Consider the following 57671-nt stretch of genomic DNA (forward strand, 5'->3'; position numbering starts at 1 on the left):
ACTCCCGCACGCAGCCTGAAGAACACCCTCGCCAAGTACGAACTCGCCTCCTACAGCCAAACCTTGCTCGAGAAGCTGACGGTGGAGGAGTCACTCGCGTATCACCGGACCGACGGAGGGATCCTCTACCTCTACCGGGACGCAGCCGCCCTCCACGAAGCCAGCAGCAAAGCCGAGCTGATGCGTCAGCAGGGGAGATCGCAACGCCTGCTCACCCGGGAGCAGGCGTTCGAGGTCGACCCTGCTCTGGCCAACAGCACCATCGACTTCGCGGGAGCTGTTCACGACGAGGACGACGGCACCGGTGACCCGGCGCTGTTCACCGTGGGGTTGGCGGCGGCAGCCGAACGCCTCGGTGTCCGGTTCGAGCTGAACACGAGAATCGAGTCGTTGGAGTCCGACGGCACCTCGATCGTCAGGGCTCGTACCGCTCGGGGCAGCGAAATCGACGCCGACTGCTACGTGTTGGCCCTCGGGAGTGCGTCGAGCACACTCGCTCGCACCGCAGGGCTCCGCGTCCCGGTCTATCCGGCCAAGGGATACAGCCTCTCGGTGGCTATCCGGGACCAGTCGCGGGCACCGCACACAGGCGGTATCGACGAACGATCACTGGTTGCCTGGTCTCCGTTCGGATCGACACTCCGTATGTCGGCCGTCGCCGAATTCGCCGGTTACGACAAGACCCATGCGCCGTCGAACTTCGCCGAGATACGCGCTGCCGGCGAGGAACTCTTTCCCGGAGCATTGGACTGGAGTTCGGTCGAGTATCGCTCGGGATTGCGCCCGATGACTCCGGACGGGCCGCCGATCATCGGTGCAACGCCCCGCGACAACCTGTTCGTCAACACCGGACACGGACACGTCGGCTGGACGATGGCCTGCGGCTCGGCCGCACTGCTCGCTGCCGAGCTCGGTCGACGTCCAGCCGAGATCGATGCCACACCGTACCGGTTCGATCGGTTCTCGCGCCGCACTCGGAAGTCGGCAGCTCGGTCGGTCCGAACCAGGTGAACAGCTACCGGTGGACGCTGCGCTCGACAAGCGTCCACCGGTACTCGCCAGAAAGGGAAAGCCGCTCATGCGCTACCACCAACAGATATCCGGAACGGGCTACACGTTCTCCTCGCTGATCGAGGTCATGGCGAAGGCCTCACCTCTGCGTTCCGGTGACGAGCTGGCAGGATGTGCGGCTCACTCGGATGCCGAACGTGCTGCTGCCCAATGGATCCTGGCAGATATTCCGCTGTCGGTGTTTCTCGAGGAACAGCTCGTTCCCTACGAGACCGACGACGTGACGCGCCTGATCGTCGACTCGCACGATCGGACGGCCTTCTCTCCGATCTCCCATCTGACCGTCGGTGGCTTCCGTGATTGGCTGCTCGCAACGGCGGCCACCGCGAACAGCGCAGACACCCTCGCCGCTGTCTCGTCCGGGATCACACCCGAAATGGCAGCTGCCGCATCGAAGCTGATGCGTAATCAGGATCTGATCGCCGTCGCGAAAGCCATGACTGTCACCTCGGCCTTCCGAACCACTATCGGTCTGCCAGGACGAATTGCCACCCGACTACAGCCAAACCATCCGATCGACGATCCACGCGGTATCGCGGCAGCAACGCTGGACGGGCTGCTTCTCGGCTGCGGCGACGCCGTGATCGGCGTCAATCCGGCCACCGACTCGCCGCACGCCACGGCCACGCTCCTGCATCTCCTCGACGACATTCGACTGCGTTTCGACATTCCCGTGCAATTGTGCGTATTGGCCCACGTGACAACAACTATGGATCTGATCGACAAGAACGTTCCGGTGGATCTGATCTTCCAGTCCATCGCAGGCACGCAGGGTGCCAACACGAGTTTCGGAACAACGATCCCGATGCTGCTCGAGGCCGCAGAGGCAGGACGATCGCTCGGGCGAGGAACCGTCGGCGACAACGTCATGTATCTCGAAACAGGTCAAGGATCCGCGCTGTCCGCCAACGCGAATATCGGATCGGGCGGGCTCGCAGTCGATCAGCAAACGCTCGAGACAAGGGCCTACGCGGTAGCGAGAGTGTTGGATCCGTTGCTGGTGAACACGGTGGTCGGCTTCATCGGGCCCGAATACCTGTACGACGGTAAGCAGATCATTCGCGCCGGCCTGGAAGATCACTTCTGCGGCAAGCTCCTCGGCCTCCCGATGGGGGTCGACGTGTGCTACACCAATCACGCGGAAGCCGATTCCGACGACATGGATGTCCTGCTCACCTTGCTCGGAACTGCTGGTGCCGCGTTCGTCATCGCAGTCCCCGGAGCCGACGACGTGATGCTCGGCTATCAGAGTCTGTCGTTCCACGATGCGCTGTACGTCCGGCACGTCCTGGGCCTGAGGCCGGCACCGGAATTCGAGCGCTGGTTGCACTCTCTCGGCATGGCCGACGACTCGGGACGCATCACTCCGATCGATCTCGCAGCCTCGCCGCTCATGGCGCTCACCGATCGATGACGGACCATCGACCGTCCCCAGCGGGCTCGGACACCGACAGCTGGGACCGATTGCGAGCGACGACGACATCACGGATCGGTTTGGGGCGAACGGGTTACGGCCTTCCGACTTCACGATTGTTGGACTTCAACGCTGCTCACTCCGCTGCCCGCGATGCTGTGCACCTCGAGCTCGACGTCGATCGGCTCGCCGACGACATCAGCGAGCTGGGCATCGGCGTTCCGGTGTCCGTTCGTTCGAGGGCCTCGAACCGCAGCGAGTATCTACGCCGACCCGATCTCGGCCGAACACTGCGCTCCTCGGCACATGTCGTCTCGGAGAACAAGGACATCGGCTTCGTACTCGCCGACGGTCTGTCCCCGCGAGCGCTCGGCGAGCACGGCACCGGGCTACTCGAGGCCTTGGTCTCCGAACTGTCGGATCGCCACACCATCGCGGCTCCGGTCATCGCGACTCAGGCGAGAGTTGCACTCGGCGATCACATCGCTGCAGCGTCCGGTGTTCGCACCGTCATCGTGATCATCGGCGAGCGTCCCGGCCTGTCGGTGGTCGACAGCCTCGGCATCTACCTCACTCACCTGCCGTACCCGGGCCGGACCGACGCCGATCGAAACTGCGTGTCCAACATTCACCCTCCGGACGGCCAGAGTTATCTCCGCGCAGCACAGATCACGCAATCGCTGCTGACCGGGGCCCTCGCGCTCGGCCGCTCCGGAGTGGACCTGAAGGACAATTTCACCAGCGAACTCACTGGTTCGGAGACGTACACGATCGAGCACACGACGGCCTCGCACCCCTCGCGAGTCCAGTGATGTCGCCTGATCTGCCGCCGCCTCGCGTCGACCATTGGGAGTGGCAGCGCTCTGCCCGATGCCGCTCGATGGCATCGTCCGTGTTCTTCCCTCCAGAAGGGCTACGCGGACCGACATTGCGGTACAGCGAACAGGCGGCCAAGGCTGTCTGCAGTCTGTGTCCCGCGCTCACCGAGTGTCGGCGGTACGCCATCGATGTGCAGGAGCCACACGGTATTTGGGGCGGACTGACACCTGCCGAGCGCTCCGCCCTGGCAGAACCGTAGCGGTGCGACGCAGTGTCTCGATCCCGAGACTGCCACCCCGCTTCACTCCGGAACGAGTACGAACCGCTCCAGGACCACCTGAGTGTCGTCGTCGACGGTGAAGTGTGGATCGCCCAGTTCCGCGCGAACCTCGGTCGAGTGCCAGAATCTTTCGTGTCCGGCCCGCCACTGCGCCACATCGGCGTAACCCTCTCCCTCGTCGAAGGCATGCTGGAATGAAACATCCTTCAGCGCAACGACATCGACACCTGTGGTCTCGATGACTCCGACGACGACACCCGCCGAATCCACCACCGCGCCACGTTCACCGACTCTCGGCATCTCCTCGTCGGCATACTGGACCAACAGACTGGCCGTGGTGGTCTTGGCACCGGTCAGGACGGCCGCAACCAAGGTGTCCCGTAAGGGCCCCGGGTACGCGAATTCGACAATCGGTAGATTGGTCACGCATCCATCATATTTCGAGGTCGGCCCACACCAGTCGGTGGTCCGACGGGTGCTCGGTGCCCGAAGGCCAGTACACCTGCGAATCGATCACCGTCAGATCGTCCGAGGGCAACACGTAGTCCACGCGCAGGTCGCCCGGCGTCGGGTCGGCGAAATCTGCTGTGTCCGTGCCGTGATCGGCCGAGGTGGGTGCAGGATCCTGAACCCGCGGAAGGTCGAGAACCTGCGCGATGGCACCGGCCACCGAATCGCCGTCCACCGGATCGCTGTTCTGATCGCCCAGCATGACGAACGATGCTCCGTTCTCCAGCCCGCCGCGTACACCGTTGTCGTCGTAGAGGTAGTCCGCACCCGAGATGTAATCGGCGCTGAGTCTGATCTCGTCGTGGTTGCGCTTGCCGTTGCGGTCCTCGGGACCATCGAAAGACGGGGGAGTGGGGTGTGACGCCAACACGTGCAGGGTCGTGCCGTTCACGTCGATCGGCACGTCCCAATGCGATTTGCTGGACAGTCGTAGGGCGTCGGAGGCATCTCCGTAGTAGTCACGCGGCAGCAGGGAATCCGGCATGTCCTTCCACAGGAAGTTCTGGAACGTACGTACCGAATCGGTGGCGATCGGATACTTCGAGTACACGACCATCCCGTACTGGCCCGGGAACTGGCCGAACCCCCACGCATCACCCGGGCCGCCGAGTGTGCCGTCCCGGTCCAGGTCGAGTCCCGAATCGACGCCCGTGTTCACCGGTGCAGTGAAGGAGTGCGGATACTGTCCGTCGAGATAGTTGTCGTTGAAGAGAGTCACCGCATCCTGGCCCGAGTAGTCGAACTCGTTGACCAGCAACACATCCGGTGAGTTCGCGGCAATCACATCGGCAACCGCGCGAGCCTGTGCGTCCTCACCCTGCAGATCGGTCACCAGCTGCCCGGCCACCGGCCGATTGAGGCTGGCATTGAACGTCGCCACGCGTACCGGCGTCGTAACGGCTTCGAGTCGGTCGGCATCAGGGTCGGACGAGGAGCAACCAGCGGCCATGACGGCGAGGGTAACGGTGACGGCCACGAGTCTCGACATTCTCACGGTCGTCACCGTAGAGACGGCAAGCGAACGCCAGGTTACGGATTAACAAGCAAGCGTGCTTGCTTTTTTCGAGACCTCCTGTGAAGCTGGGCTCATGGCAGACCTCGACACTCTGGTCGACGACCTCCGCGCCGAGGGCAACGACCTCGATGCACTCGTGGCCGAGTTGACCCCGGACCAGTGGGCGACACCGACACCGGCCGCGGGCTGGACCGTCGCGCACCAGATCGCGCACCTCTCCTGGACCGATCACGTCGCGGAGCGGACCACGTCCGGCGCATCAGGCGATATCGAGGCCAAGGAAGAGTTCGCTCTCACTCTGAAGAAGGCGTGGGAAAACCCCACCGGCTTCGTCGACGAGGCCGCCGAGGAAGGATCTCGTGACCCCGACCTCCTGAGCGCATGGCGAACCCGACGGACCGCCATGACGGACGCGCTGATGCAGGTGCCGTCCGGGATCAAGATCGACTGGTTCGGACCCCCGATGAGTGCGGCGTCCATGGCCACGGCGCGTCTGATGGAGACCTGGGCGCACGGTCAGGATGTCGCCGACGCGGTTGGCGTCACCCGCGTTCCCACCGACCGAATCCGCGCAGTCGCTCATATCGGCGTCCGCACACGGGATTTCGCCTACGCCGTCAACCAGCAGGCTCCGCCGACCGAACCGTTTCGCGTCGAGCTCACCGCGCCGTCGGGAGAGCTCTGGACCTGGGGACCCGAGAACGCCGCCCAACGTGTGAGCGGTCCGGCGCTGGACTTCTGCCTTCTCGTCACCCAGCGTGCTCACCGCGACGACCTCGGCATTACGTCCGAGGGAGCCGACGCCGCGCATTGGCTCACCATCGCCCAAGCCTTCGCAGGCCCTCCGGGAGCCGGACGGACACAGTCAGGACGAGAGCAAGCATGACCGTACGAATCGGCAACTGTTCGGGCTTCTACGGAGACCGTCTCTCCGCCATGCGAGAGATGCTCGAGGGCGGCGAACTCGATTACCTCACGGGTGATTACCTGGCCGAGCTGACGATGCTCATTCTCGGTCGCGATCGAATGAAGGACGCGACCCGTGGCTACGCCAAGACCTTTCTGCGGCAGGCCGAGGACTGCCTGGGGTTGGCACTGGACAAGGGTGTCAAGATCGTCGCCAACGCAGGCGGACTCAACCCCCGAGGCCTGGCCGAGGCACTGGAGAAGCTGGACTCCGGCGCGAAGATCGCGTACGTCGACGGTGACGACCTCCTCGGCCGAGCCACCGAACTCGGTCTCGGAAGCCCGCTGACCGCAAATGCCTACCTCGGAGCGTGGGGCATCGTCGAATGCCTGAACTCCGGGGCCGATGTCGTGGTCACCGGTCGCGTCACCGACGCCAGTGTCATTGTCGGGCCTGCAGCGGCCCACTTCGGTTGGACGCCGACCGATTACGACGCGTTGGCCGGGGCCGTGATCGCCGGACATGTCATCGAATGCGGAACGCAGGCGACGGGTGGCAACTACTCGTTCTTCACCGAGATCGCGGACATGTCTCGTCCCGGATTCCCCATCGCCGAGATCGAGTCCGACGGTTCGTCCGTCATCACCAAGCACGAGGGCACCGGTGGGGCTGTCAGCGTCGGCACCGTGACCGCTCAGCTGCTGTACGAAATCACCGGCGGGCGATACGCGAACCCCGACGTCACCGCGAGAATCGACACGGCGATCCTGGCGCAGGAGTCCAGTGATCGGGTGTCCATCACCGGCGTTACGGGGGAAGCCCCACCGCCCACCTACAAGGTCTCGCTCAACGCACTCGGCGGGTTCCGCAACGAATTCACGATGGTGCTCACCGGACTCGACATCGAAGCCAAAGCGGCACTGGCACAACGGCAATTCGAGTCCTGGCTCAAGGCCCGTCCCGCCGAGCTCGACTGGACCCTGGTGCGCACCGACAAGCCGGATGCCGAGACGGAGGAGACGGCCAGCGCCCTGCTGCGCTGTGTTGCCCGCGACAGCAACCCCGACGCTGTCGGACGTCAGTTCTCGGCCGTGGCAGTCGAACTCGCACTGGCCAGTTATCCCGGATTCTCGGTGACCGCGCCCCCCGGAAACGGAGCGCCCTACGGAGTGTTCACGGCAGGCTTCGTCGACGCGGCCGAGGTGCCACACGTCGCGCACCTGGCCGACGGGACCGAATGTGCCGTAGCTCCGTCGCAGCAGACGCAGGTACTGGAGCCCGTGAAAGAACCGGCGCTGCCTGCACCCAGAGCACCCGAAGCGACCATCCGGCTTCCACTCGGAACCATCGCCGCGGCCCGTAGCGGCGACAAGGGCGGCAACGCCAACGTCGGAGTCTGGGTTCGCACCGACGACGAATTCTCGTGGCTCGTGCACACATTGACGGTCGAGACTCTGAAACAGATGCTGCCCGAGGCAGAGCCGCTGACCGTCACCCGCCACGTACTGCCCAATCTGCGGGCCCTGAATTTCGTCATCGAGGGCATCCTCGGTCAAGGCGTCGCCTCTCAGGCCCGATTCGATCCACAGGCCAAGGGACTCGGTGAATGGCTGCGGTCGCGGCACATCGACATCCCCGAAACGCTTGCCTACAAGGGAGAACTCGTATGAACATCTGGACGACGCCCGAGCGTCAGCAGCTGCGCAAGACCGTCCGCAGTTTCGTCGAGCAGGACATCGCGCCGCACATGAATCAGTGGGAGACCGACGGAGAGATTCCGCGCGAACTGCACAAGAAGGCAGCCGCTCTGGGACTGATCGGAGCAGGCTTCCCCGAGGACGTCGGCGGCGACGGTGGAGATCTGGCCGACGCGGTCGTGATCTGCGAGGAGATGCATCAGGCCGGTGCGTCCGGTGGACTGTTCGCATCGCTGTTCACCAGCGGAATTGCATTGCCGCACTTGGTGGCAGCGGGCGACGCCGATCAGATCGAGAAGTGGGTGCGGCCCACGCTGGCCGGGGAGAAGATCGGATCGCTCGCGATCACCGAGCCGGGTGGCGGTTCGGATGTCGGCCACCTCAGGACGAAGGCCGTCCGAGACGGCGAGCACTACGTCGTCAACGGATCCAAGACGTACATCACCTCCGGATGCCGAGCCGATTTCATCGTCACCGCGGTCCGCACCGGCGGCGAGGGTGCAGCCGGTGTCTCGTTGCTCGTCATCGAGAAGGGCACGCCCGGGTTCGAGGTCACCAGCAAGCTCGACAAGATGGGCTGGCGCGCATCCGATACCGCCGAGCTCTCGTTCGTCGACGCCCGCGTCCCGGTTGCCAACCTCGTCGGTGCCGAGAACAGCGGCTTCGCGCAGATCGCGCAGGCGTTTCTCACCGAGCGCATCGCCCTCGCCGCGCAGGCCTACGCCAGCGCACAGCGGTGCCTCGATCTGACGCTGCAGTGGGTCCGCGATCGTGAGACCTTCGGAAAGCCTCTCATCGCAAGGCAATCCGTACAGAACACCGTGACCGAGATGGCGCGCAAGATCGACATCGCCCGCGTCTACACCCGGTCCCTCGTCGAGCGATCGCTCGAATCGAACGAGGACTTCATCGCCGAGGTCTGCTTCGCGAAGAACACGGCCGTCGAGTCCGGAGAGTGGGTCGCCAATCAAGCGGTGCAGCTCTTCGGCGGGCTCGGGTACATGCGCGAGAGCGAGGTCGAGCGGCAGTACCGCGATATGCGCATCCTCGGTATCGGCGGCGGGACGACCGAGATCCTCACCGGACTGGCAGCAAAACGATTGGGGTATCAGGCATGAGCGTGCTGAAGTCCACCCTCGACACCGCGTCGGAACAGTATTCCGGTGCCACCGAGGCCATGCACACCAAGCTGGCCGAGATCGACGCCGAGCATTCGAAGGCTCTGCTCGGTGGCGGTCAGAAGTACGTCGAGCGACACAAGAAGCGCGGCAAGCTGCTCGCCCGCGAACGCATCGAGCTGCTGATCGACGAGGACTCCGCGTTTCTCGAACTGTGCCCACTCGCGGCCTGGGGCAGCGACTTTCCCGTCGGAGGCAGCACCGTCATGGGTATCGGCGTGGTGTGCGGCGTCGAATGCCTCATCGTGGCCAACGACCCGACGGTCCGCGGCGGGGCGAGCAACCCGTGGACCCTCAAGAAGGGTTTCCGCGGCAACGACATCGCCACGCAGAACCGGCTTCCGGTCATCTCACTCGTCGAGTCCGGTGGAGCCGATCTGCCGACGCAGAAGGAGGTGTTCATCCCCGGCGGTCGCATGTTCCGTGATCTGACGCAGCTCTCGGCGGCCGGCATCCCCACGATTGCCCTGGTGTTCGGTAACTCCACCGCCGGCGGCGCATACATACCCGGCATGTCCGATCATGTCGTCATGGTCAAGGAACGTTCCAAGGTGTTTCTTGCCGGCCCACCGCTGGTCAAGATGGCCACCGGCGAGGACTCGGACGACGAATCGCTCGGCGGTGCCGAGATGCACGCCCGAAAGTCGGGTCTCGCAGACTATTTCGCTGTCGACGAGCAGGACGCCATCCGCATCGGGCGCAGCATCGTCTCCCGGCTCAACTGGAAGAAGAAGGGCCCCGAGCCGCGCGCCGAGGTCATCGAGCCGCTGGCCGACCCCGAGGACCTGCTCGGCATCGTCCCCACAGATCTGAAGATCCCGTTCGACCCACGCGAGGTCATCGCCCGCATCGTCGACGGTTCCGATTTCGACGAGTTCAAGCCCATGTACGGCGGTTCGCTCGTCACCGGCTGGGCCGAGCTGCACGGATATCCGATCGGCATTCTGGCCAACGCCCGCGGTGTGCTGTTCAGCGAGGAATCACAGAAGGCGACGCAGTTCATTCAGCTCGCCAATCGCTCGAACACCCCACTTCTGTTCCTGCACAACACCACCGGATACATGGTCGGCAAGGAGTACGAGGAGGGCGGCATGATCAAACACGGTTCGATGATGATCAACGCCGTGTCCAACTCCACGGTGCCGCACATCTCCATTCTGCTCGGTGCGTCCTACGGAGCCGGTCACTACGGCATGTGCGGACGCGCGTTCGATCCGCGATTCCTCTTCGCCTGGCCGTCCAGCAAGTCCGCCGTCATGGGCGGCGCGCAGCTCGCCGGTGTCATCTCCATCGTCGGACGCGCCGCTGCCGAAGCTCGTGGACAAGCCTTCGACGCCGAAGCCGATGCCGGCATGCGCGCGATGATCGAAGGCCAGATCGAGGCCGAGTCGATGCCGATGTTCCTCTCCGGACGCCTCTACGACGACGGCGTCATCGACCCCCGTGATACCCGCACGGTGGTGGGAATGTGCCTGTCGGCCATCGCCACCGCCCCGATCGAAGGCACCGCCAACTTCGGTGTCTTCCGGATGTGAAGCCATGACCGTAAGGTCCGTCCTCGTAGCCAACCGCGGCGAAATTGCCCGCCGCGTCTTCACTACCTGCCGCGCCGAAGGCATCGACACCGTCGCGGTGTTCTCCGACGCAGACGCCAATTCCCCGCACGTGCGTGAGGCCGACTCGGCAGTGCGGCTGCCCGGAAACAGTTCGGCCGAGACGTACCTGCGCGGCGAGCTCGTCATCGCGGCAGCCGCGGCCGCCGGAGCCGACGCCGTGCATCCGGGATACGGATTCCTCTCCGAGAACGCCGATTTCGCGCAGCAGGTGCAGAACGCCGGCCTGACGTGGATCGGGCCGCCCGTCAAGGCTATCGAACTGATGGGCTCGAAGGTCGAGTCCAAGAAGATGATGGCCGACGCCGGAGTGCCGGTGCTGACCCAGCTCGATCCCGAGTCGGTCACCGAGAACGAGCTTCCGGTGCTGATCAAGGCGTCCGCGGGCGGCGGCGGGCGCGGCATGCGCATCGTGCGCAACCTCGAGAACCTGGAGTCGGAGCTCGAAGCAGCCGGGCGCGAGGCACTCTCGGCATTCGGCGACGGAACGGTGTTCGTCGAGCGGTACATCGAGACCGGTCGGCACATCGAAGTACAGGTCATGGCAGACAGATTCGGCACGGTGTGGACGGTGGGCGAGCGCGAGTGCTCGATCCAACGCAGACATCAGAAGGTCGTCGAGGAAGCACCGTCGCCGCTCGTCGAACGCATCGACGGCATGCGCGAGAAGCTCTTCCATGCGGCGACGCTGGCCACCGAGGCCATCGGCTACGAGGGTGCGGGCACCGTCGAATTCCTCGCCGACGAGAAGGGCAACTTCTTCTTTCTCGAGATGAACACGCGTCTGCAGGTGGAGCACCCGGTCACCGAGTGCACGACCGGACTCGACCTGGTGGCCTTGCAGATCAGGGTCGCCGCGGGGGAGCGGTTGCCCGCCGAGCAGCCGAAGACGCGTGGCCACTCCATCGAAGTTCGCCTCTACGCGGAGGATCCGGCCCAGGACTGGCAGCCGCAGAGCGGTGCCGTACACCGGTTCGAGATACCCGGTGTCCAGTTCGAGGTGCTCGCGAAGTCCGGCATCAGAGTCGACTCCGGCGTCGAGACCGGCAGCGTGGTGGGAACTCACTACGACCCGATGCTCGCGAAGGTCATCTCGTTCGCGCAGACGCGGGATCAGGCTGCGAATCTACTGGCGAAAGCGTTGCAGAAGGCCACCGTTCACGGCCTGAAGACCAACCGCGATCTGCTGGTCAACATCCTGCGGCACCCGGCATTCCTGGCCGGGGATACCGACACCGCCTTCTTCGACAGGCACGGGCTCGATGTCCTGGCTCAGCCGATCGCACACGGCCGGGCCGAGGAACTGTCGGCTCTCGCGGCTGCCTTGGCCGACGCGGCGAGCAACGTCGCGCGAGCGCGGGTGAACCGGGGACTGCCCGGTGGCTGGCGCAATCTTCGGTCCCAACCGCAGCGCAAGACGTACAACGACATCACCGTCGAATATTCGATCGGACGCAGCGGACTCACCTCCTCGGTGGAGGGCGTCGACCTCGAGGGCGTCGAACTCGTCGTGCACACGCCGACCTCGGTGACGCTCGACGACAACGGAATTCGTCGCATCTTTCAGGTGAGCAGCTACGGATCGGACGTGTTCGTCGATTCTGCACTCGGTCCGGTCAGGTTGATCAAGGCCCCGCGGTTCACCGACCCCACCGACGAGGTCGCGGCCGGTTCGTTGCTCGCACCGATGCCCGGCAGTGTCATCAGAATCGCTGCTGCGCAGGGCGATACCGTCACCGCCGGTCAGCCGATCCTGTGGCTCGAGGCGATGAAGATGGAACACACGGTCACCGCACCCGCGGACGGTGTGCTCACCGAGTTGAACGTAGTGGAAGGTCAGCAAGTCGAAGTCGGCGCAGTTCTGGCCGTGGTCACCGAAAAGGGAGTGGAGCAAGTATGAGTTTCATCGAAACCGAAGAGCAGAAGGGTCTGCGCAACGCAGTCTCGTCACTCGGCAAGCGCTACAACTACATCGACTACGTCCTGCCGAAGGCGCGCAAGGGTGAGCCGCTGACCGAACTGTGGAACGAGGCGGGCAAGCTCGGTTTCCTCGGCGTCAACCTGCCCGAGGAGTACGGCGGCGGTGGCGCAGGCATCTACGAACTCGCGCTCGTGCAGGAGGAGTTGGCCGCGCACGGAGCCGGTCTGCTGCTTGTCGTCGTCAGCCCGGCCATCTGCGGCACCATCATCGGTAAGTACGGCACACCGGATCAGAAGCAGGAGTGGCTCACCGCTCTCGCCGACGGTTCCAAGATCATGGTCTTCGGCATCACCGAACCCGACGCCGGATCCAACTCGCACCAGATCACCACCACGGCGCGTCGTGACGGTGACGAATGGATTCTCAAGGGCAACAAGATCTACATCTCCGGCGTGGATCAGGCCGATGCGGTTCTGATCGTCGCACGCACCGAGGATTCCAAGACCGGCAAGCTCAAGCCGGCCCTGTTCATCGTGCCCACGGACGCTCCCGGTCTGCAGAAGACGCAGATGGAGATGGACATCGTCGAGCCCGATCATCAGTTCGTGCTGTTCCTCGACGACGTCAGGCTCCCCGCCGAGGCGCTCGTCGGTGAGGCCGATGCCGCCCTGATGCAGCTGTTCGCCGGCCTGAACCCCGAACGCATTCTCGGTGCCGCGATGGCTGTCGGGATGGGTCGGTACGCCATCGATGCAGCGGTGAAGTACGCCAAGGAACGCACCGTATGGAAGACGCCGATCGGGGCTCACCAGGGTCTCTCTCATCCGTTGGCGCAGTGCAAGATCGAACTCGAGCTCGCCAAGCTGATGATGCAGAAGGCCGCCGTGCTCTACGACTCCGGCGACGACTTCGGCGCTGCCGAGGCGGCGAACATGGCCAAATACGCTGCCGCCGAGGCCAGCATCAAGGCGCTCGATCAGGCGATCCAGACCCACGGTGGTGCCGGGTTGAGCAGTGAGTACGGCTTGGCTGCGATGCTCGGGGCCGCCCGTATCGCACGCGTTGCACCGGTGAGTCGGGAGATGATCCTCAACTTCGTGAGCCAGCACTCGCTCGGACTGCCGAGAAGCTACTGATGGCCGTTCTCGTCGAGTCGAGCAACAGCACAGCATATTTGACGTTGGATTCGCCGCAGAACCGGAACGCGCTGTCGTCGGTGTTGGTCGAAGAGCTGACCGCGGGCCTGATCGCTGCTGCACACGACGACGACGTCAGAACGATCGTGCTCGGCCACACCGGCACCACATTCTGTGCCGGAGCCGACCTCCGCGAAGCCGGAGCATCACCGGAACTGCTCACCCGGCAGATGCTCGATTTGATGCGGTTGATCATCGACACCCCGAAACCCGTCGTCGTGCAGATCGACGGACATGTACGGGCAGGCGGGATGGGGCTCGTCGCGGCCTGCGATATCGCGGTCGCCGGACCCGAGAGTTCGTTCGCGTTGACGGAGGTACGCCTCGGCCTCGCCGCGTCGGTCATCTCGGTGGCCGTGCTGCCGCGACTGACCTCTCGCGCGGCGAGTCGCTACTTCCTCACCGGGGAGACGTTCGACGGTGCCACGGCCGAGGCGATCGGTCTGGTCACCGTGGCCGACGCCGTCCCCGCTGCCGCGGTGGCCGACTACATGATCATGTTCAGGAAGTGTTCGCCGCAGGGCCTGGCCGAGTCGAAGCGCCTCACCACGGCCGCGATCAGGCGCGAGATGGACGAGCGCGGGACTGCCGTCGCCGAGCAATCGGCCAGGTTGTTTGCGTCCGACGAGGCCCGAGAGGGGATGATGTCCTTTCTGGAGAAGAGGCCCCCGTCCTGGGCGGCCGAGAAGTAGAGCGGCCGAGAAGCAGGTCGGCAGAGCGTCGGTAGTAGGGAGTATGGCGATGGTGATGGCGCGCGAACCCAAGCAGGACCGCAGCAGGGTGACGCGTCAGCGACTGCTGGAGGCGACGATCGATTCGCTCGCCGAGCAGGGCTGGGTTGCAACGACGGTCGGCGTGGTCGCCGAACGTGCAGGCGTCTCCCGCGGCGCGACCCAGCATCATTTCCCGACGCGTGAGGATCTGATCACCGGAGCGCTCGAGTACATGTTCGACACTCGGATGGACAGCGCTCGCCGCGAGGCGCAGGAGATTCCGGCGGGCCCGGGCCGGACGAAACTGGTGGTGGAACGGCTCGTCGAGTACTACACCGGGCCGATGTTCAAAGCGGCACTTCAGGTCTGGACAGCGGCCTCGGCCGATCCCGAGTTGCGCGATCGGATCGTCCCACTCGAAGAACGGTTCGGTCGTCGTGCCCACAAGATGGCCGTCGAGAACCTCGGTGTCGACGACAACGATCCCGTCACCCACCGTCTCGTTCAGGCCACCCTCGACCTCGCCCGCGGTCTGGGTCTGGCCGATGTGCTCACCGACGACGCACGACGGCGTGCCGAGGTCGTGCGGTCGTGGGCAGAGGTATTGGATGCGTCGTTGAACGCGCGGCTGTCCGCCGCAGGAGCGGGAGTGCAGTAGAGACCCGCACGATCTGCAGTTCCGATCGACCTGTGCTTGAGTCTGGCGGGTGACTTCCGAAATCTCACGCGTGCACCGCGGCCACATCTTTCACGTCGCAGGCTCGCCCACCGTGGTGGACGCCGCCGCCGCGCTGGTGTCGATTCCCGACGGTGCCCTCGTGGTCGGCGACGACGGCATCATCGAGTTCTGCGGTGAGTTCGATTCGCTCCCAACCGAATTCGCGCAGCATGCGGTTGCCGACCATCGGCCCGGGTTCCTACTGCCGGGATTCGTCGACACGCACATTCACTTCCCGCAGACCTACGCCGGGGATTCCTACGGCGGCGGGCAACTCCTCGAGTGGCTGAACACGTGCATCTTTCCGTCCGAGTCGCGCTTCGCCGATCCCGAGTTCGCTGCCGCTGCGGCCGGAGACTTCTGCGCCGCGCGGATCCGAGCCGGAACCACGCAGGCGATGGTGTTCGGATCGGCGTTCCCGCATGCGCAGGACTCGCTGTTCTCCGAGACCGAGAAGCACGGGCTGCGCATCGTCAGTGGCCGCGGGGTCCAGACCACCGGGCCGGCGTCGGCGCAGGCCCTGATCACCGGTGAGGACGAGGCCATCCGGCTGGTGTCCGAGGAGATCGAGAAGTGGCACGCAGCCGACACCGGCGACGTCGACACGGCAAAGCTGCACGTGGCCGTCGTACCGCGGTTCTCGCTCTCGGTGACGACGGAGACGCTGAGGAACCTCGGCGAGCTCTACGATTCCGTCCGCGCGCGAGGTGTCTACTTCCACACACACCTCAACGAGAACAACCGGCCGGGAACCGGCGAGATCGACGCCACCAAGAACGCCTACGGGGTGCAGACGTACCTCGACACCTACGACGGCAAGTTCCTGCCGGGCTCGCAGGTCGGTGGGAAGAGCTTCCTGGGGCGGCGCACCATCCTGGCGCACGCGGTGCACTGTCAGGACGTCGAACTCGCGCGAATGGCAGAGACGGGCACGTCCATCGCGCACTGTCCCACCTCGCAACAGTTCCTGGGCTCGGGCACCATGCCGTGGCTGCGGACCGTTGCCGCGGGGGTGAACATCGCCATCGGGTCGGACTTCGGCGGCGGTGACGAATGGTTGCTGCCGCAGGTCCTCGCCGATGCGTTCAAGGTGCACATCTCCGAGGCCGGTGACGCCGGACTGTCCCTGCATCCCGCCGAACTGCTGTTCACCGGAACCCTCGCCGGGGCCCGTGCGCTGGACATGGAGAACCGAATCGGCAACTTCGACGCGGGCAAGGAAGCCGACTTCGTCGTGGTCGATCCGTCCGCATGGCCGCAGCTCGCGGCAGCAGTCGACCACGGCGTCCGTGCCGACGACCCCGAGCTGGCCCGCGACCAGACCCTGTTCGCTCTGCTGATGGCGATGCGCGAGCCCGCCATCGTCGGCGTCTACGTCCAGGGCCGGAAGCTCGCCGCTTCGCGGTAACGTATGGCGACTCGCTTCCAAAGGATCAGGAGACACACAGGTATGGCTCGTCGGACTCGATTCGGTCTACTCGCAGCTGCATTCGCGGCTGTGGGCACCATGGCCCTCGCGCCGGTCGCACAGGCCCAACCGCCTGCCGATGCACCGCCTGCACCCACCGAGAACGCGCCTGCACCCCCGCCGGGACCGGTTCCCGTCCCCGTTCTGCAGATCCCCAACCTCGGAGTCACCGTCGGCGGACTCGTCGTGCCGGATCAGTGGATCGGGACGATCGAGGTAGCCAGCACCGAGACGCCGGGACTGACCAACATCTGGGGCCGCGCCGCCGAGCCGCGGATCTGCACGTCCTATCAGAACTTCGCCAGCCTGCAGGTCGATTTCGTCAACATCGCCAACGGACGCACCGGCTCGGTGAACGCACCGATCTGCCAGCAGGGAAACGGCGTGTTCGAGCCCTCCGGACCGGTCGTCGCCGATACCGGCAGCGGACCGGTCCTGTTCACCGCACACGTCCTCGCCTACGGCATTCTGTTCGACATTCCGGGCGTCGGCGGATTCTCGGCCCCGTAGCTGTGAGCCCGGGGCAGATGACGAGACGGTTCGCGATGGTCGTGACGGCAACAGCTGTGCTCATCGCCGGGTGCGGCGGTGCGGAGGACGACGCTGCGGCGCCGGAGGACACCGCCCCGACCACCGCGGCCTACGAGCCCGGCCCGTTCTTCGGCGAATGCGGATCGATCACCGACGCCGAGGTGCAGTCCGCGTTCGGTGCAGGCCCGTTCGCGCAGATCACCCGAAATTCCGTCGGTTGCCAGTGGGAGACCACGGGGTTCGGCGGGCCCGGCGTCAGCTTCTCCTGGTACCGCGGTAGCCCCATCGGACGCGAACGCGCCGGTTCCGAGCTGATCGGCCGTCCGGCGAAAGACATCGACATCGACGGCAACCCCGGCTTCGAGGCCGAGCAGGACACTCTGTGCGAGATCGGCGTGCAGTTCGGCGACGACTTCTTCCACTGGTCGATCACGTACTCCCTCGGACCGGCCGCGCGCCCGCCGTGCGACGTCGGAAACGAACTCGCGACGCTGACCGTGGAGCGCAAGCAATGACGCGCAGACGAGTGATCGCGGCGGCGTCGACCCTGTTGCTCGTTGCCGGGTGCGCCCAGACCGTCGAGGGGACCGCGAGACCGGCGAGCTTCGCAGGCTCCGGTGGCCAAGAATTCACCGAATTGTTGACCGAGTGCGACGCCGTCTCCGACGACCAGATCGCCGAGACCACCGGAGCCGACGCCATCGAGCGCGGCTTCTTCGGGGCCATCTGTCGGTGGGATCTCGTCGGCTCCGCGGGCACGGTGAAGGTGACGTTCAACTGGTTCGAGTCCGGCACTCTCGCAGCCGAGCGGGCCGCCGACGAGAAGATGATGTACACCGTCACCGACACAACGGTGCAGGGACGCAAGGCAATCCAGGCTCAGCGTCCCGACGACTCCGCGTCGTGTGGAGTCTCGGCGGGTGCGGATCGGGACGGCATCTTCGGGTGGTGGGTGCAGTACCAGCCGGACGCCGCGCATCCCGATCCATGCCAGGCCGCGGCGAAGCTCGCCGATCTCACGCTCAACCTCAGTCGTTAGTTGCCTACCCGCGCGAGGGGTGTTTTGACCCGAGGCGACGCCGCCGGGTATCGTTATGGGTCGTGTCCGGCCTGGCCGGAACGTTTGTGTGCCTATGCGAGGTACAGCCGTGCGCACGTTCGCTCGAAGAGCGCGCAACCGGCTGGACGTGTGGGGGTATGCGACACACCCGACCGCGGGGTGCAAGAGACCCGCGATAGCAGTACTGGAGCAGCGGCAGTACCGGGTGAGGAGCAGTGTTCTCTTGCTCCAACTGCTAGATCCCTGTTTATCGACACGAAGAAAGCCGGTTTATGCCAACGATCAACCAGCTGGTCCGTAAGGGACGCACCGACAAGGTCGCGAAACTGAAGACCGCTGCCCTCAAGGGCAGTCCCCAGCGCCGTGGCGTGTGCACTCGCGTGTACACCACCACCCCCAAGAAGCCGAACTCCGCTCTCCGTAAGGTCGCGCGTGTTCGCCTGACCTCCTCGGTCGAGGTCACCGCATACATCCCCGGTGAGGGTCACAACCTGCAGGAGCACTCGATGGTGCTCGTTCGCGGTGGTCGTGTGAAGGACCTCCCGGGTGTGCGTTACAAGATCATCCGCGGCTCGCTCGACACCCAGGGTGTCAAGAACCGCAAGCAGGCTCGTAGCCGCTACGGAGCCAAGAAGGAGAAGAGCTGATATGCCACGCAAGGGCCCAGCACCCAAGCGGCCGCTGATCAACGACCCGGTCTACGGATCGCCGTTGGTCACGCAGCTCGTCAACAAGATCCTTCTCGACGGCAAGAAGTCGACCGCAGAGCGCATCGTCTACCAGGCGCTCGAGCAGGCTCGCGAGAAGACCGGCACCGACCCCGTCGTCACGCTCAAGCGTGCACTCGACAACGTCAAGCCGGCCCTCGAGGTTCGCAGCCGTCGTGTCGGTGGCGCCACCTACCAGGTGCCCGTCGAGGTTCGTCCCGGCCGCTCCACCACGCTGGCACTGCGCTGGCTGGTCACGTTCTCGCGCGCTCGTCGTGAGAAGACCATGGTCGAGCGTCTGGCGAACGAGTTGCTCGACGCCAGCAACGGCCTCGGTGCCGCTGTGAAGCGTCGCGAGGACACTCACAAGATGGCCGAAGCCAACAAGGCGTTCGCTCACTACCGCTGGTGATCTCCTCGCTCGGGCGGCATTCGGAACTATCCGGTGCCGCCGGAGCGTTGATCAGCTCAGGCAATACCTCTTCCAACACCAAGGCGGGTTAACTCGTGGCACAGGACGTGCTGACCGACCTACTCAAGGTCCGCAACATCGGCATCATGGCCCACATCGATGCCGGCAAGACCACCACTACCGAACGCATCCTCTTCTACACCGGTATCTCCTACAAGATCGGTGAAGTTCACGATGGCGCAGCCACCATGGACTGGATGGAGCAGGAGCAGGAGCGTGGCATCACGATCACCTCTGCTGCCACGACGTGCTTCTGGAACGACAACCAGATCAACATCATCGACACCCCCGGTCACGTCGACTTCACCGTCGAGGTGGAGCGTTCGCTCCGCGTCCTCGACGGCGCAGTCGCAGTGTTCGACGGCAAAGAAGGTGTCGAGCCGCAGTCCGAGCAGGTCTGGCGTCAGGCCGACAAGTACGACGTGCCGCGCATCTGCTTCGTCAACAAGATGGACAAGCTCGGCGCGGACTTCTACTACACCGTGCAGACCATCATCGATCGTCTCGGTGCCAAGCCGCTGGTCATCCAGCTGCCCATCGGCGCAGAGAACGATTTCGAGGGCGTCATCGACCTCGTGCAGATGAAGGCTCTCGTGTGGAGTGGTGAGACCAAGCTCGGCGAGAAGTACGAGATCCAGGAGATCCCGGAAAACCTCAAGGAGCGCGCGGACGAGTACCGCACCATGCTGCTCGAGACCGTGGCCGAGTCCGACGAAGCGCTTCTGGAGAAGCACTTCGGCGGCGAAGAGCTCACGATCGACGAGATCAAGGGCGCCATCCGCAAGATGACGGTCAACAGCGAGCTGTACCCGATCCTGTGTGGATCCGCGTTCAAGAACAAGGGCGTTCAGCCCATGCTCGACGCGGTCATCGACTACCTCCCGTCTCCCCTCGACGTTGCCGAGACCATCGGACACGCCGTCGGCGACGAGGAGAAGGAGATCACTCGCAAGCCGTCCGCAGACGAGCCGTTCGCAGCTCTCGCGTTCAAGATCGCGACTCACCCCTTCTTCGGCAAGCTGACCTACGTCCGGGTGTACTCGGGCAAGGTCGACTCCGGCGCTCAGGTCATCAACTCGACCAAGGGCAAGAAGGAGCGTCTGGGCAAGCTGTTCCAGATGCACTCCAACAAGGAGAACGCGATCGCGACCGCATCTGCCGGTCACATCTACGCCGTCATCGGCCTCAAGGACACCACGACGGGTGACACGCTCTGCGATCCGCAGAACCAGATCATCCTCGAGTCCATGAGCTTCCCGGACCCGGTCATCCAGGTCTCGATCGAGCCGAAGACCAAGTCCGACCAGGAGAAGCTGGGAACAGCAATCCAGAAGCTCGCCGAAGAGGATCCCACCTTCTCGGTGAAGCTGGACGAGGACACCGGCCAGACCGTCATCGGCGGAATGGGCGAGCTGCACCTCGACATCCTCGTGGACCGTATGCGTCGCGAGTTCAAGGTCGAGGCCAACGTCGGCAAGCCGCAGGTCGCGTACCGCGAGACCATCCGCAAGACGGTCGAGAAGCACGACTACACCCACAAGAAGCAGACCGGTGGCTCCGGCCAGTTCGCGAAGGTCATCATCAAGCTCGAGCCTTTCGAGGGCGAAGACGGTGCGACCTACGAATTCGAGAACAAGGTCTCCGGTGGTCGTGTGCCAAGGGAGTACATCCCCTCGGTCGACGCCGGTGCTCAGGACGCCATGCAGTACGGTGTTCTCGCCGGATACCCCCTGGTCAATGTCAAGGTCACACTGCTCGACGGTGCGTACCATGACGTCGACTCGTCGGAAATGGCCTTCAAGGTCGCCGGCTCACAAGCGTTCAAGGAAGCCGCCCGCAAGGCCAGCCCCGTCATTCTCGAACCCGTCATGGCCGTCGAGGTCATCACGCCCGAGGACTACATGGGTGAAGTCATCGGCGACCTGAACTCCCGCCGTGGTCAGATTCAGGCCATGGAGGAGCGCAGCGGTGCCCGTATCGTCAAGGCACTGGTTCCGCTGTCGGAGATGTTCGGCTACATCGGAGACCTTCGGTCGAAGACACAGGGCCGCGCTAACTACTCCATGGTCTTCGATTCGTACGCAGAAGTTCCCGCGAACGTAGCGAAGGAAATCATCGCGAAGGTCAACGGAGAGTAATTCTCTTCGTTTGCTGGACCACGCTCGACCTGTAATAAGTAAGAACACATACGCGTGTCGGCCCCGTCGGGGTCCGCACAGATCAGTCCAGGAGGACACACAGTGGCGAAGGCGAAGTTCGATCGGACGAAGCCGCACGTCAACATCGGCACCATCGGTCACGTTGACCACGGTAAGACGACGCTGACGGCTGCAATCACCAAGGTTCTGCACGACAAGTTCCCGGACCTGAACGAGGCCTCGGCTTTCGATCAGATCGACAAGGCTCCGGAGGAGAAGGCTCGTGGTATCACGATCAACATCTCCCACGTCGAGTACCAGACCGAGAAGCGCCACTACGCGCACGTCGATGCACCGGGTCACGCCGACTACATCAAGAACATGATCACCGGCGCGGCTCAGATGGACGGCGCAATCCTGGTCGTTGCAGCAACCGACGGCCCGATGCCGCAGACCCGCGAGCACGTGCTGCTCGCCCGCCAGGTCGGTGTTCCGTACATCCTGGTCGCACTGAACAAGGCCGACATGGTCGACGACGACGAGATCATCGAGCTCGTCGAGATGGAGGTCCGCGAGCTCCTCGCTTCGCAGGAGTTCGACGAGGACGCACCGGTCATCAAGGTCTCCGCACTCAAGGCACTCGAGGGTGACGAGAAGTGGGGCGAGTCGGTTCTGGAGCTCATGCAGGCCGTCGACGATTCCGTTCCGGATCCCGTCCGTGAGACCGACAAGCCGTTCCTCATGCCCGTCGAGGACGTCTTCACCATCACCGGCCGTGGCACCGTGGTGACCGGACGTATCGAGCGCGGCTCGGTCAACGTCAACGAAGAGGTCGAGATCGTCGGCATCCGCCCCGGCTCGACCAAGACCACCGTCACCGGAATCGAAATGTTCCGCAAGCTGCTCGACTCGGGTCAGGCAGGCGACAACGTCGGCCTCCTCGTTCGTGGCATCAAGCGCGAAGACGTCGAGCGTGGACAGGTCATCATCAAGCCCGGCACCACGACTCCCCACACGGAGTTCGAGGGCAACGCCTACATCCTCTCGAAGGACGAGGGCGGCCGCCACACGCCGTTCTTCAACAACTACCGCCCGCAGTTCTACTTCCGTACCACGGACGTTACGGGCGTCGTGACCCTTCCCGAGGGCACCGAGATGGTCATGCCCGGTGACAACACCGAGATGTCCGTCACGCTGATCCAGCCGGTCGCCATGGATGTCGGCCTGCGTTTCGCAATCCGTGAGGGCGGTCGTACCGTCGGAGCCGGTCGCGTCACGAAGATCATCAAGTGATCTAGTTCCACCAGCTGTACCTGAAGCGGCACTCACCCGAAAGGGTGGGTGCCGCTTTTGCGTGCGTGCGGCTCCGCCGCCCGCGTCAATGGACCATTGCACCGCCCAGACGTATGCAATGGTCCATTGACGCGGCCCGAGGTGGCGGCCGAAAAATGGGACGCATCGGGCGCAGCCGTCCCGTAACGTCGCTGCGGTGCTACTGACCGTGACTGCAAATGCCACAACCGATTTCCCGGACACCTCCGACATCGGGTATTTGTTGCACAAGCACCCCGATCGCGTGCAGAGCTGGAACCTGCCGATGGGCACCACGACCGTGCTGTATCCGGAAGTCTCGGCTCAGCGCACCACCGTCGCAGTCCTGTTGAACGACGGTGCCGCGTCCGGATTGGCCGTGGCCCTGTCGCGACTGTTCAAGCAGACACTGGCCGGTGTGTGCACCGGAATGCCCGAATTGGTTTCTGCTGCAATGGATCTGACGATCTCGATGCCGGCCGCGCCGTCACGGGGTGCCGCTGATCTCGCGTCACGGATGTTCGGTCCGTTGGGCTGGACGGTAGACGCGACGCCCATTCCGCTCGATTCGACGCAGCCGGCGTGGGGCAACTCCGAGTACATCGATCTGGTGTTGACCGGGACGTTCACGCTGTCGGCCGCACTGCGGCACCTGTACGTCCTTCTTCCGGTCCTCGACGACGGGAAGCACTATTGGGTAGGCGAGGACGAGGCGGACAAACTCGTTCGAGCAGCAGGGGATTGGCTGGGAGATCACCCGGAGTCGGCGTTGATCGCGTCTCGCTACCTGGCGCACCGCCGCGAACTGGTGGCCTCGGCGCTCGACCGACTGGTACCCGACGCGCCGCAGGACGACGCAGCCCCGCGAGATCCGACGCTGGCCGAGCAGCGAGTACGCGCCGTCCTGTCGGCACTGACGGGTGCAGGCGCGAAGTCGGTGATCGACCTCGGTTGCGGTGAGGGTCGTCTGCTGCGAGAGCTGCTCGCGGACAACACGTTCGATCGCATCGTCGGTGCCGACGTGAGTGATCGTGCACTCGCCAAGGCACACCGCCGATTGCGTCTGGACGACATGGCGGATCGGCAGCGGACACGCATCGAGCTGGTCCAGTCGTCCGCGACCTACCGCGACGTTCGGTTGCAGGGATTCGACGCGATGGTGCTCATGGAGGTCATCGAACACGTCGACCTCGATCGGCTTCCGGCGTTGGTGCGATCGGTGTTTCTTCAGGCCCGCCCGCGAACGGTTCTGGTCACGACACCCAACTCCGAGTACAACGTGCTGTATCCCGGCCTCGAACCGGGAACCTTCCGTCACGTCGACCACCGATTCGAGTTCACCCGCGCGGAGTTCGAGCAGTGGGGTTCGTCGGTGGCACGTGATCACGCATATGAGGTGCGCGTCGAGGGAATCGGCCCCGTCGACGAGATGCACGGCACCCCGACCCAGATGGCCGTCTTCACCCGAGAGGAACAGTCCTGATGAGTACCTTCGACATTCCGGATCGGTCCCTCGTCGTACTCGTCGGCATCAGCGGCTCCGGCAAGTCGTCGTTCGCTGCGCGACACTTCGGTCCGTACGAGACGGTGTCCAGCGACGCGTGCCGGGGCATGGTGAGCAACGACCCCAATCTGCAGAGCGCAACCAAGGACGCGTTCGCGCTGTTGGAATTTCTCGTCGCAACCAGGCTTCGAGCCGGTCTGCTCACCGTCGTCGACGCCACGAACGTGCAACCCGCGGCGCGAAAGGCGTTGATCGCGTTGGCCCGCGAACACGATGTGCTGCCGGTCGCCGTCGTGCTCGATGTGCCGGAATCGGTGTGCGCACAGCGCAATGCCGAGCGCACCGACAGGACGTTCGGTCGAGACGTGCTGCGTCGCCAACAGTCCCAGTTGCAGCGCTCGATGCGGGGCCTGTCCAAGGAAGGTTTCCGCTCGGTCCATGTACTCGACGGTGTCGAGGAGGTGGCGTCGGCGACGTTCGTTCGTACCCCGCTGCGCAGTGATCGGCGTGAGCTGACCGGACCGTTCGACGTCGTCGGTGACATCCACGGCTGTCTCGTCGAGCTCGAAAGTCTGCTCACGACATTGGGTTACACGCTCGAGCGGGACGAGGCCGGCCGACCGGTCGGTGCGACGCCACCGGACGGACGGACGGCCGTGTTCGTCGGTGACTACATCGATCGGGGTCCCGACTCCGTCGGAGTACTCCGGCTGGTGATGGGAATGGTCGGTACCGGAGCAGCATTGGCGGTTCCGGGCAACCACGAGAACAAGCTCGTCAAGGCACTCCGCGGCCGGAAGGTCACTGCCTCGCACGGTCTGGCCGAAACTCTCGAACAGCTCGACGCCGAGACGGAACAGTTCCGCCGGGAGGTTCTCGAGTTCTGCGACGGCCTCGTCGCGCACCTCGTGCTCGACGGCGGCAAGCTCGTCGTCGCGCACGCCGGACTGATCGAGAAGTACCACAACCGGGCGTCGGGCAGGGTTCGAAGCTTTGCTCTGTACGGAGACACCACCGGCGAGACCGACGAGTTCGGCCTGCCGGTGCGGTACCCGTGGGCGCAGGACTATCGGGGCTCGGCGACGGTGCTCTACGGGCACACGCCGGTGCCGGAAGTGGAGTGGGAGAACAACACTGCGTGCCTCGATACGGGATGCGTCTTCGGTGGGAAGCTCACGGCGCTGCGCTATCCGGAGCGCGAGGTGGTGTCGGTTCCGGCCGAGAAGGTCTGGTACGAGCCTGCCCGCCCGATGGGTCCGTTCACGCGGGATGCGGCGTCGCTCGATCTGTCCGACGTGATCGGTCCGACGGGCGTCGAGACGTCGCTGCGGGGGCGCGTATCGATTCGGCCGGAGAATGCCGCGGGCGCACTGGAAGTGATGAGTCGGTTCGCGCTCGCTCCGCAGTGGCTGCACTATCTGCCGCCGACGATGGCCCCTAGTGGAACATCGGAGCGCGAGGGCTATCTCGAGTATCCGACGCAGGCGTTCGACGCGTATCGCGCGCTCGGTGCGTCGACGGTGATCTGCGAGGAGAAGCACATGGGCTCGCGGGTGGTCGTGGTGGTGTGTCGAGATGCAGGCACCGCTCGGGAGAAGTTCGATGCACCGGAGGGAGTGCTCGGCACCGCGTACACGCGGACGGGGCGTCCGGTGTTCGACGAGTCGCTCACCGGTGAGCTGATCACCGGGGTGTCCGACGCGATCGAGAAGGCCGGTGTGTGGGACGAGTTGGCGTCGAGCTGGCTGATTCTCGACTGCGAACTGCTGCCGTGGTCTGCTAAAGCGGAGGGCCTGATCAAGGCCGAGTACGCCGCCGTCGCTGCGGTGTCCCGGGCGAATCTCGGGGCCGAGGCGGCGGTGCTGGCATCGGCCGGATCGCGCGGTCTCGACGTGCAGGAGTTGCTGGAGCGGAACACCGTCAGGCAGAGCAATCTCGGCGAGTTCACCGATGCGTATCGGCGGTACGTCTGGCCGACGGACGGGCTCGACGGGGTTCGGATCGCGCCGTTTCAGGTGCTGGCGTCCAACGTCGAGACGTATGCGGATCGTCCGCACACATGGCACCTCGACGTTGCCGACCGACTGGTGGCAGCAGCTCCCGAGGTGTTCGCCACCACCCGTCGAATCGAGGTCGATCTGTCGACCCCGGATTCGGTTGCGGCAGGGGAGAAGTGGTGGGAGGAGTTGACGGCGCAGGGCGGCGAGGGCATGGTCGTCAAACCGTCAGCGAACGCTCCACGCGGAAAGATGCAGCCCGGCACGAAGGTTCGCGGTCGAGAGTATCTGCGGCTGATCTACGGTGCCGACTACACCGACCCGGATCGACTGACTGCACTGCGCAACCGAAACGTGGGACACAAGCAATCGATGGCGCTACGCGAATACGCGCTGGGAATGGAGGCGCTGGATCGCTCGGTGCGCGGTGAGCCGCTCTACCGCATCCACCAGGCCGTGTTCGCCGTCCTGGCACTGGAATCCGAGCCCGTCGACCCGCGCCTGTAGGTGCCGCAGGCACTAGAACGGACTGATGCCTGCGCTGATCGGTGCCGCGATTGCTGCAGCAACCGCGATCGATGCCCAGAATGTCGGCGAGTCCAGCATCAGGCCGCCCGCGAGACCACACACAGCGACGACAACGCCGGATCCGACCAGCAGTGCCGATCCCACAGCGGCGTGGACTCGGCCGCTTCGGTCCGAGACGGAACGCGCTTTGAGCCAGATCATCGTGCCGGTTGCGACGAACACCAGTGGGGCGTAGAAGAAGACCGCACTGCCGCCGAGCTTCGAGGCGAAGGAGGCAAGGACCAATACCGCTCCGAATGCGACGGGCACGGCGAGGGGCATGCCGCCGGACCATTTCCGGAACTTACTGCGCGTCGATGCAACCATGGCTTCACCGTACCGCCGGGACTGTTATCGCCGTTTGTCCACGTGCAATTGAATGCGGGTGGCGACGTGTGTACCGGCGAGGGATTCGGCCACGAAAGCGGCACGTGATTCGGCTCGGGCGGTGAAGTCGACGACATCGAAATCTGCTGCAGCATGGACCGACACAGCGACGGTGGGCAGTCCTCGATCATCGATCGCCGTACCGCGGGCGCGTCGAACACCGGGGAACCGAGCCAGCTCCGCGGCGACGCCCGATGCGATGGCGCTCAGGTCCACGTGTGCCGAGAAGTGAGGCTCCTCGATGACGCTTGCCGTTCCCGTCGTGCGCGGAGAGAAGTTGCCGATCAACAGGAGCAGTGCCATGACCACAGCGATGCAGACAACCACAGCCAGCGTCGGCACCCACCAGCCCTGTGCCGGTAGCGCCGACAGTCGCGCGCGATCGACGCGAGAGAGCATCTCTCGTGCCCAATGCACGTCGTAGTGCCAGGCGAGCGCGAAGCTACCGCCCGCGATCAATCCCAACCCGGCCACGATCGCGAGGAGTCGATCGACCCCGGCGACGAATGTCTTCATCACGACACCCTCGTCGGAGCTGCCACCGACTGCTTCACCGTCAGCCGTCGTCCGCCCGCGGCAACCGAGAGTGTCGGAGCGAGTGCCTCGCGCACGGCGGCGTCGACGTTCGCGGCATCGACAGTCCCGTCCCGCTCGGCTCGTACCTCGATCTTCCTGCGCGTGACGACGGTGTGTGCATCCGCGACTCCGCGCGTGGACTGCGCTGCAGCACTGCACAATCGAGCGATGTCGGTCGGCGTGGCCCAGACGGTCGGTGCCGACTCGCCCAGTCCGGAATGCGTCTTCGTTCGCGGCTTGACCCCGATGAACACGAGGAACAACCCGACGACGGCTGCTCCGATCGCGGCGGCCGTCATCCAACTCTGCCAGTGCAATCGGGCGATCCAGGACACAGCGTCGGCGATCCACGGGCTACCGCCGAGGTGGCTGCCGGCGATCATGAATTCCCTGCCGGCCAAAAAGGCCACACCGAGGAGGGCGAACCCGAACAACAGAGCCACCGGCATCGCGGCCGGCCCGGCCGTGGGTGGACGAGGTGGGATGGCCTGCGTTGCTTCGGTATTCGGGGTGGACGAGAAACCGGTGTCCGGTGTGGTGTCCGATACCAGGACGTTCACCCGATGCACGTGCAGCCCCGTCATCGTCGCCAACGCGGCCTCGACGGTGGCGTGCACGGACTCGGTCACCTCGGTGATCTGCGACGGCCAGGTCACGCCGATGTAGAGGTTGACGGCGATCGTGTCCTCGCCGAGGGTGACGTCGGCGCGGGGGAGTTCGCGACCGGTCAGTCGCGAGAAGCCGCCGGTGGTGCGCGTGACCCGAGGATCCTTCAGTGCCGCCGCGATGGCGGTCCGTGAAATCGCCCGATCCTTGATCTCGACGCTGCCACGCATCTCGCGGTCGTTGTCGACCTCGTCGGATCCAGCCTGCGTCATCTCGAGAGAATCCTTTGCGCCCGTCGCGGCTCGCTGTGGTGCGGCACGCGCTCCCCAACTGTAGTGACGACCGCTGACGGATGACGTCACGAGAGTAATTGTTCCTGGCATACTGCGACCGTGTCGGAAATTGTGCGGGTGACCGCGTCGGATATTGCGTCGGCCGAGGAGCTGCTGGAGCCGGTCATGCGCCGGACCCCTGTGGTGGCCTCGCGCATTCTGTCGGATCTGACCGGCCACGAGGTGCGGCTCAAGTGCGAGAACCTGCAGCGCACCGGATCGTTCAAGCCGCGCGGGGCGTACAACCGCATCGCCCGGCTCGACGCCGACCAGCGCGCCCGCGGGGTCGTGGCGGCCAGCGCGGGCAATCACGCTCAGGGTGTGGCGTGGGCGGCGTCGCAGGTGGGGATCGACTCGACGGTGTTCATGCCGGTGGGAGTGTCGCTACCCAAGCTCGTCGCCACCAAGGCCTACGGCGCGACGGTACATCTGGTGGGCAACACGGTGGACGAGGCACTGAAGTCGGCGAGGGAATTCGCCGAACGTACCGGTGCCACCCTCATTCACCCGTTCGACCACCTCGACATCGTCGCGGGGCAGGCGACGTTGGGCACCGAACTGTTGCAGCAGATGCCGGATGTCGGCACCATCGTGATTCCCACCGGCGGCGGGGGACTGTTGGCCGGTGTCGCCGCCGCGGTCAAGCTGACCAAGCCCGATATCAGGATCGTCGGTGTGCAGGCCGAGGGCGCTGCCGCCTGGCCCGCATCACTGAAGGCGGGGCACCCGATCGCGCTGACGTCGATGTCGACGATGGCCGACGGTATTGCGATCGGCCTGCCCGGATCGGTGCCGTTCGATCACGTGCAGGGATGGGTCGACGACGTCGTCACGGTCAGCGAGGATGCGCTGTCTCGGGCGCTGGTGCTGTGCATCGAGCGCGCGAAACTCATCGTCGAGCCGGCAGGTGCGGCAGCGGTGGCGGCGCTGATGACGCATTCCGCGGACGAACTCGGACTGACCGGCTCGGTGTGCGCCGTTCTCTCCGGCGGAAACATCGACCCGCTGCTGCTCACGCACGTCATCACCCACGGTCTTCGAGCGGGTGGACGCTATCTCGCTGTACGCGTGACCATTTCGGACAAGCCGGGCGGACTCACCGGCGTACTCGGGGTGGTGCGCGATGCCGGAGCCAGCGTCGTGGACGTCGTCCACTCCCGTACCGGTGGACGCCTGGGCCTCGAGGAGGTCGACGTGATGTTGACCGTCGAGACCCGCGGACCCGACCACCGCGGTTCGGTGCTCGATGCCCTCGGCGCGGCCAGGTACGCCGTGCACGTGGAGAACTGACCTGCCGCGCGACTCAACCGATTCAACGCCGCAGACTTCGACGGATCACCTGGCCGACATACGAACCTGCACTACGCATGTAGACGAGCGCCGGTGTCCAATAACTTCGTCGGATCGCTGTGTTCACGGCCCGCTGCAGGTCTGCGTCGGTGACACCGGCATCGTGCATCGCGGCCAGTGAGGTTCTCAGGTAGCCGCGATCGCGGCTTCTCAGATCCATGCGAGCAACAGCGCGTACATCGATGGTGTCGGGGAAGGTCGTGCACTGTGCACCTGCGGCCGCGAGCCCGATCCGGGTGCGAACGCACTTGGCGCACCTGCCGCAGTTGAAGGCCCCGTCGAGGTTCTCCCAACAGACCCGCAGATGGTTCATCGCGGTCCGGTTCTCGCCGATGTAACGAATCTTGCCCAGACGGTGCAGATCGAGCTCGTGGTGCTCGAACGCGACTGTGCCACTCGACCACAACGGGTCGAGATCAGGATGAGAGCCCCACGGTGTGAGTTCCTCGCGGCAGTTCGAGGACGGGATGATGACGGTGCTCAGGTGTTGCGACAACGCCAGACCGACATGCGCCAACGCGGCGCCGTGAAAGTCGTACCCCCAGTCGAGAGGCAGCCGGCTTCCGAAGGCCGACCTCATCGTGGTCTTCACCTCGATCAACGGCTTGCCCAACTCCGCCGCCGACTCGCGGGCTCCGGCCAAGGCTCTGGCCGCCAGATTCTCGTCGTCGATGTCGATATCGAAACCGTGCACGAAGATCAGGTGAGTGATGCGGTCCGATTCCATGATTGCCGAGTAGAAGCTGTCGACGCCCCCGCTGAAGTAACAACCCACTCCCGTCGCGCCGGTAGCGACGCGACCGGGTTCGGCCGAAATCGATACCTCACGAAAACGCTTGGGATACCAGTCGAGGAAGACCTTCTGAGCCCCGGATGCACCGCGAAGCGCCGTCGAATCCACCGGGCCGTCGAAAGCGATGTCCCAACCCTTGCGCATGCCGGCTGTCAGGAGCGGCGGAAGCCAGGGGGTGGCGGAATGGTCGAGCGGATAGTTCGACTCCGTCGTCACTCGTGTCTCGATGCCCGATGGGGTCGTTATCCGCGCGGTGATGCGTCCGGCTTCGGTGCCTTCGACATGCACCGCCATCGGGCTGATCACGGTCAAGAGTGTGCCACAGCGAGAGTTGTCCAGGCCGGATTCGTCTCGCCCGGCCCGCTCGGACCCGACTGGTACCTTGATCAGCGACCTGGACCAGGACATCGGTGGGAGATATTTGCATGGCTCGGCTCGTCGCGATCGTCTCCGCAGTCCTGGGAATTCTGCTGACGATCGCGATACCGCTGTTGCCGATCGAGCAGCAGCAGTCCTCCCTGACGTGGCCGCAGTCGGACACGATCGCCAGTGTCGAGGCTCCACTCGTCGCCTACACGCCGATCGACGTCGATGCGACGGTTCCGTGTGCTGCCGCGAATCTGTTGCCCGACGGCGGGCTGTTGCTGTCCACCTCGCCCAAGGGATCGCCCGACGCCTATCGCTACGGTCTCGTTGCCGAGGTCACGGGCGGTGAAGCATCGCAACTGAAGGTGACGTTGCGTGATTCCGTCCTTATCGAGAAGCCGGTCTCGGAACTGAGCCCTTCGACTGCGGGCGACTGTGCGTTGACGATCACCTCGAACGGCACCTCGACGACCGTCGGGCTGACCGGTGCCGAGACCGCCACGCGCGAGGGTGATGTCCGACCACAGCTGGTCGGAGTCTTCAGCGATCTTCGAGGCAGCGTCGACGGCCTGACACTGACCGCGCAGCTCGACAGTCGATTCTCGTCGACCCCGAGTGCGCTGAAGTGGTTCGCGATGATCGTCGGCGTACTCGCCACGGGCATCTCGCTGATAGCGCTGCACCGCCTCGACCTCTCCGACGGCCGACGTGCCCGACGCTTCCTCCCGCGTCGCTGGTGGACGTTCGGCGCTGCCGATGCGGTGGTGATCGGGACGCTGTTCGTGTGGCATCTGATCGGCGCGAACACCTCCGACGACGGCTACCAGCTGGGCATGGCGCGCACGGCCGATCACGCCGGGTACATGGCCAACTATTTCCGTTACTTCGGGGTGCCCGAGACACCGTTCGGTACGCCGCTGTACGACATGTTCGGACTCATGTCGCACGTCTCGACGGCCAGTGTGTGGATGCGTCTGCCGACGCTGATCTGCGCCGTCGTGGCATGGCTCGTCATCAGTCGAGAGGTGATCCCGCGGTTCGGTGCGGCTGCTCGCGCTTCGAAGACCGCGCTCTGGACGGGCGGCCTGGTACTGCTCGCGTTCTGGCTGCCGTACAACAACGGCCTGCGCCCGGAACCGTTCGTGGCGCTCGGCGTGCTGCTGACGTGGTGTTCGGTGGAGCGCTCGATCGCGACCCGCAGGTTGCTGCCCGCGGCCACGGCGATACTCATCGCAGCGTTGACGGTCACCTGCGGCCCCTCCGGTTTCATCTGCTTCGCACCGCTGATCGCCGGGGCTCGGCCGGTGTTGCAGATCGTCGTCGCCCGCGCCCGGGAGTTCGGCAGTACCGCACTGGGCGCGCTGACACTGCTCGCCCCGCTGATCGCGTCGGGCACGGTGGTGCTGGTGTTCGCATTCGGCAACCAGACCGTGGCCGGCATGCTCGAGATGCAGCGGGTGCACAACGCGGCCGGACCGAGCCAGGCCTGGTTCGACGAGTACCTGCGCTACCAGTGGCTGATGAACATGGACATCGACGGCTCGCTCGCGCGCCGCTTCGGAGTGTTCGTGATGGTCGTTTCGCTGATCGCGGTGGTCGTCGCCATGCTGCGCAAGGGTGGCAAGATCCCGGGCACCGCCACGGGGCCGGCCCGCCGGATCGTCGGCATCACCGTCGGGGCGATGGCCTTGATGATGATCACCCCCACCAAGTGGACTCACCATTTCGGTGTCTTCGCCGGACTCGCCGCATCGGTTGCGGTACTGGCAGCCGTGGCGACCGGTGCGGCGGTACTGCGATCGCGGCGCAACCGACTCCTGTTCGCCGCGTCGGTCTCGTTTCTGCTGGCCGTCGCGTTCACCGGAACCAACGGCTACTGGTACGTCTCGGCGTGGGGAGTCCCGTTCTGGGACAAGCCGATCCTCGTTGCCGGTCTCGGCATCTCGACCATGTTCCTCGGCCTGACCCTGCTGCTGTTGCTCGCCGCCGTCTGGTTCCATCTCCGCGCGCCCTATGTGCGCGCCGACAAACCGATGGCGCGATGGTGGTCGGTGCCGCCGATCGCCGTCGGGGCGGCTCTGATGGTGCTGGTGGCCGTCGCGTCGATGGCCAAGGGTGCTGTGGCGCAATGGCCGTCGTACTCGGTCGCGAAATCGAATCTCTCGGCGCTCACCGGTGACACGTGCGGGCTCGCGAACGACGTGTTGCTCGAGACGGATCCGAATGCCGATGTGCTGCAACCGGTCAGCGGGGACGCCTTCGCCGCGCTCGGTGCAGAGAACGACGGGTTCACCCCCGATGGTGTGGCGGGCGACCTCACCGCCGACAAGGAATCCTCGGCGTCGGGTACCTCGAACACCGTCGACACCGACGAGCAGCAGCAGCCGACGTCGACCACCGGAGCAGGAACCGGCGGTAGCGCATTGCCGTTCGGCCTCGATCCGGCCACTGTGCCGGTGCTCGGTTCGTTCGGGTCCGATACTCCTGCCACGTTGACCACCGGCTGGTACGCGCTGCCTGCCGATCCCGGTGATCTGATCTCGATCGCCGCTGCCGGACGCATCCGTTCGGTGGATTCCGACGGCATCGTCACGTACGGCCAGAGCCTCGAACTCGAGTACGGAGTCGACGGACAGGCGCAGGGGCGAGTGACGCCGATCGACATCGGCCCGACGCCGTCGTGGCGCAACCTGCGAGTCCCGATGGACCAGATTCCCGCCGGTGCCAACACGATTCGCCTGGTGCTCTCCGATACCGATCGAGATTCCGACCAGTGGTTGGCGATCACCCCGCCCCGAGTTCCGCGTACCCAGACGTTGAACGAGGTCGTCGGCCGTGACGCTCCGGTGATGCTGGACTGGGAGGTCGGCTTCAACTTCCCCTGCCAGCGTCCGTTCGATCACCGCCTCGGGGTTGCCGAAGTTCCGCAGTACCGGGTGCTGCCGGATCGCAGCGGTGCCGTCATCACCAACGCGTGGCAGGACCACTTCGGCGGTGGGCCGCTCGGGTGGATCGACATCGTCGCCTCCGCCCGCACCATCCCGTCGTATCTGTCCGGCGACTGGGACCGCGACTGGGGGTCGATCGAGCAGTACATGCCGTACGACGAGTCGGCGCAGGCGGCGCAGATCACAGCCGAAGAGGTCGAGCGTTCGGGTCTGTGGACGCCCGGTCCGATCAAGACCGGTTAATCTCTACGCGTTCGGAAGTCCTAACACCGACCAGTAGAGAAACGGGGACAGGGCAATGGCGAACGCTATAGAAGTAGAGAACCTCGTACTTCGGTACGGCAAGAACGTCGCGCTCGACGGGATCGACTTCACCGTTCCCGAGGGCACGGTGCTGGGTGTGCTCGGTCCCAACGGTGCCGGAAAGACCACGGCAGTGCGTATTCTCGCCACCTTGCTACAAGCGACATCCGGGTCGGCCAGAATATTCGGGCTCGACGTCGCGACGCAGGCGAACGAGGTTCGCGGCACGATCGGACTGACCGGTCAGTTCGCGGCCGTGGACGAATACCTGACCGGGTACGAGAATCTCGAGATGGTCGGCCGACTGTTCGGCCTGCGCAAGGCGGAGGCCAAGAAGCGCGCCGACGAGCTACTCGTGCGCTTCGATCTGGAGTACGCACGCGATCGCACCGCCAAGCAGTACTCGGGCGGTATGCGTCGGCGACTCGACATCGCGGCCAGCCTGATCGGCCGACCACGGGTGGTGTTCCTCGACGAACCGACCACCGGACTCGATCCACGCAGCCGAATCACCATGTGGGAGTTCATCGCAGATCTCGTCCGAGACGGCACGACCATTCTGCTGACCACCCAGTACCTCGAGGAGGCCGACCGACTGGCCGATTCGATCATCGTGCTGAACAAGGGCAAGATCATCGCCCGCGGCACAGCGGACGAACTCAAGGCCCAAACCGGCGGCGAGCGAGTCGAATTCGTGCTGACCGATCGGTCCCAGGCGGATCGAGCGATGCAGATCCTCGCTCCGATCGGCGTCGAACCGCCCACGCTCGACGATCAGGTGGGCCGGATCGTCATGCCCGTCAACGGGGGATCGAAGGACCTGTCCACGGCGCTGGCCCAGCTTGAGGAAAACGGAATCGGAGTCGTCGACGTCGGTCTGCGGCGGCCGAACCTCGACGATGTGTTCCTGAGTCTGACCGGTCAGACCACCGGCGAACCCGAGGCTGCGGAGGAAGAGAAATGAGCAACGTTCTCCTGGATTCGGCAATCATCACCAAGCGAAACCTGATCAAACTCAAGCGAGTTCCCGATCTGCTGTTCTTCGCGACGCTGTCGCCGATCATGTTCGTCCTGCTGTTCGCGTACGTCTTCGGCAGTGCGATCGACGTGCCCGGTATCGACTACAAGAGCTTCCTGATGGGCGGCATCTTCGTCCAGACGATGATCTTCGGTGCCTCCATCACCGGGTCCTCGTTGGCCGAGGATCTGCAGAAGGGCGTGATGGACCGGTTCCGGTCGTTGCCGATGGCGAGATCGGCCGTCGTCATCGGACGCACGGCAGCCGACGTCGGCAACAACATCGTCACCATCACGATCATGTCGATCACCGGACTGATCGTGGGCTGGCGCATCACGTCCTCGTTCTTCGACGCACTGCTGGGCTATGTACTGCTGCTGTTGTTCGCGTACTCGATCTCGTGGGTGATGGCTCTGGTGGGACTGATCGTGCGTTCGCCGGAGATCTTCAACAACGCGTCGTTCATCGTGATCTTCCCGTTGACGTTCATCGCCAACACCTTCGTCCCCATCGACAATTTCCCCAGCGTGCTCAAGACGATCGCGGAGTGGAATCCGATCTCGTCGGTGACGTTGGCGGTGCGAGAGCAGTTCGGCAACACCAATCCGACGGCACCGCCGCCGGAGGTGTGGCCGCTGCAGAATCCCGTGCTGTACACCCTGATCTGGGTGGTGTTGATGCTCGTGGTGTTCGTGCCGCTGTCGGTACGCAAGTACCAGAAGACGATGACCGCCTGACGTCCACGCAGACGAGCACCCCCGGTCGCTCGGCGGACCGGGGGTGCTTCTTCGTCTTCGGCGAGAAGACTTACGTGTGGTACGGCTCCGCGCTGACGAGCGTGACCTTCATGGTCTTGCCGTTGGGCAGCGTGTACTCGCGGGTGTCGCCGACCTTGGCGTCGATGAGCGATCCACCCAGCGGTGACGCGGGGGAGTACACCTCGAGCTTGTTGTCACGGGCACCCTCTTCGCGGGTGGCGATCAGGAACGTCTCGGTGTCGGACTCGTCGCCGTCGTAGTAGACCTTGACGACCGAGCCGGGCAGTGCGACACCGGACTGAGTGGGTGCCTCGCCGACCTTCGCGTTGTTGAGCAGTTCCTGCAGCTGACGGATACGTGCTTCCTGCTGGCCCTGCTCCTCGCGCGCAGCGTGGTAGCCGCCGTTCTCCTTCAGATCGCCCTCTTCGCGACGCTCGTTGATCTCGGCGGCGATGACGGGGCGATTGGAAATGAGCTGGTCGAGTTCGCTCTTGAGCCTGTCGTGTGATTCCTGGGTAAGCCAGGTCACCTGGGTCTCGGTCATCTCGATCACTCCCTCGTAGTCGGAATCTCGAGCTCGGATTCCGGTTTCTGAGCAGGTAGGGCACGCAACGAACAGGGGACTCCAATGGTTGGATCCCCTTGGTCGGCCCACATCCTGGAGCCGTCGTCATCGTTCGCAGGTGAACCCTGCCCGCAATGCAGCAATACACGGCACCTTCTGCGGTGGCCGTGTATGACCCGACCTTACCACGAACAGGCAGTTCGCCTATCGAGCTCGTAAATATTCGGGAACATCGAGGCTGCAGCCGTAGACGTCGCCGACGGCAGGGGCAGCCGACGTCGTCACCTCGGTGGTCATCTCCACGGTGGTGGACGCCGACTCCGGTGGGATGTACACCTCGCGCCTGCCGGTCTCGGAGCCGTCGCGCGAGCGAGCGCGGACGATGCACACGGCCGGTTGCTCGGGATCCTGCCGAGTGACACTGAAACGGATCGACATCGTGGAGTCGTCGACGATGTCGAACGAGAGCTGACTGCCTTCGATGGGTTTGACCGAGAATTTGCTGTACGCGTAGTAGGCCACGCCCAGCCCGACCAGCAGGACCAGGGCCACGAGTGCGATCTTCGTCGCACGTTTCGGGGCCTGCCGAATTCCGCTGGGACCGGAACCCGACGGGTATCTACCTGCGGGAAGTGCGTTGGTCATGGCCGCTCTCGGGATCGATTCGGGGGTGCCGCTGGGGGCCTGTCGGCGTCAGATGGAACTATAGGGGCAGGCAAGAATCAGGCGAATCCGAGGTGAGGAAGAACGTGTCCGGACTGCGGCTCATGGCAGTACATGCCCATCCCGACGACGAATCCAGCAAAGGCGCTGCGACAACGGCTCGCTACGCGGCCGAAGGACACGATGTTCTGGTCGTCACCCTCACCGGTGGCGAGCGGGGAGACATCCTCAATCCGGCGATGGACATTCCGGGGGTGCACGAGCGCATCCACGAGGTTCGGCGTGAGGAGATGGCCGAGGCCGCTCGCGTTCTCGGGGTGCAGCAGACCTGGCTCGGTTTCGAGGACTCGGGGTTGCCCGAGGGCGATCCGCTCCCGCCTCTTCCCGACGGCTGTTTCGCGTTGGTCCCGTTGGAGGTCTCCACCGAGGCGCTGGTGAAGGTGGTGCGCGACTTCAAGCCGCACGTCATCACCACGTACGACGAACGTGGCGGCTACCCGCACCCGGACCACATCCGGTGCCACGAGGTGTCGATGGCGGCGTGGGAGGCAGCGGGGGATCCCGAGCGCTTCCCCGACGCCGGTGAGCCCTGGACTCCGCTCAAGCTCTACTACTCGCACGGCTTCATTCGTAAGCGCATGCAGCTCTTTCACGATTGGTTCATCGACCGCGGCGAGGAAAGCCCGTTCGTCGACTGGCTGAAGCGATGGGACGGCCAACGCGACGAGATCATCGGCCGCATCACCACTCAGGTGACCGTCGGCGACTGGTTCGAGCAGCGCGACGACGCACTCCGAGCGCACGCGACGCAGATCGATCCCAACGGGTCCTTCTTCGCCGTTCCGCTGGACGTCCAGCGGAAGTTGTGGCCCACCGAGGAGTTCGAGCTGGCCCGCACTCGGGTCACGACGTCGCTGCCCGAGACGGACCTGTTCGCCGGAATAGAAGAGACCGACAAATGATCGTTTCGATCCTCGCCCAGCAGCCCACCGGTCCCGAATTCGGCAAGTCCTCGCCGATCGGGCTGGTGATCCTGGTCGCGCTGCTGGTCGGAACGGCGCTGCTGATCTGGTCCATGAACAAGAAGGTCAAGCGTCTGCCCGCCACGTTCGAGAAAGAGGATCCGACGTTGGACCAGGCCCTCGACGAGGGCACCGATCGCGGCGGGATAGCGGATCCGCTCCCACCGGGACAGACTCGACCGAAACCAGCCGTTTCCGACGAGCCCTGATGCTCGACGCCAATGCCCTGGGTGAGTCCACCAGCCCGTATCTGAGGCAGCACGCGGACAACCCGGTGCACTGGCAGCAGTGGGGACCGCAGGCTCTGCAGTCCGCCCGCGATCGCGATGTTCCGATCCTGCTGTCGATCGGGTACTCGGCGTGCCATTGGTGCCATGTCATGGCCCACGAGTCGTTCGAGGACGAGGCGACCGCGGCACTGATGAACGAGCACTTCGTGTGCATCAAGGTCGATCGCGAGGAACGCCCCGACCTCGATTCGGTGTACATGAACGCCACCGTCGCGATGACCGGCCACGGCGGCTGGCCGATGACGTGTTTCCTGACGCCCGACACCGAACCCTTCTACTGCGGTACCTACTACCCGCCGGCCCCGCGGCAGGGAATGCCGTCGTTCCAACAGTTGCTCACCGCGATCGCCGACACCTGGTCGACGCGGCGCCAGGAGGTGTTCGACGCCTCCGCCGACATCGTCACCGAACTGCGCAAGCACAGCGCAGGCGTGCCCGCGGGCGGGCGCCCGATCGACGCCGACTCACTGGCGGCCTCGGTCTCTGCGATCTGCGCCGACGAGGACACCACGTACGGCGGCTTCGGCCGGGCACCGAAGTTCCCGCCCGGTGCATTGCTCGAAGGTCTGCTCCGGCACTACGAGCGCACCGGCGACACCGAGGTCCTCGGTGTCGTTCGCCGTACCGCGTCGGCGATGGCGCGCGGGGGCATGTACGACCAGCTGGGCGGGGGATTCGCGCGCTACTCCGTCGATGCCGAGTGGATCGTCCCGCACTTCGAGAAGATGCTCTACGACAACGCTCTGCTGTTGCGGTTCTACGCGCACGCAGCCCGGGTCGACGACGATGCGCTCGCCCGGCGGGTGGCGTCGGACACCGCGGAGTTCATGCTTCGCGAATTACGCACGGAGAACGGCTGTTTCGCGGCGGCACTCGATGCCGACACCGAAGGCGTCGAGGGTCTGACCTACGCGTGGACGCCGGAGCAACTGACCGAGACACTCGGCTTCGAGGACGGTGTCTGGGCAGCCGGGCTGTTCGCAGTCGACTCGGCAGGCACGTTCGAGGGCGGCATGTCGGTACTGCAGCTGCCCGCCGAAGCCGAGGACTACGAGCGGTTCGCCCGGGTGCGCAGCACGTTGTCGGCCGCTCGCGCGACGCGGCCGCAACCCGGCCGCGACGACAAGGTCGTCACCGCGTGGAACGGCTTGGCGATCACCGCACTGGTCGAGGCCGGTACCGGGCTCGGGCAACCGCGATGGGTCGACGCGGCAGTCGAATGCGGCGAGCAGCTCTTCGCCACACATGTCGAGTCGGGGCGGGTACGGCGCGCCTCACTCGGCAGTGCAGTCGGTGAGGCCACCGGAGTGCTCGAGGACTACGCGTGCCTGGCCGTCGCCGCGGCCGCGCTGTTCCAGGCCACCGGAGACAAGGTCTGGATCGAACGCATGACGTCGATCGTCGATGCGGCGATCGACCACTTCTCCGACCCCGACGACGTCGGCGGGTGGTTCGACACCGCCGACGATGCCGAGACTCTCGTGACCCGGCCTCGTGACCCGATCGACGGGGCCACCCCGTCGGGCGCATCCACGATGGCCGAGGCGCTGCTCACCGCAGCTGCGTTGGTCGATCACAGTTCCTCGGCGCGCTACGGCGAATTCGCGACCGCGTCGTTGGCGCGGTCGGCCTCGATTCTCGAACGAGCGCCCAGGTCCGGTGGGCACTGGCTGGCCGTCGCAGAAGCGTCTGTTCGTGGCCCAATTCAGATCGCGGTGTCGACGGCACCCGGCGGTGACCTGCTCTCGACCGTGCGGGCACTGGCTCCGGGTGGTTCGGTGGTGGTGGCTGGCGTGACGGATTCGTCGGTGCTGCTGATGGACCGACCACCCGTCGACGGCCTCGAGACGGCATACGTGTGTCGTGGCTTCGTGTGCGACCGTCCTGTGACCTCTGCCGAAGAATTGCCGTTCGTATTGCAGAGGTGACCACGCTCGTCGATGCTTCGACGGAAGAACAGTACTGTGGCCGGGAGTTTCCTCGGCCTGGGGTGGTCGAACGTCTAGCAATGGATCGACGGTGTCATGAGTGAGGGTGTCATGAATGAGGGTGCGGTGCGTGCAGGCACCGTGCGCGAGGCGGTGACCGACGCGCAGCGCGCTGCTGTCGCCGATTTCGTGGCCGCGGTGCCGATGGCGGCCATGGTGCATTCGTTGCACTACGAGGTGGTCGGGGCCAACATCCTCTGCGAGGGCGTGCTGGGGTGCACCGTGGACGAGATGGTGGGTCGCCCGGTGGCAGATTTCGTGCCGCTCGGGGATCGCGCGTCGGCGACGCGCATGGCGGTCCAGCTCGAGCAGCGCTACCCCGCCGCGGGCTCAACCGAACACGGTCGACCGATCGGAGCTCTGCGTCGAGTGCGACGCGGCGACGGGGAGGTCGTCTCGTGCTGGATGCATGTCGGGCTCTCGACGATCGCCGGGCGACGGTTCATCGTCGCACTGCTGGACCTGGTCAATCCCGTCGCCGACGACACCGTTCACTGGCGCGATCGCGCCGAGCGCGACGAACTGACCGGATTGCTGCGACGAGGTGCCCTGCTCGCCCACGTCGACGAATGGATTCTCGCGGACCTGCCGGTTGCCCTGGCCTTCGTCGACGTCGATCGGTTGAAGTCGATCAACGACGCGCACGGTCACCCGGCAGGTGACGCGATGCTCGAGGCAGCGGGACGGCGACTGCAGCAGTGGTCGCCGCGCGGGAGCGTCGTCGGTCGATACGCGGGGGACGAGTTCGTGTTCGCGGTGACGTTCGACCGGCCGAAGGGGCTCGACAGCACCGAACTCACGGAATCGGTGCGGTCGGCGATCTGCGGCGAGCCGGTGCCGTTCGGATCGAATCTGCTCGAGGTGTCGGTGAGCGTGGGCGTTGCGGTGCGTGAGCCGGGGGAGTCGAGAGACCGGCTGATTCAGCGCGCCGACGCGCTGATGTATCGAGACAAGGCAGCCCGAAGCAGCTGAGGGCGATCAGAACAGGACGAGCCACACGGCAACGAGGTGGCAGGTTGCCGCCAATACCGTTGCTGCGTGGAAGAACTCGTGATGGCCGAAGGTCGTCGGCCACGGATTGGGCCACTTGGTGGCATACAGCACGGCCCCGACGCTGTAGAACACACCGCCCACGAGCAGCAACAGAAACGGTGCGTAGCCGACGTGGTCGATCAGCGTGGGTGCGACCGGGACGATCGCCCAGCCGAGGAGCAGGTACAGCGGTACCCCGACCCATCGGGGAGCGGTGGGCCACAACATCTTCAGGGCCACCCCGGCCAGGGCCCCGATCCACACGACGACGAGCAACGTGCGTCCGGTCGAGGCGGGTAGACCCAGTACGGCGAACGGGGTGTAACTACCTGCGATGAACAGGAAGATCATCGAATGATCGGCGCGCTTCATCCAGATCTGCGACGCGGTGGTCTTCCAGTGCACGCGATGGTAGGTGGCACTGACCCCGAACACTCCGCAGACGGTGATCGAATACACGCTCACGGCCACACCCGCACTGACCGAGACCATGCTGAACGCGAGTGTGACGAGAGTGATCGCGCACACCACCGCCACGCCGAACGCGTACAGGTGAATCCAGCCGCGCATTCGAGGTTTGACGGGTATCTCGTCGAGTCCGAACATCGTCATGACGATTGCCTCCCGTGCCGCCGCGTGAACCTACGCCACCGTAGGTTCTGACGCTACTGTACCGGCGACCGGCTCGCAGACGTCGGCGTAAGGTGATCCTTCGTGGTGATGAGAGCAGCGGTGACGAAGCAGTGGTGATCATTCCGCAGAAGGTCCGCGGCGTTCTCTACAACGTGTACGAGCGGCGTCTGCTGAGCCAACTCGAAGGGGTTCAGCACCCGCGGCACGTGGCGGTGATGTGCGACGGCAATCGCCGCTGGGCGCGCGAGAACGGGTTCACCGACGTCGCGCACGGGCACCGTATGGGCGCACTGAAGATCGCCGAGATGCTCGGCTGGTGCGATGCCGCCGGAATCGAGATGGCCACCATCTACCTGCTCTCCACCGAGAACCTCCGCCGAGACGCGGACGAATTGGATTCGTTGCTCGACATCATCACCGACGTCGTCGAGGAGATCTGCGGACCCGAGATGAACTGGGGCGTCAAACTCGTCGGCACCCTCGATCTGCTGCCCGCGTCGACCGCGCGTCGACTCAAAGAAGCGGCTGCGCTCACCGAGGGACGGTCGGGAACACACGTCAACGTCGCCGTCGGATACGGCGGGCGGCAGGAAATCGCCGACGCCGTCCAGTCCCTGGTGACCGAGAAGATCGCCGAGGGCGTCAGCGGCGACGAACTCGTGGCCTCGATCAATGTCGACGAGATCGGTAGTCACCTCTACACCTCCGGCCAACCCGACCCGGATCTCGTGATCCGCACCTCGGGCGAACAGCGACTCTCCGGCTTCCTGCTGTGGCAGAGCGCGTACTCGGAAATCTGGTTCACCGAGGCCTACTGGCCCGAATTCCGACGCGTCGACTTCCTGCGCGCACTCCGTGACTTCGCGGCCAGGCACCGGCGCTTCGGTATCTGACGTACACGGAACTTCTCGACCTGCCACGAAGTTCCACTCACGACCCGAAGCCACTACGTACTTGTGCTTGTACCGCTACGTAGACGATGGCGCAGTAGTCCCGGGGCTCGGAGAATTTCCGATCGTGGACTACAACGTGCTCGGACCCATGGTGGTGCGTGACGCGGCCGGCGTGAAGGCGCTCGGTGGGCTCAAGCAACGGACCGTCTTGGCGGTGCTGCTCGTGGACGCGGGAAACGTCGTCGAGTTCGACCGATTGATCGATCTCGTCTGGAACGGCCGTCCGCCGGCCAAGGCTCTGACGTCACTGCGTGCCTACATGGCGAATCTGCGTCGGGTCCTCGGCGCGGAGAACGGCGCCCGGCTCGTCACGACGTCCTGGGGCTATCGGTTGGATCTGGGCAGTGACCGACTCGATCTGCGCCAGTTCGAGATGCTGGCCACGCGCGGGCGGGAGGCATTCGGTCGCGGCCGGTTCGCCGAGGCCGATGGCCAGTTCGGTCGTGCCCTTGCACTGTGGCGGGGCCCCGCGCTCGTCGAATTCGGTGATCTGGCCTTCGCCGTGGACGAGCGGGTACATCTCGACGCGGTGCACTCCGCGGTGTTGGAATCGGTGTTCGAGGCCCGTCTGCAGCTCGGTCGACACGAGACGGTGATCGCCGAGATCGAGCGCGCGCTGCGGGCCGCCCCGTTGCGCGAACACCTGTGGGGTCAGCTGATGATCGCCCTCGACCGGTCACATCGGACGGCCGAGGCCGTGGTCGCCTTTCGGCGGGCCGAGGCGATTCTGCGGACCGAACTCGGGGTGGCTCCGTCGCAGTACCTGCTCGACATCGAGACCTCGCTGTACACCGGCGGTTCGGTCAATCGAGCAGAGAGCCTCGTAGCGATGTGAGTTCGGCGCGGGTACTGATGCCCAGCTTTCCGAAGATGCGATTGAGGTGGGTCTCGACGGTGCGGATCGACAGCACGACGGCGGCGGCGATATCGCGGTTGGACAGGCCGGATGCGGCGAGGGACGCGATCTGGCTTTCGCGTGCCGTCAGGGCCGGGTCTCGTGTTCCGTTCAGCAGCGGCGTGCTGGGATGTCCGCAGCGCGCGGCCAGTACCCGGCCCTGCCGTCCCGCTGTTGCTGCGGCGCGAGGGCTAGTGCGCAGCAACAGGTTTCGGGCATAGAAGTACATCTCGGCCGCGTGTAGATCGAGGCCGTGCTTTTCGGCGCTCGCGGCCACGGCCACCACCTGTTCGGTGACAGCGGTGTTCGGCGTGGACGGTGCGGCGAGCACCTCGACCATGCGTACTTCGGTGCGGGCCAGGTCCCCTTCGATCAGACCTGCCAGCTGGTGGACGGGAGCCAGCGCGGCAGCGGCCGCTCCGCACCGAGCGGCATCGACGTAGGAGAACAGGGCGGGCAGGTGGTGGTCGATAGCGGCATGGGCCTCGGCCGAGGCGATGAGCAGCTCGCAGGCATCGTCGACGTCACCGCGGGCTGCGGCGGCCCAGCCGAGCGCCGCCAGACGCGTGCCGCGAGCACCGAACAACGCCGGCGAGGCAGGGTTGTCGAGGTCCGCGGCCTCGATGAGGGCCGACGCCTCCTCCGGTCGTCCGTCGAGCGCGAGGGCGCGGACCAGATCGCACGCCACCATCGGTTCCATCGATCGCTGGCCGAGTGTGCCTGCGAGCGTGTAGGCCTCCGAGCACCAGCGGATCGCCTCGGCCGCATGGCCCTGGGAGAGCAGTAGACCTCCGCGCGCCCACCCGAACCACGCCTGCTGCAGCGGTGAGAACTGTTCGACGGCTTCGTCGTACCGATAGCGAGCGAGGGACGTGGCCTCCTCGAAGTTGCCCGCACACGCAATCGTGAAGCACCGCGTCAGATCCAGCACCGTCGCCGCCGGATTGTCGGGCTCGGGCTGCACTCGGGCGAGCGCGGAGAACGCGGTCGACAATCGCCCTGCGACGGTGGCACCGGCAGCCACGGCGAAGCTGGCCGAGATCAGCGTCGCGCCGACGAGGTCGTCCATCAGAGGTTCGAGCAAGGCCAGCGAACCCGCCGTGTCGCCGATCGCATGCATCATCAGGCCGCGCTGCGCTCGCAGCTGCGTGCGGATGGCGGGATCGACGACGGCATGTTCGGTACTGGAGTTCAGCGCCAGCGCCCGCGCCGGATCCGCCAGCCGCAGCACCATGTTGTCGGTACACGCGCGCACGGCCGTCGCGCGTCGAATGTCGTTGTCGGCCCCCCGAAGAAGCTCGTCGAGCCGCTGCTGTGCGGATTCGGTCATGCCGAGCTGGCTCTCCGCGGACGCGAGGACGAGCTGGGCATCGAACCCGCCGCCGGCCGCTGCAGCGGCCGAGGCCAGCTTGCGCGTCGTCTCCGGGGGTACGTAGCGCCACGACAACCGAGCCGCCTCCACCGCAGTCGGGGCATCGAGCGAGACGCCCGCATCGATACGAAGCAGTGCAGCGGTGACGCGTTCGCGTGGGCCGAGCCCGTCGGTCGAGGCGTCGAGGGCGTCGGCGACCGTCAGGCTCAGACGACGCCTGCGCAAAGTGGCCATGTCCTCGGTGCGCACCTGTGCGGTGATGGGCGTCGAGAACATCACCCGGTCGATGTTCTGTTCGGCGCGGATCGTCAGCACGCCCGCCGATTCGAGTTCCTCGATCAGACGCGGATCCATCACGGCGGCTGCGGCTCCGAACGCCAGCGAACCGGCCACGGCGACCATGTCGAGAGCGTCGTCGATTTCGGCAGCACCGGCGTAGTCGGCGAGCGCGATCACCTCGGCCAGATGATCACGCACCACATCGGCCAGACCGGCCGACACGGGCAGGGGAGCGGACAGGTGCCACACGTGGGACGTGACCGTCAACGCGCGGCGCTCGAGCGCCGTTGCCACCAGATCTCTCAGCGCCACGAGGTTGCCGGAGGATAATGCGGTGACTGCGAACACTGCTGCGCTGTCGACTATTTCGCCGTTGCGACCGAGCATCGACTCGATCAGCGATCGGCACTGCTGCAGCGTGAGCGGCTCGAGATCGATGCGGTCGATCACACCGTCCTTCCACAGGGCGTCGAGCACGGGGGTGCGGCGTCGACCCGCGCTGACACTGGCGAGCACGAACAGATCCTTCGATCCGACGCGACGTGCGAGAAGCTCGATGGTCGAATCGGCCAGCCATTGGGCGTCGTCGATGACCACGACGGTGCGTCGACCGCCGTGCGCGTCCGCCAGCGTGGCGGCGAGAGCTCGGTCGGATTCGACGGGGACGAATCCGGTACCGGTCGGCATCACCGTCACCACTCGGTGAGGGTGCCATCCGAGTTTAACCAGCGACCGCACCGCCTCGGTCAACAGGCGAGTTCGGCCGACACCGGGCGCGGCCTTGACGGCCATGCCGCCGTACCTGCCGGCGGCATGCAGAATTCGTTGCAGCTCGCCGTCTCGACCGATCAGCGGAACCTCGCCGATCGACCGCTTTTCCACCGCCATCGATGGATTATGGTCTACAACTTACGAAGCCGCAGCCGGTTGATCGCGTGATCGTTGTCCTTACGCAGCACCATCGTCGCTCGCGGTCGCGTCGGGAGGATGTTCTCCACCAGATTCGGCAGGTTGATCGAATGCCACAGATCCTCGGCCGCGATCTGCGCGTGGTCGTCGGACAGGCCTGCATAGTGGTGGAAGTGTGAGGACGGATCGGTGAACGACGTCTTGCGCAATGCGAGAAAGCGTTTGACGTACCAACTCTCGATGTCCTCGATCCGCGCGTCGACGTAGATCGAGAAGTCGAACAGGTCCGAGACCATCAACCGCGGTCCGGTCTGTAATACGTTGAGGCCCTCCACGATCAGGATGTCGGGCTGCCGGACCATGTGGTACTGGCCCTTGACGATGTCGTACGAGACGTGCGAATAGACCGGTGCGCCGACCTCTTCGGTCCCGGACTTGACCTCGGTGACGAACCTGAGCAGCTTGCGCCGGTCGTAACTTTCGGGAAATCCCTTGCGGTGCAGTATGCCTCGACGCATGAGCTCGGCCGTCGGGTACAGGAATCCGTCGGTGGTGACCAGATCGACCCGCGGATGATGGTCCCATCGGGCCAGGAGTGCCTGCAGCACACGGGCCGTCGTCGACTTTCCGACGGCGACGCTCCCCGCGACCCCGATGACGAACGGGACCTGACGGTCGGGGTGCTTCTCGCCGAGGAACGTCGCGGTCGCGGCGAACAGTCGTTGCCGAGCCGCGACCTGGAGGTGAATCAGTCGTGCCAGTGGCAGATAGACCTCGGCCACCTCGTCGAGATCGATCTGTTCACCCAGACCACGCAGACCGACGAGCTCTTCCTCGGTCAGCACCAACGGCGTGGATTGACGTAGCGTGCGCCACTGCACACGGTCGAACTCGACGTACGGACTGGACTCGCTCACGCACAGCTCCGACCAGAGTCGTTCCGCAGGCTCCACTCGTGCCACGTCAGAGCTGCGGAGGGTTCGGCTGAGCTCCTGTCGAGCGCGAGTCGCATGGTTCCAGATTGTGCTCGGTGCCGGTCGATCGCGCACGGGCGGGGTCGTTCGCCGTACTAGGGTTCGGATATGGATGCTGCTTCCCTCGTTCGTGAATACCTGCTGCTGGGCCTGAGTTTCGACCGGCTCGAAGACGGATTCGTCGATGCATACACCGGCGATCCCGAGTTGCGTCGCATCACCGAGAACGCCCCCGCGCCCGAGCCGCGGGAGCTGATCCGTCGAGCACAGACTCTGCGTGCCGAGCTCGGCAACGTCGATCTGACACCCGACCGCACGACGTTCCTCGACGTCCACCTACGCGCGCTCGAATGCTCGGCGCGCAAGTTCGCAGGCGAGGACATCGGCTTCGTCGACGAGGTGTACGCCTACTTCGACGTCCGAATCTCCGCGGGCGATCAGGACCAGTACCTGCAGGCACACCGCAAGATGGACGAGGTTCTCGCCGGTCCCGGGTCGCTCGGCGAACGGTTGATCGCGCATCGCCGTGCCGACGTCGTTCCGGCCGACCGACTGCAGGACTGCGTCGAGGCGTTCTCGTCCGCGTTGCGCGACCGCGTCCGCGCCGAATACACGCTGCCCGACACCGAGAAGGTCACCTACGAGGTCGTCGGAGACAAGCCCTGGTCGGGATTCAACTACTACCTCGGCGACTACCGGTCCACCGTCGCGATCAACTCCGACATCGAGCAGCAGATGGCCAATCTGCCGCACCTGATCGCGCACGAGTCCTACCCGGGACACCACACCGAGCACTGCCGCAAGGAGACCGGGTTGGTCGGCGCAGGCCAACTGGAGCAAACGCTGTTCCTGGTCAACACCCCGCAGTGTCTGATGGCCGAGGGCCTGGCCGATCACGCGCTCGGGGCCGTCGTCGGCGAAGGCTGGGGTCTGTGGGCGCAGGAGATCTACGCCGACCTGGGACTGCGATTCGACGGCGAGAAGGCCGAGCGTCTCTCGGCTGCGTCGAGCCAGTTGCTCGGGGTGCGGCAGGACGCCGCGCTGTTGCTGCACGATCAGCACAAGAGCGAGGACGACGTGGCTGCCTACCTGGAGCGATGGTCGTTGGCATCGCCGCAGCGCGCCCGGCACAGCCTGCGCTTTCTGTCCTCCCCGCTGTGGCGGGCGTACATCAGCACCTATGTCGAGGGCTACAAGCTGCTCGCCGGCTGGTTGGACCGAGGTGAGACGGCCGGTGAGCGCGCGCAACTGTTCGGCAGGCTGCTCGACGAGCCACTGACACCGGGTGCACTACGCGTCTCGTAAACTGGGCGAGCCCCCTTACTCTGCTGTCCCTTGGAGACTCCTGTTATGACTGACGTCAACAACCTGTCACTGGCCGAACTCGATCCCGAGGTCGCCGAGGCGATGGCCGGTGAGCTGGGTCGTCAGCGCGACACGCTGGAGATGATCGCCTCCGAGAACTTCGTCCCGCGCGCGGTGCTGCAGGCACAGGGCAGCGTCTTGACCAACAAGTACGCCGAGGGCTACCCCGGCCGCCGCTACTACGGCGGCTGCGAACACGTCGACATCGTCGAGGATCTCGCGCGCAACCGCGCCAAGGAACTCTTCGGTGCCGAGTTCGCGAACGTGCAGCCGCACGCAGGCGCGCAGGCCAACGCGGCCGTGCTGATGGCACTGATCAACCCGGGCGACAAGATCATGGGCCTCGACCTGGCGCACGGTGGCCACCTCACCCACGGCATGAAGCTCAACTTCTCGGGCAAGCTCTACGAGGTCGAGTCCTACGGGGTGTCGAAGGAAGACCACCGGATCGACATGGACGAGGTGCGCAAGCAGGCCATCGCCGCCAAGCCGCAGGTGCTCATCGCCGGCTGGTCCGCCTACCCGCGCCACCAGGACTTCGCTGCGTTCCGCTCCATCGCCGACGAAGTGGGCGCACTGCTCTGGGTCGACATGGCGCACTTCGCCGGACTCGTCGCCGCAGGTGTGCACCCCTCGCCCGTGCCGTACGCAGACGTCGTCTCCTCCACCGTGCACAAGACCCTCGGTGGACCGCGTTCCGGCATCATCCTGGCCAAGAAGGAATGGGCCAAGAAGCTCAACTCCGCAGTGTTCCCCGGTCAGCAGGGCGGGCCGCTGATGCACGCCATCGCCGCCAAGGCAGTCGCCTTCAAGATCGCTGCGACGCCCGAGTTCAAGGAACGCCAGGAGCGCACCCTGCTCGGTGCATCGCTGCTCGCCGAGCGTCTCACCGGTGCCGACGTCGCAGACAAGGGCATCTCCGTCCTCACCGGCGGCACCGACGTGCACCTCGCGCTCGTCGACCTGCGCAACTCCGAGCTCGACGGCCAACAGGCCGAGGACCTCCTGCACGAGGTCGGCATCACCGTCAACCGCAACGCAGTGCCCTTCGACCCGCGCCCGCCGATGGTCACCTCCGGCCTGCGCATCGGCACCGGCGCACTGGCCACCCGCGGATTCGGCGAAGCCGAGTTCACCGAGGTCGCCGACATCATCGGTACCGCCCTGGCCACCGGCGAGGCCAGCGATTCCCTCAAGGACCGCGTGGTGAAACTGGCACAGAGCAAGCCACTGTACGAGGGCCTCGAAGACTGGGGATTGCTCGGCTGATCGACGCGCCCACCCCGCCCGCGTCAATGGACCATTGCACCGCCCAGACGTGTGCAGTGGTCCATTCACGCAGCACCCCGGTCCGCGTCAATGGACCATTGCACCGCCCAGACGTGTGCAGTGGTCCATTCACCCATCCGCGTCGGATCAATGTGGCTTTCAGTCGATCTGAGTGCAACGAAGTCGCATCGATTCACCCGGGGGAGGGCATTTTCGATACCGGTCGCCCGGTGACCAGGGTCGATGTCGACGTAACGCGTTGTTCACCGACACGCCAGACTTCCAGCGAGCCGATACTGGATTTCGGCGGTACCGTCGGCAGTAACAGGCAGCGGGGAAGCTACCTGTGCGGGAGGTTCTGATACGTGACTGAGCTAGTGAGCGCGAGAGGGCCGGTACCCGGTCCTCGTGTCACCTGACACATCGGACCCGACCGGCCGAGCGACAGAGTTTGCGCGGTGCCGCGCAGACGTAGGAGCCCCACGTGACCACTTCACGCTCCGTTTCCGCCCCTCTTCGGACATTCGTGCTCGATACCTCGGTCCTGCTCTCGGATCCCTGGGCAGTCATCCGGTTCGCCGAGCACAATGTGGTACTTCCGTTGATCGTGATCAGCGAGTTGGAGGGCAAACGCCACCATCACGAATTGGGATGGTTCGCGCGGGAATCCTTGCGCATGCTCGACGACCTGCGAGTCGAGTTCGGCCGACTCGACCAGCCGGTTCCCATCGGAACATCCGGTGGCACACTGCAAGTCGAGCTCAATCACACCGATCCGTCGGTGCTTCCCGTCGGGTTTCGCACCGACTCCAACGATTCCAGAATCCTCGCCTGCGCCCTGAACCTGGCGGCCGAAGGCAAGGACGTCGTGCTCGTCAGCAAGGACATTCCGTTGCGCGTCAAGGCCGGTGCCGTCGGTCTTCCCGCGGACGAGTACCACGCTCACGACGTCGTGCCGTCCGGTTGGACCGGTATGACCGAGCTCGATGTGCCGTCCGATGCGGTCGACACACTGTTCAACGACGGCGTCATCGACCTGGCGGAGGCGCGAGACCTGCCGTGCCACACAGGAGTTCGACTGCTTGCCGGACGGCAGAGTGCGCTGGGGCGCGTCACGCCCGACAAGCAGATCCAACTCGTGCGCGGTGAGCGAGAGGCGTTCGGCCTGCACGGTCGCTCGGCAGAACAGCGAGTGGCGCTGGATCTTCTGCTCGACGAGAGCATCGGCATCGTCTCGCTCGGTGGAAAGGCCGGCACCGGTAAGTCCGCTCTGGCGCTGACTGCCGGACTCGAGGCCGTCCTCGAACGACGCTCGCATCGGAAAGTCGTTGTCTTCCGGCCGCTCTACGCCGTCGGCGGTCAGGAGCTCGGCTATCTCCCCGGTAGCGAGAGCGAGAAGATGGGCCCCTGGGGACAGGCGGTCTTCGACACCCTCGAAGGGCTCGCGAGCCCGGAGGTGATGGAGGAGGTCATCGCCCGCGGAATGCTGGAAGTGTTGCCGCTGACGCACATTCGCGGCCGGTCGCTGCACGATTCCTTCGTGATCGTCGACGAAGCACAGTCACTCGAGCGCAACGTCCTGCTGACGGTACTGTCCCGACTGGGTTCGGGCTCACGGGTCGTACTCACCCACGACGTCGCTCAGCGAGACAACCTGCGAGTCGGACGACACGACGGCGTTGCCGCAGTGATCGAAAAGCTCAAGGGACACCCACTTTTCGCGCACATCACCCTCACTCGCAGCGAGCGTTCACCGATCGCTGCACTGGTGACGGAGATGCTCGAAGAGTTCGGGCCGTCGGGAGCCTGACCCCCTCGTGAGCGTGGAGCCTGCGGGTCGTTCCGCAGGCTCCACTCCTGCCTCTTAGTCCACCACGAGGTTCCGCTCACAAGGGTCACCGGCCGACTGCGGCCCGGAATGCTCCTCGTGCAACACCTTTCAGGAAGTCGACGGTGTCGAAATAGTCCCGCCACACGGCCACTCTGCCGTCGCGCAGCTCGAAGGTTCCGCACACCCAGAACTCGATCCGGAGCCGCCGCCAGATCAGAACGTCGGTGCGCTCGGTGAGGACGACAGCTCCGTCGGCGGCGATGTTGTGCACGATCACGTCGAAGCCGAACGCAGGCTTGGCAAGCGTGGCCATGAACCTGCCCACGTTCGAGTGACCGCGTACCTTCGGTAATCCGACGTTGTGCCACACGATCCGGTCGTCGAGGAGCGACATCGCGCGATCGGTGTCTCGACTTCGCAACGCGTCGAACAGATCCATCACGGTCTCGGTTGCCTGCTGTGTCTCGGTCATTTGGTGAACCGCCCCAATCCATCGCCGTCGAAGAACTCGAGCGTCAGCGTATTCGCGTTGAACGTCGCCTGGGAAATGGTTCCGTCCGGTGCGTTCTCGCCCGTCGGCTCGAACGTGAACGTGTCACCGTCCCAGGGCGTCAACTCGTACGACGTCGAGTTCGGTCCGAGGGACAACACCAACTCACCGTTGACCTCCGCCACCGTCGCCGGTCCCCAGTAGCTGTTCTGGTACACCCCAACGTACGACGCGAGAGGTTGTGGCGCAGTGGGATTGGTGGGAGCGGTCTTGCCTGCGAGCTCGCCCTCCGGTTCGCTCATGCCGGCGAAGGCATTCTTGTACAGCGTTCGCCAGTCCTCCCGCACCTCACCGAACTGAACGAGGTCGGCGAACTCGGCAGTGACCGTTTCGGCGATGCCGAGGGGTGCGGCATTGGTCAGTACGACGATGGCGACGTCGAGCGAAGGAATCCAGACGAAGTTGGTGCCCGCTCCCAGAGCGAACGCTCCCGAATGACTCACCGTCGTGCGGCCGGCCGCACTGGTGGAGACGTTGAATCCGAAGCCGTAGTAGCCGGCGCGTGAGTCCGGTGTCGCCGACGGGCTCGACACGATCTGCGCGCTGACGGCGGGCAGAAGGGCGTCGGGATCGACGAGCTCTCGTCCGTCGTGGGTGCCGTCGGCGACGAGCATCGTCAGCCACTTCGCAAGGTCGTTCACCGAGGAGCTGACGCCACCGGCCGGGGTCTGTGGATCGGGTTCCCGCTGATACTTCGCCTGATACTCGCCGTCGACCAGTACATGGGGTACGGCCCGATCGGCCCGCGACATGTAGTCCGCGAACGACGAGCTGGTCGAGGTCATGCCGAGCGGGCCGTAGATCGTGTCCTGGCTGAGGGTGTCCCAGTCCTTGCCCGACGCCGCAGCGACGGCTTCGGCCGCGGCCGTGATCCCGAAGTTGGTGTAGTGGTACGTGGAGCGGAACGGGTCGAGGGGCACCTCCCGAAGGCGTTCGAGAATTTGGCGCCGGTCGTAGCCGAGGTCCTCGAGCAGATCGCCTTCGTGCTCGGGCAGCCCGCTTCGATGCGCGTAGAAGTCGCCGACCGTGACGTTCTCGGTCACCCACGGATCGTCGAGCGCGAACCACGGCAACTGCGAGACCACCGGCGTCGACCAGTCGACCACGCCCGCTCCCACCTGGGACGCGATGACCGTCGAACCGACCGATTTGGACAGCGAGGCCAACTGGAACACCGAGTCGCCGTCGACCGGATCGTCCTTGCCGACTTCGCGGACGCCGAAGCCCTTCGAGTAGACGACGTCCGAGCCGTGCACGACGGCAATGGCCATGCCGGGGATGTTCGACGACGCCATCAGCTCCTCGGCTATGCCGTCGAGCTTGCCGACCGCCTCGTCGATGCGGCCGGTCGGAACATCGACGCCCGCGACCTGACCGGGGGAGAGGTCGCTGGGCGGGGCGGGCTCGGATGTCGGTGGACTGTCTGCGGTCGGTGCGTCGTTCGAGCACCCGACCAGCACGACCATCGAGCACACAACAGCAAGACACAGCAAATTTCGACCCGACCGCATCATGAGGAGTCCTCACTTCGATGACTGGATGCACCTGAGAATAGACCTGCAACGACCTGGTGTTAGGAGAATTCACAATGGTCAGGGGCACGACGTCGGGCGCTCAGGTGTAGGCGCTACGGTTACCGCATGTCTACGAACCTGTCCGACGGTGATCTGCTGGTCCGTTTGGAGCCCGCGGTCGAAGAGAATCTACGACGCCACATCGAGGCTGCCAGCGACTGGCATCCCCACGATCTCGCGCCGTTCGACGAGGGCAAGAACTTCGCGTTCCTCGGCGGCGAGGACTGGACGCCGGAGCAGTCGCACCTCAGCGATGTCGAGATCCTGTCCGCCACGGTCGGCGTGTTGGTGGCCGACAACCTGCCCGCGTACCACCGCGAACTGGCCCACGCGCTCACCGGCCTCGGAGCCTGGTGGAAGTGGACCGGCCGGTGGACGTCGGAGGAGAACCGGCAGTCGATCGTGCTGCGCAACTTCCTGGTGCTCACCCGCGCAGTCGATCCGGTCGCCCTCGAGCGCGTCCGGATGGAGCACATGACGCTCGGATACGACGCCCCCAGCCAGCATCTGCTCGACATCCTCGCGCATTTCGCCATCGAGGAAGCCGCAGCCTCACTGCGTAACCGCAACACCATCGCCCTCGGCAAGGACCCGGTGCTCGCCACCATCCTCGGCCGGATCGCCGACGACGACGCGCTGCAGTCGGCATTCTTCGCCAGCATCCTCGACGAGGCATTCGCCGTGGTGCCCGACCAGGCCGCCCGCGCCATCGCAGACCGGATCAACGGGTTCAAGATTCCCGAGGTCGACCTTCCCGAGCGGGGCAGCAGCACCGCCGCACTCGCCGAAGCCGGAATCTACGACGCCGATCAGGAACGCGACAAGGTGTTCAAGCCGCTGCTCGCAGGCTGGAAGATCTTCGACCGCACCGATCTGGGCGAGGACGGGCTGAAGGCACGCGAGGAACTCGCTCACCTCGCCTGAGGTTCGGCCCCTTTCGAAAGCGTGAATGGTCCATTGCACACGTCTCGGCGGTGCAATGGACCATTCACGCGTTCAGGGGTCCGGCGGGCGAACCGAAAAGCTAGTCCTTGACCTTCGCCATGGCGAGGACGTCGAGGCGCTTGTCGAGTTCGGCCTCACTGAGTTTGTCGCCGATCAGTCCGCGGTCGATGACCGTCTGACGGATCGTCTTCTTCTCCTTGAGTGCCTGCTTGGCGACGGCGGCAGCTTCCTCGTAGCCGATCGCGGAGTTCAGTGGCGTCACGATGGACGGCGAGGACTCGGCGAGGGTCTTGAGGTGCTCGACGTTGGCTTCGAGGCCGACGACGCACTTGTCTGCGAACAGCACCGAGACGTTGGCGAGCAGCTTGAACGACTCGAGCAGGTTGCGCGCCATCATCGGGATGTACACGTTGAGCTCGAATGCGCCCGATGCGCCGCCGAATGCGACTGCGGCGTCGTTGCCGATGACCTGAGCCGCGACCTGCGTAACAGCTTCGGGCAGAACGGGATTGACCTTGCCGGGCATGATGGAGCTGCCGGGCTGCAGGTCGGGGAGGGTGATCTCGCCGAGTCCGGTGAGCGGTCCCGATCCCATCCAGCGAATGTCGTTGGCAATCTTGGTCAGTGAGACCGCGATGGTGCGCAGTGCGCCCGAGGCCTCGACGAGTCCGTCACGTGCGGCCTGCGCCTCGAACGAATCCTTGGCGGCGGTGAGTGCATCGATACCGGTCGACTCGACCAGTGCTGCAACAACTTTCGGACCGAAGCCGTCGGGTGCGTTGAGTCCGGTGCCGACGGCGGTGCCGCCGATGGGCAGTTCACCGAGGCGCGGCAGGGTGGCCTCGACGCGCTCGATGCCGGCCTCGATCTGACGGGCGTAACCGCCGAATTCCTGACCGAGGGTGACCGGAACGGCATCCATGAGGTGGGTGCGGCCGGACTTCACGACGTGCTTCCACTCCGTGGCCTTGACCACGAGAGCCTCGTGGAGGTGGCGCAGTGCTGGCACGAGCGACGTCACGGCTGCCTCGGTGGCGGCGACGTGAGTGGCCGTCGGGAACGTGTCGTTGGAGGACTGCGACATGTTGACGTGATCGTTGGGGTGAACCTCGACGCCGTTCGCCTTGGCGATCGACGCGATGACCTCGTTGGCGTTCATGTTGGAGCTGGTGCCCGAGCCGGTCTGGAAGACGTCGATCGGGAACTGGTCGTCGTGCTTGCCGTCGGCGATCTCGGTGGCGGCGGCGATGATCGCGTCGGCGAGTGCGCCGTCGAGCAGACCGAGGTCCTTGTTGACCTGCGCGCAGGCTGCCTTGAGCAGGCCCATCGCGCGAATCTGAGTGCGCTCGAGCGGACGGCCCGAGATGGGGAAGTTCTCCACGGCACGCTGCGTCTGGGCACGCCAGAGCGCATCGATGGGAACGCGAACCTCTCCCATGGTGTCGTGCTCGATCCGGAACTGCTGTTCGTTCTCTGTCATTGACCTCTTGCCTCGGTAGGGGAGCGGAAACTTCGTCGAGCGGTCGTCAGAAGGACGGGATGGCGCCGGAGGTGTCGCCGTCGAAGTCGATGGTCGAGTACTCCTTGAGCTTGTTGAGCTGGTGGTACGCGTCGATCATGCGGACGGTGCCGGACTTCGAGCGCATCACGATGGACTGCGTGTGCGCGCCGCCGCCCGAGTAGCGGACGCCCTGGAGCAGGTCGCCGTCGGTGACGCCGGTCGCGGTGAAGAAGACGTTCTCGCCCGAGACCAGGTCTTCGGTGGACAGGACGCGATCGAGATCGTGTCCGGCGTCGATCGCCTTCTGGCGCTCGTCGTCGTCGGTCGGAGCCAACATGCCCTGGTGCACGCCACCCATGCAGCGCATGGCGGCAGCCGCGATGATGCCCTCGGGAGTTCCACCGGTGCCCATGAGGATGTCGATGGGGGAGGTGGGGCGAGCGGCGGCGATGGCACCGGCGACGTCGCCGTCGGAGATCAGTCGAATGCGGGCACCGGTGTCGCGGACCTGCTGGATCAGCTCGGCGTGCCGGGGTCGGTCGAGGATGCACACCGTGACGTCGGAGGTGGATCCCTTCTTGATCTTGGCGACGCGGGCGATGTTCTCGGTGACCGGTGCGGTGATGTCGATGACGTCGGCGAAGTCGGGTCCGACGGCGATCTTCTTCATGTAGAAGACGGCGGACGGATCGAACATCGCGCCGCGCTCGGCCACGGCGAGAACCGAGATGGCGTTGGGCATGCCCTTGGCCATCAGCGTGGTGCCGTCGACGGGATCGACGGCGAAGTCGACCTCGGGTCCGTTGCCGTTGCCGAC

The 57671-nt window shown here is 65.2% G+C and carries 51 protein-coding genes (2 of these 51 cut by a window edge); 36 read left to right on the top strand and 15 right to left on the bottom strand.

Annotation, left to right across the window (positions count from 1 at the left end):
* The 4 genes from CH295_RS15685 to CH295_RS15700 all read left to right on the top strand — a co-directional run.
* Positions 1-1011: the 3' portion of a D-amino acid dehydrogenase gene (locus CH295_RS15685; protein ID WP_094741239.1), read on the top strand. 288 nt of this gene lie to the left of the window's left edge; only the last 1011 of its 1299 coding nucleotides appear in the window; its start codon lies beyond the left edge, outside the window; the stop codon is at positions 1009-1011.
* A 67-nt stretch (positions 1012-1078) separates the two neighbouring features.
* Positions 1079-2485 (top strand): ethanolamine ammonia-lyase subunit EutB, encoded by a 1407-nt coding sequence (locus CH295_RS15690; RefSeq protein ID WP_094741361.1) that lies wholly within the window; start codon positions 1079-1081, stop codon positions 2483-2485.
* Positions 2482-3297, top strand: a complete 816-nt coding sequence (gene eutC, locus CH295_RS15695; RefSeq protein ID WP_094741240.1) for an ethanolamine ammonia-lyase subunit EutC — start codon at positions 2482-2484, stop codon at positions 3295-3297. Before CH295_RS15690 ends, eutC begins: the two co-directional genes overlap by 4 nt.
* The gene (locus tag CH295_RS15700; RefSeq protein ID WP_037191642.1) at positions 3297-3563 is read left to right on the top strand and encodes a WhiB family transcriptional regulator; all 267 of its coding nucleotides are present in this window, start codon (positions 3297-3299) and stop codon (positions 3561-3563) included. Before eutC ends, CH295_RS15700 begins: the two co-directional genes overlap by 1 nt.
* A gap of 42 nt (positions 3564-3605) precedes the next feature.
* Here CH295_RS15700 and CH295_RS15705 read toward each other — a convergent pair whose 3' ends face one another.
* Together CH295_RS15705 and CH295_RS15710 are read right to left on the bottom strand one after the other, a co-directional pair.
* On the bottom strand, positions 3606-4010 hold the full coding sequence (locus CH295_RS15705) for an ASCH domain-containing protein (RefSeq protein WP_094741241.1): 405 nt from the start codon (positions 4008-4010) through the stop codon (positions 3606-3608).
* A gap of 7 nt (positions 4011-4017) precedes the next feature.
* The gene (locus CH295_RS15710) at positions 4018-5082 is read right to left on the bottom strand and encodes an endonuclease/exonuclease/phosphatase family protein (protein WP_094741242.1); all 1065 of its coding nucleotides are present in this window, start codon (positions 5080-5082) and stop codon (positions 4018-4020) included.
* Between the two features lie 100 nt (positions 5083-5182).
* Between CH295_RS15710 and CH295_RS15715 the strand changes: the two genes are divergently transcribed.
* The 18 genes from CH295_RS15715 (at position 5183) to CH295_RS15800 (ending at position 26747) form a co-directional block, all read left to right on the top strand.
* On the top strand, positions 5183-5995 hold the full coding sequence (locus CH295_RS15715) for a TIGR03084 family metal-binding protein (RefSeq protein WP_094741243.1): 813 nt from the start codon (positions 5183-5185) through the stop codon (positions 5993-5995).
* On the top strand, positions 5992-7686 hold the full coding sequence (locus CH295_RS15720) for an acyclic terpene utilization AtuA family protein (protein ID WP_094741244.1): 1695 nt from the start codon (positions 5992-5994) through the stop codon (positions 7684-7686). The genes CH295_RS15715 and CH295_RS15720 overlap by 4 nt, the downstream gene beginning before the upstream one ends.
* Positions 7683-8831 (top strand): acyl-CoA dehydrogenase family protein, encoded by a 1149-nt coding sequence (locus CH295_RS15725; protein WP_094741245.1) that lies wholly within the window; start codon positions 7683-7685, stop codon positions 8829-8831. The genes CH295_RS15720 and CH295_RS15725 overlap by 4 nt, the downstream gene beginning before the upstream one ends.
* On the top strand, positions 8828-10426 hold the full coding sequence (locus CH295_RS15730) for an acyl-CoA carboxylase subunit beta (RefSeq protein ID WP_037191350.1): 1599 nt from the start codon (positions 8828-8830) through the stop codon (positions 10424-10426). The genes CH295_RS15725 and CH295_RS15730 overlap by 4 nt, the downstream gene beginning before the upstream one ends.
* A gap of 4 nt (positions 10427-10430) precedes the next feature.
* On the top strand, positions 10431-12404 hold the full coding sequence (locus tag CH295_RS15735) for an acetyl/propionyl/methylcrotonyl-CoA carboxylase subunit alpha (RefSeq protein WP_094741246.1): 1974 nt from the start codon (positions 10431-10433) through the stop codon (positions 12402-12404).
* Positions 12401-13561: an acyl-CoA dehydrogenase family protein gene (locus CH295_RS15740; protein WP_037191352.1), complete on the top strand. Its 1161-nt coding sequence runs from the start codon at positions 12401-12403 to the stop codon at positions 13559-13561. Before CH295_RS15735 ends, CH295_RS15740 begins: the two co-directional genes overlap by 4 nt.
* Positions 13561-14313, top strand: coding sequence for an enoyl-CoA hydratase family protein (locus CH295_RS15745; RefSeq protein WP_094741247.1), 753 nt, complete (start codon positions 13561-13563; stop codon positions 14311-14313). Before CH295_RS15740 ends, CH295_RS15745 begins: the two co-directional genes overlap by 1 nt.
* A gap of 55 nt (positions 14314-14368) precedes the next feature.
* Positions 14369-14992 carry a TetR/AcrR family transcriptional regulator gene (locus CH295_RS15750; RefSeq protein ID WP_037191644.1) on the top strand — a complete coding sequence of 208 codons (624 nt, stop codon included), beginning with the start codon at positions 14369-14371 and terminating at the stop codon, positions 14990-14992.
* Between the two features lie 61 nt (positions 14993-15053).
* Complete coding sequence (locus tag CH295_RS15755) at positions 15054-16460, top strand: guanine deaminase (RefSeq protein ID WP_094741362.1); 1407 nt, start codon at positions 15054-15056, stop codon at positions 16458-16460.
* A gap of 42 nt (positions 16461-16502) precedes the next feature.
* Positions 16503-17030 carry a hypothetical protein gene (locus CH295_RS27825; protein ID WP_094633930.1) on the top strand — a complete coding sequence of 176 codons (528 nt, stop codon included), beginning with the start codon at positions 16503-16505 and terminating at the stop codon, positions 17028-17030.
* Positions 17031-17065: 35 nt separating this feature from the next.
* A complete protein-coding gene (locus tag CH295_RS15765) occupies positions 17066-17566 on the top strand; it encodes a DUF3558 domain-containing protein (protein WP_037191645.1) in 501 nt (166 codons plus the stop codon).
* The gene (locus CH295_RS15770) at positions 17563-18090 is read left to right on the top strand and encodes a DUF3558 domain-containing protein (protein ID WP_094633928.1); all 528 of its coding nucleotides are present in this window, start codon (positions 17563-17565) and stop codon (positions 18088-18090) included. Before CH295_RS15765 ends, CH295_RS15770 begins: the two co-directional genes overlap by 4 nt.
* Before the next feature lie 293 nt (positions 18091-18383).
* Entirely contained in the window at positions 18384-18758 is a 375-nt protein-coding gene (gene rpsL / locus CH295_RS15775; protein ID WP_008714048.1) for a 30S ribosomal protein S12, read from the top strand.
* A 1-nt stretch (position 18759) separates the two neighbouring features.
* The gene (gene rpsG, locus CH295_RS15780) at positions 18760-19230 is read left to right on the top strand and encodes a 30S ribosomal protein S7 (RefSeq protein ID WP_003941856.1); all 471 of its coding nucleotides are present in this window, start codon (positions 18760-18762) and stop codon (positions 19228-19230) included.
* Positions 19231-19325: 95 nt separating this feature from the next.
* Positions 19326-21428 (top strand): elongation factor G, encoded by a 2103-nt coding sequence (gene fusA, locus CH295_RS15785; protein ID WP_037191357.1) that lies wholly within the window; start codon positions 19326-19328, stop codon positions 21426-21428.
* A 102-nt stretch (positions 21429-21530) separates the two neighbouring features.
* Positions 21531-22721, top strand: a complete 1191-nt coding sequence (gene tuf / locus CH295_RS15790; protein ID WP_008714056.1) for an elongation factor Tu — start codon at positions 21531-21533, stop codon at positions 22719-22721.
* Between the two features lie 208 nt (positions 22722-22929).
* On the top strand, positions 22930-24222 hold the full coding sequence (locus CH295_RS15795) for a 3' terminal RNA ribose 2'-O-methyltransferase Hen1 (protein ID WP_252342066.1): 1293 nt from the start codon (positions 22930-22932) through the stop codon (positions 24220-24222).
* Entirely contained in the window at positions 24222-26747 is a 2526-nt protein-coding gene (locus tag CH295_RS15800) for a polynucleotide kinase-phosphatase (RefSeq protein WP_094741249.1), read from the top strand. The genes CH295_RS15795 and CH295_RS15800 overlap by 1 nt, the downstream gene beginning before the upstream one ends.
* Before the next feature lie 12 nt (positions 26748-26759).
* Here CH295_RS15800 and CH295_RS15805 read toward each other — a convergent pair whose 3' ends face one another.
* Genes CH295_RS15805 through CH295_RS15815 form a run of 3 tightly spaced genes read right to left on the bottom strand, consistent with a single transcriptional unit; the run spans position 26760 to position 28648 of the window.
* Positions 26760-27134 carry a hypothetical protein gene (locus tag CH295_RS15805; RefSeq protein ID WP_141217036.1) on the bottom strand — a complete coding sequence of 125 codons (375 nt, stop codon included), beginning with the start codon at positions 27132-27134 and terminating at the stop codon, positions 26760-26762.
* A 24-nt stretch (positions 27135-27158) separates the two neighbouring features.
* Positions 27159-27710, bottom strand: coding sequence for an Asp23/Gls24 family envelope stress response protein (locus tag CH295_RS15810; protein ID WP_094741251.1), 552 nt, complete (start codon positions 27708-27710; stop codon positions 27159-27161).
* Entirely contained in the window at positions 27710-28648 is a 939-nt protein-coding gene (locus CH295_RS15815; protein ID WP_170945931.1) for a DUF6286 domain-containing Asp23/Gls24 family envelope stress response protein, read from the bottom strand. Before CH295_RS15815 ends, CH295_RS15810 begins: the two co-directional genes overlap by 1 nt.
* Positions 28649-28834: 186 nt before the next feature.
* On the opposite strand from CH295_RS15815, the gene ilvA reads away from it, so the two are divergent.
* Complete coding sequence (gene ilvA, locus CH295_RS15820; protein WP_288143190.1) at positions 28835-29998, top strand: threonine ammonia-lyase; 1164 nt, start codon at positions 28835-28837, stop codon at positions 29996-29998.
* A 22-nt stretch (positions 29999-30020) separates the two neighbouring features.
* Here ilvA and CH295_RS15825 read toward each other — a convergent pair whose 3' ends face one another.
* A complete protein-coding gene (locus CH295_RS15825; protein ID WP_212556182.1) occupies positions 30021-31157 on the bottom strand; it encodes a hypothetical protein in 1137 nt (378 codons plus the stop codon).
* 119 nt (positions 31158-31276) lie between these two features.
* On the opposite strand from CH295_RS15825, the gene CH295_RS15830 reads away from it, so the two are divergent.
* The 3 genes from CH295_RS15830 to CH295_RS15840 are packed head-to-tail and all read left to right on the top strand — an operon-like array spanning position 31277 to position 36223.
* The gene (locus CH295_RS15830; protein WP_094741254.1) at positions 31277-34408 is read left to right on the top strand and encodes an arabinosyltransferase domain-containing protein; all 3132 of its coding nucleotides are present in this window, start codon (positions 31277-31279) and stop codon (positions 34406-34408) included.
* 55 nt (positions 34409-34463) lie between these two features.
* Positions 34464-35432 carry a daunorubicin resistance protein DrrA family ABC transporter ATP-binding protein gene (locus tag CH295_RS15835; protein WP_037191373.1) on the top strand — a complete coding sequence of 323 codons (969 nt, stop codon included), beginning with the start codon at positions 34464-34466 and terminating at the stop codon, positions 35430-35432.
* On the top strand, positions 35429-36223 hold the full coding sequence (locus CH295_RS15840; protein ID WP_037191376.1) for an ABC transporter permease: 795 nt from the start codon (positions 35429-35431) through the stop codon (positions 36221-36223). Before CH295_RS15835 ends, CH295_RS15840 begins: the two co-directional genes overlap by 4 nt.
* 70 nt (positions 36224-36293) lie before the next feature.
* On the opposite strand, the gene greA is transcribed toward CH295_RS15840, so the two are convergent.
* Both greA and CH295_RS15850 read right to left on the bottom strand, forming a co-directional pair.
* Positions 36294-36788, bottom strand: a complete 495-nt coding sequence (gene greA / locus CH295_RS15845) for a transcription elongation factor GreA (protein ID WP_032394210.1) — start codon at positions 36786-36788, stop codon at positions 36294-36296.
* A 225-nt stretch (positions 36789-37013) separates the two neighbouring features.
* Positions 37014-37454: a DUF4307 domain-containing protein gene (locus tag CH295_RS15850; protein WP_037191378.1), complete on the bottom strand. Its 441-nt coding sequence runs from the start codon at positions 37452-37454 to the stop codon at positions 37014-37016.
* Positions 37455-37558: 104 nt separating this feature from the next.
* Here CH295_RS15850 and mca point away from each other — a divergent pair, with 104 nt between their 5' ends.
* The 4 genes from mca (at position 37559) to CH295_RS15870 (ending at position 41744) form a co-directional block, all read left to right on the top strand.
* On the top strand, positions 37559-38434 hold the full coding sequence (gene mca, locus CH295_RS15855) for a mycothiol conjugate amidase Mca (protein ID WP_170945932.1): 876 nt from the start codon (positions 37559-37561) through the stop codon (positions 38432-38434).
* Positions 38431-38703 (top strand): hypothetical protein, encoded by a 273-nt coding sequence (locus tag CH295_RS15860; protein ID WP_094741255.1) that lies wholly within the window; start codon positions 38431-38433, stop codon positions 38701-38703. Before mca ends, CH295_RS15860 begins: the two co-directional genes overlap by 4 nt.
* Entirely contained in the window at positions 38703-40712 is a 2010-nt protein-coding gene (locus CH295_RS15865; protein WP_094741256.1) for a thioredoxin domain-containing protein, read from the top strand. Before CH295_RS15860 ends, CH295_RS15865 begins: the two co-directional genes overlap by 1 nt.
* A gap of 96 nt (positions 40713-40808) precedes the next feature.
* Positions 40809-41744, top strand: coding sequence for a sensor domain-containing diguanylate cyclase (locus CH295_RS15870; protein WP_094650150.1), 936 nt, complete (start codon positions 40809-40811; stop codon positions 41742-41744).
* A 6-nt stretch (positions 41745-41750) separates the two neighbouring features.
* On the opposite strand, the gene trhA is transcribed toward CH295_RS15870, so the two are convergent.
* The gene (trhA, locus tag CH295_RS15875; RefSeq protein ID WP_037191387.1) at positions 41751-42416 is read right to left on the bottom strand and encodes a PAQR family membrane homeostasis protein TrhA; all 666 of its coding nucleotides are present in this window, start codon (positions 42414-42416) and stop codon (positions 41751-41753) included.
* A gap of 131 nt (positions 42417-42547) precedes the next feature.
* Here trhA and CH295_RS15880 point away from each other — a divergent pair, with 131 nt between their 5' ends.
* Both CH295_RS15880 and CH295_RS15885 read left to right on the top strand, forming a co-directional pair.
* Positions 42548-43330 carry an isoprenyl transferase gene (locus CH295_RS15880; protein ID WP_037191390.1) on the top strand — a complete coding sequence of 261 codons (783 nt, stop codon included), beginning with the start codon at positions 42548-42550 and terminating at the stop codon, positions 43328-43330.
* 124 nt (positions 43331-43454) lie between these two features.
* Complete coding sequence (locus tag CH295_RS15885; RefSeq protein ID WP_094741257.1) at positions 43455-44225, top strand: AfsR/SARP family transcriptional regulator; 771 nt, start codon at positions 43455-43457, stop codon at positions 44223-44225.
* On the opposite strand, the gene CH295_RS15890 is transcribed toward CH295_RS15885, so the two are convergent.
* Positions 44194-46824, bottom strand: a complete 2631-nt coding sequence (locus tag CH295_RS15890) for a helix-turn-helix transcriptional regulator (RefSeq protein ID WP_094741258.1) — start codon at positions 46822-46824, stop codon at positions 44194-44196. The genes CH295_RS15885 and CH295_RS15890 overlap by 32 nt on opposite strands.
* Before the next feature lie 14 nt (positions 46825-46838).
* Positions 46839-47762, bottom strand: a complete 924-nt coding sequence (gene coaA / locus CH295_RS15895; RefSeq protein WP_037191653.1) for a type I pantothenate kinase — start codon at positions 47760-47762, stop codon at positions 46839-46841.
* Positions 47763-47927: 165 nt separating this feature from the next.
* Here coaA and CH295_RS15900 point away from each other — a divergent pair, with 165 nt between their 5' ends.
* The 3 genes from CH295_RS15900 to phoH2 all read left to right on the top strand — a co-directional run bounded on the left by CH295_RS15900 (position 47928) and on the right by phoH2 (position 52263).
* A complete protein-coding gene (locus CH295_RS15900) occupies positions 47928-49124 on the top strand; it encodes a DUF885 domain-containing protein (RefSeq protein ID WP_094741259.1) in 1197 nt (398 codons plus the stop codon).
* Positions 49125-49169: 45 nt separating this feature from the next.
* Entirely contained in the window at positions 49170-50453 is a 1284-nt protein-coding gene (gene glyA / locus CH295_RS15905; protein ID WP_094633915.1) for a serine hydroxymethyltransferase, read from the top strand.
* 484 nt (positions 50454-50937) lie between these two features.
* On the top strand, positions 50938-52263 hold the full coding sequence (gene phoH2 / locus CH295_RS15910; RefSeq protein WP_170945933.1) for an RNA 5'-3' helicase PhoH2: 1326 nt from the start codon (positions 50938-50940) through the stop codon (positions 52261-52263).
* An 85-nt stretch (positions 52264-52348) separates the two neighbouring features.
* Here phoH2 and CH295_RS15915 read toward each other — a convergent pair whose 3' ends face one another.
* Together CH295_RS15915 and CH295_RS15920 are read right to left on the bottom strand one after the other, a co-directional pair.
* The gene (locus CH295_RS15915) at positions 52349-52756 is read right to left on the bottom strand and encodes a limonene-1,2-epoxide hydrolase family protein (RefSeq protein ID WP_170945934.1); all 408 of its coding nucleotides are present in this window, start codon (positions 52754-52756) and stop codon (positions 52349-52351) included.
* Positions 52753-54345 (bottom strand): serine hydrolase, encoded by a 1593-nt coding sequence (locus CH295_RS15920; protein ID WP_094741365.1) that lies wholly within the window; start codon positions 54343-54345, stop codon positions 52753-52755. Before CH295_RS15920 ends, CH295_RS15915 begins: the two co-directional genes overlap by 4 nt.
* 129 nt (positions 54346-54474) lie before the next feature.
* On the opposite strand from CH295_RS15920, the gene CH295_RS15925 reads away from it, so the two are divergent.
* Complete coding sequence (locus tag CH295_RS15925) at positions 54475-55332, top strand: acyl-ACP desaturase (RefSeq protein ID WP_037191404.1); 858 nt, start codon at positions 54475-54477, stop codon at positions 55330-55332.
* 100 nt (positions 55333-55432) lie between these two features.
* Here CH295_RS15925 and CH295_RS15930 read toward each other — a convergent pair whose 3' ends face one another.
* Together CH295_RS15930 and glpX are read right to left on the bottom strand one after the other, a co-directional pair.
* On the bottom strand, positions 55433-56833 hold the full coding sequence (locus CH295_RS15930) for a class II fumarate hydratase (RefSeq protein ID WP_037191407.1): 1401 nt from the start codon (positions 56831-56833) through the stop codon (positions 55433-55435).
* Positions 56834-56879: 46 nt separating this feature from the next.
* Positions 56880-57671: the 3' portion of a class II fructose-bisphosphatase gene (gene glpX, locus CH295_RS15935; protein WP_094741260.1), read on the bottom strand. The gene runs 249 nt beyond the window's last position; 792 of the gene's 1041 nt are visible here — the last part of the coding sequence; its start codon lies off the right edge, out of view; its stop codon occupies positions 56880-56882.

It is taken from the genome of Rhodococcus sp. 14-2483-1-2 (assembly GCF_002259405.1).
Lineage (GTDB): Bacteria > Actinomycetota > Actinomycetes > Mycobacteriales > Mycobacteriaceae > Rhodococcoides.

What these genes read in the sequence shown, in the direction of transcription:
- CH295_RS15690 (WP_094741361.1), top strand. Translation starts at nt 1,079, where the DNA reads ATGCGCTACCACCAACAGATATCCGGAACGGGCTACACGTTCTCCTCG.
- CH295_RS15850 (WP_037191378.1), bottom strand. Translation starts at nt 37,454, where the DNA reads ATGACCAACGCACTTCCCGCAGGTAGATACCCGTCGGGTTCCGGTCCC.
- CH295_RS15870 (WP_094650150.1), top strand. Translation starts at nt 40,809, where the DNA reads ATGAGTGAGGGTGTCATGAATGAGGGTGCGGTGCGTGCAGGCACCGTG.
- glyA (WP_094633915.1), top strand. Translation starts at nt 49,170, where the DNA reads ATGACTGACGTCAACAACCTGTCACTGGCCGAACTCGATCCCGAGGTC.
- CH295_RS15805 (WP_141217036.1), bottom strand. Translation starts at nt 27,134, where the DNA reads ATGGTTGCATCGACGCGCAGTAAGTTCCGGAAATGGTCCGGCGGCATG.
- CH295_RS15810 (WP_094741251.1), bottom strand. Translation starts at nt 27,710, where the DNA reads ATGAAGACATTCGTCGCCGGGGTCGATCGACTCCTCGCGATCGTGGCC.
- eutC (WP_094741240.1), top strand. Translation starts at nt 2,482, where the DNA reads ATGACGGACCATCGACCGTCCCCAGCGGGCTCGGACACCGACAGCTGG.
- CH295_RS15800 (WP_094741249.1), top strand. Translation starts at nt 24,222, where the DNA reads ATGAGTACCTTCGACATTCCGGATCGGTCCCTCGTCGTACTCGTCGGC.
- CH295_RS15765 (WP_037191645.1), top strand. Translation starts at nt 17,066, where the DNA reads ATGGTCGTGACGGCAACAGCTGTGCTCATCGCCGGGTGCGGCGGTGCG.
- CH295_RS15770 (WP_094633928.1), top strand. Translation starts at nt 17,563, where the DNA reads ATGACGCGCAGACGAGTGATCGCGGCGGCGTCGACCCTGTTGCTCGTT.
- CH295_RS15860 (WP_094741255.1), top strand. Translation starts at nt 38,431, where the DNA reads ATGATCGTTTCGATCCTCGCCCAGCAGCCCACCGGTCCCGAATTCGGC.
- trhA (WP_037191387.1), bottom strand. Translation starts at nt 42,416, where the DNA reads ATGACGATGTTCGGACTCGACGAGATACCCGTCAAACCTCGAATGCGC.
- CH295_RS15840 (WP_037191376.1), top strand. Translation starts at nt 35,429, where the DNA reads ATGAGCAACGTTCTCCTGGATTCGGCAATCATCACCAAGCGAAACCTG.
- CH295_RS15720 (WP_094741244.1), top strand. Translation starts at nt 5,992, where the DNA reads ATGACCGTACGAATCGGCAACTGTTCGGGCTTCTACGGAGACCGTCTC.
- CH295_RS15830 (WP_094741254.1), top strand. Translation starts at nt 31,277, where the DNA reads ATGGCTCGGCTCGTCGCGATCGTCTCCGCAGTCCTGGGAATTCTGCTG.
- CH295_RS15890 (WP_094741258.1), bottom strand. Translation starts at nt 46,824, where the DNA reads ATGGCGGTGGAAAAGCGGTCGATCGGCGAGGTTCCGCTGATCGGTCGA.
- greA (WP_032394210.1), bottom strand. Translation starts at nt 36,788, where the DNA reads ATGACCGAGACCCAGGTGACCTGGCTTACCCAGGAATCACACGACAGG.
- CH295_RS15835 (WP_037191373.1), top strand. Translation starts at nt 34,464, where the DNA reads ATGGCGAACGCTATAGAAGTAGAGAACCTCGTACTTCGGTACGGCAAG.
- CH295_RS15865 (WP_094741256.1), top strand. Translation starts at nt 38,703, where the DNA reads ATGCTCGACGCCAATGCCCTGGGTGAGTCCACCAGCCCGTATCTGAGG.
- rpsL (WP_008714048.1), top strand. Translation starts at nt 18,384, where the DNA reads ATGCCAACGATCAACCAGCTGGTCCGTAAGGGACGCACCGACAAGGTC.
- CH295_RS15750 (WP_037191644.1), top strand. Translation starts at nt 14,369, where the DNA reads ATGGCGCGCGAACCCAAGCAGGACCGCAGCAGGGTGACGCGTCAGCGA.
- CH295_RS15745 (WP_094741247.1), top strand. Translation starts at nt 13,561, where the DNA reads ATGGCCGTTCTCGTCGAGTCGAGCAACAGCACAGCATATTTGACGTTG.
- CH295_RS27825 (WP_094633930.1), top strand. Translation starts at nt 16,503, where the DNA reads ATGGCTCGTCGGACTCGATTCGGTCTACTCGCAGCTGCATTCGCGGCT.
- CH295_RS15930 (WP_037191407.1), bottom strand. Translation starts at nt 56,833, where the DNA reads ATGACAGAGAACGAACAGCAGTTCCGGATCGAGCACGACACCATGGGA.
- CH295_RS15740 (WP_037191352.1), top strand. Translation starts at nt 12,401, where the DNA reads ATGAGTTTCATCGAAACCGAAGAGCAGAAGGGTCTGCGCAACGCAGTC.
- ilvA (WP_288143190.1), top strand. Translation starts at nt 28,835, where the DNA reads ATGCGCCGGACCCCTGTGGTGGCCTCGCGCATTCTGTCGGATCTGACC.
- CH295_RS15735 (WP_094741246.1), top strand. Translation starts at nt 10,431, where the DNA reads ATGACCGTAAGGTCCGTCCTCGTAGCCAACCGCGGCGAAATTGCCCGC.
- rpsG (WP_003941856.1), top strand. Translation starts at nt 18,760, where the DNA reads ATGCCACGCAAGGGCCCAGCACCCAAGCGGCCGCTGATCAACGACCCG.
- CH295_RS15715 (WP_094741243.1), top strand. Translation starts at nt 5,183, where the DNA reads ATGGCAGACCTCGACACTCTGGTCGACGACCTCCGCGCCGAGGGCAAC.
- CH295_RS15710 (WP_094741242.1), bottom strand. Translation starts at nt 5,082, where the DNA reads ATGTCGAGACTCGTGGCCGTCACCGTTACCCTCGCCGTCATGGCCGCT.
- CH295_RS15920 (WP_094741365.1), bottom strand. Translation starts at nt 54,345, where the DNA reads ATGCGGTCGGGTCGAAATTTGCTGTGTCTTGCTGTTGTGTGCTCGATG.
- CH295_RS15900 (WP_094741259.1), top strand. Translation starts at nt 47,928, where the DNA reads ATGGATGCTGCTTCCCTCGTTCGTGAATACCTGCTGCTGGGCCTGAGT.
- CH295_RS15730 (WP_037191350.1), top strand. Translation starts at nt 8,828, where the DNA reads ATGAGCGTGCTGAAGTCCACCCTCGACACCGCGTCGGAACAGTATTCC.
- CH295_RS15725 (WP_094741245.1), top strand. Translation starts at nt 7,683, where the DNA reads ATGAACATCTGGACGACGCCCGAGCGTCAGCAGCTGCGCAAGACCGTC.
- CH295_RS15915 (WP_170945934.1), bottom strand. Translation starts at nt 52,756, where the DNA reads ATGACCGAGACACAGCAGGCAACCGAGACCGTGATGGATCTGTTCGAC.
- CH295_RS15815 (WP_170945931.1), bottom strand. Translation starts at nt 28,648, where the DNA reads ATGACGCAGGCTGGATCCGACGAGGTCGACAACGACCGCGAGATGCGT.
- CH295_RS15925 (WP_037191404.1), top strand. Translation starts at nt 54,475, where the DNA reads ATGTCTACGAACCTGTCCGACGGTGATCTGCTGGTCCGTTTGGAGCCC.
- CH295_RS15700 (WP_037191642.1), top strand. Translation starts at nt 3,297, where the DNA reads ATGTCGCCTGATCTGCCGCCGCCTCGCGTCGACCATTGGGAGTGGCAG.